This is a genomic window from Microbacterium sp. Cr-K32 (assembly GCF_000708345.1).
Classification (GTDB): domain Bacteria; phylum Actinomycetota; class Actinomycetes; order Actinomycetales; family Microbacteriaceae; genus Microbacterium; species Microbacterium maritypicum_A.
Genome location: NZ_JARD01000006.1, coordinates 1 through 56,709 on the forward strand (window position 1 = coordinate 1; position 56,709 = coordinate 56,709).

The window sequence follows — 56,709 nt, forward strand, 5'->3', positions numbered from 1 at the left end:
CCGCCGGCGCCTGGATGATCCGCCGCATCGATGATCGCTTCGACACGGTGGAACAGAAGCTGACCGGCCGCATCGACGCCGTCGACGAGAAGCTCAGCGCGCGCATCGACGCCGTGTCCGAGACGCTCAGCGCCCGCATCGACGCGGTCGCCACCGACGTCACCGACCTCAAGATCTCCGTCGCCCGCCTCGAAGGACCCCCGCGGCATCTGCTCGCGGCGCGCGGCTGATCAGCGTACGCGGACGGACGGACCCTGCCTAGCGCAGCACGAGGGCGGCGGCGCCGATGAGCGGCCCCTCGTCACCCAACCCCGAGCGCACGACGCGTGTACGGCGCGAGTACTCGTGCGCCGCGCTGCCGGTCAGAGCCTGCCGCACGAGGTCGATGTAGTCAGAGGACACCCGAGAGAAGCCGCCGCCGATGGCGACGACATCGAGGTCGACGAGTGTGGCGGCATCGGCGAGCGCCTCCCCCACCTCGCGTGCAGAACGTTCGATCGCCGCCCGCGCGATGGGGTCTCCGGCGGCGGCGTCCCGCGCGAGGTCCTCGCCGGTCGCACCTGCCCAGCCCTGCTTCTGCGCCCAGGCTGCGCTCGCCGGCCCCGAGGCGATCTCCTCGAGCGTCAGACCGCCCTCGCGGCGCACCTGACCGAGGTGGCCGGCATTGCCGGTCGCGCCGGGAATATATGCGCCGTTCGCAACGAATCCCCCACCGACCCCCGTCGAGACGACGATCGACAGCGAGGCACCAGCTCCCTGCGTGGCCCCGAGCCACGACTCGGCGAGCGCGAGCGCACCGCCGTCGTGACCGAGCACGGTGGGCACGTCGCTCCCCATGACCGTGGATGCCGCCGCACGGACCGACTCCTCGAGCCTGAAACCACGCGCCAGAGGCATGTTCACGGGCATGATCGCGCCGGCGGTGCGGTCGATCGGGCCAGCGCTGCCGACTCCCGCTCCGACGAGCTCACCGTCCGAGGGCAGAGCCGCGAGAGCATGTTCGACGATCGCGACCACCGAGGCGTCGAGCGACGCGAGTGTCGCTTCGCGACCGGTCGCCTGCCGGCTCCGGCTGCCCTCGACGAGCACGCCGTCCTCCGCGACGAGCGCAGCCTCCATCTTGGTGCCGCCGATGTCGACGGCCAGGGCGTAGCGGGTCACTGCGGGTCGAGTCCGAGGTCGTCGAGGTCGAAGGCCGCGCGCCACTCGAGGCCCTCGGCTTCGATCGCCGCCTGCGCACCGGTCTTGCGGTCGACGATCACGGCGACGGCGACGATCTCGGCGCCTTCCTTGCGCAGGGCTTCGACGGCCTTGAGCGCCGACTGCCCGGTGGTCGAAGTGTCTTCGAGCACGACGACGCGCTTGCCCTTGACATCGGCGCCTTCGATCTGGCGGCCGCGGCCGTGGTCCTTTGGCTCCTTGCGCACGACGAACGCGTCGAGCGGAGTGCCGGCAGCGACCGAGGCGTGCAGCACCGAGTTCGCGATCGGGTCGGCGCCGAGCGTGAGCCCGCCGACGGCCACGACATCGAGGTCGCCGATCAGGTCGAGCATGATGCGGCCGATCGCGGGAGCGGCACGGTGGTCCAGCGTGAGCTTGCGCATGTCGACGTAGTACGTCGCCTTCTTGCCGCTGGAGAGGGTGAAGTCGCCATGGAACACCGCCTCGTCCTTGATGAGGTCGAGGAGTGTCTGGCGGTCTGCGTCGAGTGCGGTCACGGCATCCAGTGTAGAAGCCTGGGACGCACTGCGCGGAGGCATGAGGCTTGACCGGATGCATGAACTCCCGGCCTTGCGGCTCATGCATCCGTCCGGCGGTCATGCAGGTGACCGCCATACAGGTCGCGGGCGACGGACCCAGCGCGGGCTCGTGTGTCGGATCTCGCAACTAGGCTGGACGCATGCGCTTGGCCACCTGGAACGTCAACTCCATCCGCACCCGTGTCACCCGCACCGTCGAATTCGCCGTCCGCGAAGACATCGACGTGCTGGCGATGCAGGAGATCAAGTGCAAGCCCGAGCAGTTCCCCTACGGGCCGTTCGAAGAGGCCGGATACCACGTCGAGGTGCACGGGCTGAATCAGTGGAACGGTGTCGCGATCGCGAGCCGCCTGCCGATCACCGATGTGCGCACGTCCTTCGACGGGATGCCGGGGTTCGCCAAGGGACATGAAGGACCGGATGCTCCGCTCGAGGCCCGCGCGCTCGGCGTGATGGTCGACGGGGTTCGGGTATGGAGCCTCTACGTGCCGAACGGCCGCTCGCTGGAAGACCCCCACTACCTCTACAAGCTGCACTGGCTGGAGCAGTTGAAGAAATCGACGGCCGCCGAGCTGTCGGCGAACCCCGATCTGCCGCTGGCACTGGTCGGCGACTTCAACATCATCCCGTTCGACGTCGACAACGGCGATCCCGACATCGTGATCGGCCGGTCCACCCACGTCTCTCCGCAGGAGCGCGACGCGTTCTTCGCGTTCCAGGATGCCGGGGTGACCGACGTCGTGCGCCCGCTGATCCCCGAAGGCTTCACTTATTGGGACTATCAGCGCCTGAAGTTCCCGCGCAACGAGGGCGTGCGCATCGACTTCGTGCTCGGCTCGCGCACGCTGGCCGAGGCCGTGCAGGGCGCGTCCATCCACCGCGACGAGCGCAAGGGCGAGCAGCCCAGCGATCACGTCCCTGTGGTCGTCGATCTCGACAGCCGACGGCTCGGAACCGGCGGCGCCGATGACGACGACGACATGCCGATGATCTTCTCCTGAATGCCGATCCCGTGAGTGTGCGTCTGATCGCCACCGATCTCGACGGCACGCTTCTCGATTCGACGTCGTCCGTCACCCCGCGCACCCGCTCGGCTCTCGACGCCGCCCGCGCCCGTGGGATCCACGTCGTCCCGGTCACAGCCCGCCAGCCGATCGGTCTGCGTGCGATCGCGGCCGACGCCGGGTTCGACGGGTGGGCGCTGTGCAGCAACGGCGCCTACGCGGTGCGCCTCGACGACGGGCGGATGCTGTTCGCCGAAGAGCTTCCCGCTGACACGATCCGCACGCTGGCCGAGGCTCTGCGCGCGAGCATCCCCGGCCTGCTGTTCGCAAGCGTGCGCGACGCCGGCGAGACGTTCGTGGCACAAGACGGCTACGCCGCGATCGCCGCTCTCGCCGACCACAAACGCGACCCTGCGACCATGGGCGGCGTGCCGCTGGATCAGGTATTGTCAGCGCCGAGTCTGAAATTCGTGATCCGGCACCCCGAGCTCGCGCCCGACGCGCTGTTCGACGCGGTGCGCGCACTCGGACTCACCGGCTTCGAGGCGACACTCTCCGGCGCCCCCTTCGTCGAGGTCATGGCGGAGGGTGTCACCAAGGCGACGGGCCTCGCCCGGCTCTGCGACCACCTCGGCATCGACCGCGCCGACGTGGTGGCCTTCGGCGATGCGCTCAACGACGTCGAGATGCTCCGCTGGGCAGGTCACGGGGTCGCGATGGCCGACGCCGAACCTCTGGTGAAGGACGCAGCCGACGAGACGACCACCTCGAACGACGACGACGGTGTGGCACGAGTGATCGAGCGGCTGCTCGACTGACGCGATGTTGCCCGACTGGTCATCGCCTCGGGTCCGTGCCTGAGCCTGGCCGCCGAGATCCATGGCGACGGATCACTTCTCGATCTCGAGGCTCAGTGTGTTTCTCTCGGGCGCACCCAGACCGTTCTCGTGAACTCCCAATCGAGATCTCGCTCTCGAGGCGAACGACCGCACACATACTCGACCGCGTAGGCATCTCCCCACGGGTTTCCGTCATACGGGCACCGATGCTCTTCTCGGTCGTTCGGCATGGCCCAGTATTCACGGGAGAAGACATAGAGGGACGGCGGCTCGTACGGGTCCAGAACCGGAACCCTGTCCAGCGACGGCAGCTCCGTTTCCAGCGTGACGCTGTCTCCCCAGGGAAGAGCGAGACGTGCTTCCATTCCCGACGGCAGCCTCCGGTCGCACGACGACAACACCTCAAGGCTCGCTTGGATATCGAACCCACCATCGGGGGTCTCGCCGAGGATCTCGTCCAGGTGGTCGACCACGAACAGACGTGTCGCCGGGTCGATCCTCGCCACGCTTTGTGCTACCCATTCAGACACACGTTGCTCGTTCACAAGGAATGCTCCGTCCCGCGAATCATCGCGCCTCCACGCTGTCCGAGTGCCGGTGGTGCCGCTCTCGGATCACCGGTGATCGAGACGGTTCCCGGCTGAGTCTCAGCTCTCGACGCGGCGACGCCGCACGAGCAGCCCACCCATCATGGCCAGGACGACGCCGATCACCACGATCGCGATCGGAGCCTGGAGACCGGTGGTGGCCAGTCCTGCGCCCGGTGCCGCCGCGGCTCCTCCGGCCTGACCACCCGTCCCCGCTGCCGCGGTGACGGTCAGCGCCGTGCGGGAGATCACCGTCGTGCCTGACAGCGCCACCAAGGTGTGCGCACCGGCCGGTACGTTCGCAGGAATACGCAACGTGCCCTGAAGTGCACCGTCCGCGTCGGCAGTCAGCGTCCCGAGCGCGATCGGGTCGGAGTGCAGCTCGAATGCGATCGTCGCTCCCGGCGTGAACCCCGTGCCCGAGATGGTGATGTCATTCCCGGCGCGGATCGATCCTGCGCCGAGCGCGAGGGCGGGCCCGGGCTGCGGCTCAGGATTCGCGACCGCGACGAGGGTGAAGTCGATCCCCGACACGGGAGCGCCCACGGTCACGACGACGGGAGTCGCCTGCGCCGCCGTGGCGACGCCGTCGTAGAACTGAGGCTGCGCGGTCGTTGTGCTGTCGTTGTAGAAGTTGGCCGAGGCCTTCAGGATGAACGACCCTTCAGGAAGGGCGAGCGAATACGCGCCGGTCTGAAGATCAGCGAAGGTCGTGCCGACGATCTCGTTTCCGGACCAGGCCTCGACGATGACCTCTCTCCCCTCACTGCTGTCGAGAGAGACCGTGCCGGTCACGAGGGCAGCCGCGTCGAGTTCCGCGTCGATTCCGACGACGTTCGCACCGGACGTCACCGTGACAGGGTTCGCGGTCCCCGCCGTGTAGGCGTCGGCCCAGTACTCGGCTCGCAGACCGGGCTCATACGGCGCGAAGTGCACGCGATAGGTGCCAGGCGCGACGGCCACCTGATAGGTGCCGTCGTTCGCGACCCCAAGGAAGTATGCGTGACTGCTGTCCTCCACATCGGTGACGGTGATCGCGGTGAGTGCACGAGAGCCGTCTGCGCTCTTGGTCACCGAACCGCTGATGTACCCGACCGAGTCAAGAGCCGCGTTCACCCCGGCGGTCGTCTGCAGTTCACCGACGGCGACGACCTTCGCAGCGTTGAAGCTGTACGCGTTCTCCCAGTACTCCGTGACGAGTCCGGGAGCGGGCGCGCCGAACTGCACGCGATACGAACCGGCAGGAAGTCCGCCGACAACGTACGCGCCGGCAGGGTTGCTGCGCGCGAAGGCGACGATCTCTCCGTTCGCATCGAGCGCGTTCACCGTGACGTTTGCGAGAGGCGCGCCGTCATCGGCGCGCGTGACGACGCCGGCGATCGCGCCCCCGGCCACGAGGGAGGCATCGATGCCGGAGACAGCTTCTCCCTCGGCGAGGACGACAGGGGTCGCCTGGGAGTAGTCGAAGGCGTTCTGCCAATACTCGCGCTTCAGATCGGTTCCCTCCGGCTGGAACCTCACGATGTACGAGCCGGCGGGGAGGGCGTTGAGAGTGTAAGTGCCGGACGCATCGGTGAAGCCCGATGCCCAGGCCGTGCCGGGGCCGGTCACCGAGACGGCGATGCCCGAAACCGGTGTCCCGTCGTCCTCGCGGGTGACCGTTCCGGTGATAGACGCCGAGGGCGCGGGGGCGAGCGCGGCGTCGATGCCCGTCGCCGCAGACCCGTTCGTCACCGTGACGCGCTGCGCGCCGAGTGAGTCGCTGGCGTTGTTCCAGTACTCCGTGGCGAAGCTGCGGTCCGGCGCAGAGAAGCGGACCAGGTAGGTGCCGTCGGCCAGGCCGGTGAGCGTATATCCGCCAGTCGCATCGGTGACGGCGTCGGACCGGCCGAGCGCGCCATCTCGCTGTGCGGAGACCTGGATGCCCGCCAGCGCCGCTCCTCCGACGTCGGCCGTCACCGTCCCGGACATCGAACCCGTTGGCGCGGGATCTTCCGCCGCCACGACGGCTGTCGCACCTCCCAGGGCGATCGCGATCGCCGCCATTCCGCCCAGCACAGCCCGCAGCATCCCGCGTCGTCGCGTCATTCTTCTCACCTTGCGAGGGAGTCCGTTCGCTCGGTGATCCCACCGTCGCGTACAGTCTCGATTCATCCGCCGATCGCCGGCAGCTTTCCTCTCGAACCTAGAGGATCAGCACATAGGAAGGGAATAGTCGATACACGGGAGTTACCCCCTCGTGATCACTCGAACGTCCCGACCTCCGGCACCCGATCGGTGCGCCCGTACCGGAGCAGGGTCACACCCGCCTCGTCGGTGATCGGCGGATCCAGCAACCGCAGCACGCTCGGCATCGCGTCGTCGTCGAACACCTTCTTGCCCGCGCCCAGCAGCAGCGGATAGACCCAGAGGTTGAGCTCGTCGAACAGCCCTTCCGCGAGCAGGGTGTGCACGAAGTCGATGCTGCCGATCACATGCACCTCGCGGTGGTCCGCCCGCATCGCGGCCACCTCGGCAGCCAGATCGGCACCGACGCGCGTGCTGCCCTCCCAGTCGAGCGCGAGTTCGGCATTCCGCGTCGCCACGTACTTCGGCACCCGGTTGAAGAGCGTGCCGATGGCGCCCGACTCCCCCTCGGTGTGCTGTGGCCAGTACGAGGCGAAGATGTCGTAGGTGCGGCGCCCGAGCAGCAGCGCGTCGAGCCCGCGCATGCCCTTCTCGATCTCGGGACCGACCCCGGAGGAGGGATACCCGGCCTGCCAGCCGCTGAAGCGGAAGCCGCCGGAGGTGTCCTCGTCGGTGCCGCCGGGGCCCTGGGCGACGCCGTCGAGAGAGGTGAAGAGATCGATCAGGATGCGGCCGGATGCCTGTTGTTCATCGGGATATTGGCTGTTCATGTCGTGCTCCCTACTGTCAGTCGTGCGATGCGGAAGGTGTCGGCGAACGAGTCCAGCAGCGATTCGTCGCCCCGGACGACCGCGACGATGTCCTGCGCGAGGGCCTCCGCCGGGGTGACCTCGCCGCCGATGAGGCGACGGATGCCGGGCCCGGCGACGATCACCGCGTCCGGAGCGCCGTCGGGAAGACGTCCGCCGACCGGCGGCGCCGGCGGCGTGATCTGCGCGACGCGGAGCTCGCCGTCGTGCACGGATGCACGGAGGGCGACGTCGCCGACATGCAGCTCGTACTCGGCATCCACGGCGGATTCCGCCTGGAACGCCGTGCGCAAGGCCATCGTGAGCGAGTCGGGCGTGACGACGTCACCCTCTGCGGGATCCCCCATCGCCTGGAAACCCCAGCGTCCGAGCGCGAGCATGATCGGCTCGAACGAGCGGCCGTAGGGGGTGAGCTCGTACACCAGGCCGCAGTTCAGCAGCGGCACCCGTCGCACGACCCCACCCTCCTGCAACTCCTTCAACCGGGTGGACAGGATGTTGGTGGGGATGCGCGGCAGGCCCTGCTTGAGGTCGGTGTACCGACGCGGCCCGACGAGCAGATCGCGGACGATGAGCAGCGCCCAGCGCTCGCCGATCAGCTCGACGGCCGTCGTCACGCCGCAGTACTGGCCGTAGCTGCGCGCCGCCATGTCAGACCGACGCGGCGGTGTCGCCCACGTGGTCCGGGCCGTTCTCGACGGCCTCGGGCGTCATGTACAGGAAGCCGAGCGAGTTGCCGTCCGGGTCGTCGAGGTCGCGCGAGTACATGAAGCCGTAGTCCTGCACGGGCTTGGGCTCGGTGCCGCCGGCGGCCAGACCCTTCTCGAGAATCGCGTCGACCTCGTCACGCGAGTCCTGACTGAAGGCCACGGAGACCTGCACGACCTCATTCGGGTCGGCGATCGGCTTGTCGGTGAACGTGGCGAAGAACTCGCGCTTGAGCACCATGAAGTAGATGTCCTCACTCCACACGATGCATGCGGCGTTCTCATCGGTGAACTGGGGGCTGATCTCGCAGCCGAGTGCGGTGTAGAACGCCTTGGCACGGTCGAGGTCGCTGGTGGGCAGGTTGACGAACACCTTGGTCATGATGACTCCTCCGGAGATGCGAGCCCATCGGTCGGTGAGCCCTTTCGGACTAGCTTGCAAAAAACAACCACGCTTGTCAATAGCAAGTAACGCGACGATCCCCCACGCGGGGGATGCGCCCCGAACGAGCCCCGCCCTACGGTGGAGGGATGCCCGCAGCCCCGTTCCTCCGCACGCCGACTGAGCGCGAGCGGCGCAGCGACATCCTGCTCGCCGCCGTCATGTTCGTCGGGGCCGTGTTGAGCGCTGCACTCTCCTCGATCGCCGAGATGTACGGCGATGAGCAGGCGCCGCTGTGGACGGCCCTCGTGTACGCGGCGGTCGTCACTGCTCCCCTGGCCGTCCGCCGCCGCTGGCCCGGCACGGTCGCCGTCATCGTGGTCGCCGCCTACTTCACCGCGGTGACGATCCGGATCCCTGAGATCTATGTCGGCAACATCGCGATGTTCATCGCCATCTACACGGCAGGCGCCTGGATGAACAACCGCCGGCGCGCGATCATCGTGCGCGTCGGGATCATCGTGAGCATGTTCGTGTGGCTGCTGATCACGATGTACCGCGATGCGATCAACGAAGCCGACAAGGCGGATGTGATCGCCGGGGCCATGTCGCCGTACGTCGCCTTCATGCTCATCCAGCTGCTGCTGAACGTGCTCTACTTCGGTGGGGCGTACTACTTCGGCGAGCGCTCCTGGGCTGCGGCCAGCCAACTGGCGGTTCTCGAGCAGCGCACGGCCGAGCTGGAGCGCGAGCGGGAGGTCACCGCTGCTCAGGCCGTCGCCCTCGACCGGGTGCGCATCGCGCGCGAGCTGCACGACGTCGTCGCCCACCACGTGTCGGTCATGGGCGTGCAGGCGGGAGCCGCCCGCCTGGTGCTGGAACGGGATCCCGCGGAGTCCGCGCGCATCCTCACCGGGATCGAGGGATCGGCACGCGACGCCATCCACGAGCTGCGCCAGCTGCTGGAGACTCTGCGGGCCCCCGGCGGGGAGACCACCGATGCCGCCTCCACCCTCGTCCTCGACGACATCGCCGAACTCGTCGACGCCTCGACCGAGGCGGGACTGCCGACCGCGTACACGGTCATCGGCGACCCCGCGCCCGTCCCTTCGCTCGTCGCCGTGAACCTGTACCGCATAGCGCAGGAGTCCCTCACGAACGCCCGCCGTCACGCCGGCCCCGACGCGACAGCCGACGTGCGCGTGCGCTACGACGACGACGGCGTCGAGATCGAGATCGTGAACACGGGGCGCCCGGTCGCCCAGCTTCGGCCCGGGCTCGGCCAGCTCGGGATGCGGGAACGCGCCGCGGCCTCCGGAGGCACGCTCGAGGTGATCCCCCGGCCGTTCGGCGGCCTGCGCGTGCGCGCCCGCGTGCCCTTTCCCGTCGCGAGCGAATCGAGCAGGAACCGATGAACGATCCGATCCGTGTCCTGCTCGTCGACGACCATGCCCTGCTGCGCGCCGGCTTCCGCACGATCCTCGACACCCAGCCCGACATCACCGTGGTCGGCGAGGCATCATCGGGTGCTGAGGCCGTCGCCAAGGCATCTGCCCTCCATCCCGACGTCATCATGATGGACGTGCAGATGCCCGACATGGACGGTATCGAGGCGACCGGACGTATCGTCGCCGACCCGGAGGTCGACGCGGCCATCGCGATCGTGACGACCTTCGATCGCGACGACTACCTGTACCGTGCTCTGGATGCCGGGGCCGGTGGATTCCTGCTCAAGAACGCCGGCGCGGAGGATCTGATCTCGGCCGTCCGGGCGCTCGCCGCCGGTGACGGCATGCTCGCCCCTGAGGTGACCCGCCGCGTGCTGGCACGTTTCGCCGCGACGCCTGCTCCGGCGGCGGCCGCGACCACGAACAGCGGCGTGTCGAACGTCACACTCGCCGAGCCCCTCACCGAGCGCGAGGCCGAAGTGCTGACGCTGCTCGCCGATGCCCGGAGCAACGCCGAGATCGCGCAGGCCCTGTTCATCGGCGAGGCCACCGTGAAGACACACGTCTCGCGCATCCTCCAGAAGCTGGGCGCCCGCGATCGCGTGCAGGCGGTCGTGCTCGCGCACCGCATGGGTCTCGCCTAGGGTCTCGCCTAGCGCGGCACCCCCTGATCCGCGGCGCCCCTCCGTCTCCGCGATACCCTCGGAGCCATGCCCGAAGCCGCACCCCTGTCCCGCCCGATCCTGGCGGGGGTGGTGACGGCACTCGTCGGATTCACCAGCTCGTTCGCGGTGGTGCTGACCGGGCTCGACGCGGTCGGGGCGAACGCGGCGCAGGCGGCGAGCGGGCTTCTCGCGGCCAGCCTCACGATGGGTCTGGCCTGCGTGGTGCTCGCATGGCGGTATCGGATGCCGATCACGGTCGCCTGGTCGACTCCGGGAGCCGCCCTGCTCGTCGCCACGGGCACCGTCGAGGGTGGATGGCCGGCAGCGGTCGGCGCTTTCCTGGTGACCGCCGCACTCATCCTGCTCACCGCGCTGTGGCCGGCCCTCGGCGCGCTGATCGCCCGCATCCCTCCGTCGATCGCGCAGGCGATGCTCGCCGGCGTGCTGCTGCCCCTGTGCCTGGCCCCGATCACCGGGATCGTCGCGAACCCCTGGGGCGTGGTGCCGGTCGTGCTCACGTGGCTGCTGTTCGCACGCCTCGCACCGCGCTGGGCGGTGCCACTGGCCTTCGTCGCCGCCGCCGTCGTGGTCGCGGTGTCGCTGACGATGGAGCATGCGACCTTCGACCCCGCGCTGCTGCTCCCGCGCCTCGAGTTCACTGCACCCACGTTCACGGTCGGCGCGCTCGTCGGCCTCGCACTGCCGCTCTTCATCGTGACGATGGCGTCGCAGAACGTGCCGGGCGTCGCGATCATGCGCAGCTTCGGATACGAAATGCCGTGGCGTCCCGCCATGCTGGTCACCGGGGTCGGCACGGCACTGGGAGCGACGGCGGGCGGGCACGCCATCAACCTCGCCGCCATCAGCGCGGCACTCGCCGCCTCGCCGGACGCCGACCCCGACCCGAAGAGGCGGTGGGTCGCCGGGGTCTCGACCGGGGCGTCATACCTCATCCTCGCGGTCTTCTCGGCCACCTTCGCCGCTCTGGTGGTGCTCGCGCCGACGGCCGTGATCCCGGCCGTCGCCGGTCTGGCGCTGTTCGCCGCGTTCGGCTCGTCGGTGCAGCAGGCGATCGACGAACCGGGCGAACGGATCCCCGCCGTGGTGACCTTCCTGGTGGCCGCATCCGGGATCGCCGTGCTCGGGGTCAGCGCCGCGTTCTGGGCGCTCCTCGCCGGACTCCTCGTCCGCACGGTGCTCCACACTCCACGCCCCTGATACTCCCCCCCACCCCTCACCGCGAGTGCACCGCTTCTCGTCGAGTGCACGACTTGTCCGCGTCTCCATCCCGTGCATTCGGCGAGATCCCGTGCACTCGGCGAGATCCCGTGCACCCTCCCCCGCACGGGTGATCCCGCAGAGTCCGCCGTGCGGGGGATGCCGCAGTCGGGCGCGCTCCGTAACGTGAAGGCATGACCACAGGAATGCTCGAACTCTCCGGCATCACCAAGAGCTACGGCTCTCGGCGCGTGCTCGATGACGTGTCCTTCTCGGTCGCCCCGGGGCGGCTGACGGGCTTCGTCGGCGGCAACGGCGCCGGCAAGACCACCACCATGCGGATCGTGCTGGGGCTGCTGTCGTCGGACGGCGGCCGTGTCGACCTGGACGGCGCTCCGCTGACGACCGCCGACCGCCGCCGCTTCGGCTACATGCCCGAGGAGCGCGGCCTGTACCCGAAGATGAAGGTGCTCGAGCAGATCGTCTACCTCGCCCGCCTGCACGGCTTCGGCAAGCAGGAGGCCACGGAGCGCGCGACCGCCCTGCTCACGGAGCTCGGGCTCGGCGAGCGGCTGAACGACACCATCGAGTCGCTCTCGCTCGGCAACCAGCAGCGCGCGCAGATCGCCGCGTCGCTCGTGCACGACCCCGAGGTGCTGATCCTCGACGAGCCGTTCTCGGGCCTCGACCCGCTCGCGGTCGACGTGGTCGCGGGAGTCCTGCAGGCCAGTGCCGCCAAGGGCGCATCCATCTTGTTCTCCTCCCACCAGCTCGACGTTGTCGAGCGCCTGTGCGACGACCTCGTGATCCTCGCGGGCGGCACGATCCGCGCGGCCGGTTCCCGAGACACGCTGCGCGCCGAGCACGCCCGTGACCGGTACGAGCTCGTCTCGGCCGGCGACGCCGGATGGCTGCGCACCGAGCCCGGTGTCACGGTCGTCGACTTCGAGGGCGGGTACGCGCTGTTCGACGCGGACGGCCCCGAAACGGCGCAGCGCGTGCTGCAGTCGGCCGTGCAGCGTGGCGACGTCGCCAGCTTCGCCCCCAAGCATCCGTCCCTCGCCCAGATCTTCAAGGAGGTCATCCAGTGAGCGCCCCCACCCCCGTCCGCGCCTCGAACGGCATCTGGCTCGTCGCCGAGCGCGAGATCGGATCGAAGCTGCGCAGCAAGGCGTTCCTGATCTCGACCGGCATCCTGCTGGTGCTCGCGCTCGCCGGTATCATCCTCGGTGGTTTCGCGAGCAAGAACACCGATGCGATGCCGGTCGCAGCGACCGCGGAGACCGCCTCCGCGGTCTCCGCCATCCCGAACGTCGAGGTCACCACGGTCGCCGACCAGGCTGCAGCCGAACAGCTCGTGCGCGACGACAAGGTCGACGCTGCGGTGCTCCCGGGTGATGGCCCCTCGGGCTACACGATCGTCGCGCTCCAGGAGGCGCCGGGCTCGCTCGTCTCGGCCCTGTCGATCACTCCCGAGGAAGTGATCCTGGAACCGGCGACCACCAACCCGCTGCTGCGGTACTTCATCGCGATCGCCTTCGGTCTGGTGTTCATGATGGCAGCGGCGACGTTCGGCGGCACGATCGCGCAGAGCGTCGTCGAGGAGAAGCAGACCCGCGTGGTCGAGGTGCTGCTGTCGGCCATCCCGGCGCGCACACTGCTCGCGGGCAAGGTGATCGGCAACACGGTGCTGGCGATGGGGCAGATCCTCGCCCTGGCGGCCGTGGCCACGATCGGGTTGATCGTCACAGGTCAGCGCGAGGTGCTCACGACCCTCGGGGCGCCGATCATCTGGTTCGCGGTGTTCTTCCTGTTCGGCTTCATCCTGCTGGCGGCGATGTTCGCGGCTGCGGCCTCGATGGTCTCCCGCCAGGAGGACATCGGTTCGACGACCACCCCGATCACGATGCTGATCATGGCCCCGTACATCCTGGTCATCGTCTTCAACGACAACCCGCTGGTGCTGACGATCATGTCGTACGTGCCGTTCTCGGCGCCTGTCGGCATGCCGATGCGCCTGTTCGTCGGCGAGGCCCAGTGGTGGGAGCCGCTGCTGAGCCTGGTGATCCTGCTCCTCAGCTGCGTCGCGGCCATCGTCATCGGCGCCAAGATCTACGAGAACTCGCTGCTGCGCATGGGCTCCCGGGTCAAGCTCGCCGAGGCGCTGCGCGGCTGAGGCTGCGTACCCAGCAACCCGCCCGCCCGCGCAAGGGTGCGAAAACGGAGACGATCATGCTCGTCGTCCGCGTGTCGGCACATGACACGCGGACGGCCGCATCGATCGTCTCCGTTTTCGCTTCCGGGAGCGAGCCCGGGTCAGATCACGCCGTCGGCGAGGGTGGTCGGGTTGCCGAAGCGGTGGTTCGTGATCGATACGGCCTGCTCGTGCAGGAACGGCAGCATCTCCACTCGGCCGGCACCGGTCACGGCGTGCGACCAGACCGCCACATCGGGGCTTCCGTCGAGCGCCTCATGCAGGGCCGCGGCGTCGCCGCCGACCAGCCGTACGCGGTGCCACGAGTTCGCCGCCTTGGCGTAGCGCTTGGTCCACGCCGCGTCCGACTCGTGCTTCACGGTCACACCGTGCGCACGCAACGCCTTCTCGATGCGTGCGGGCAGGGCCGGTGCCGACACCGTGAACGGGCTGCCGCTGCGCAGGGCGGCCGCGAGCACGCGGACACCGTCGACCAGCGGCGCGCTCTCGCTGATGCGCACGTCGACCGCGACCGGACGGTAGCGGAAGAGGTTGCGCTCGACCCCGAGCCCGGACTTGTCGCTCACCGCGCCGAACTCGTCGACCCAGGCGCGCTCGTCGGATGCGGCGGCGCGGTGCAGCCACTCGGCCTCGGCCGTGTCGACCTCGGAGGCCGTCGCGTCCAGCAGTGCGCCGACCGCGGGCACGACGGCCGCGCTCGGGGCGGCGGCCGGAAGCTCGGCCGGGGTCCACTCGCCGAGACCGAAGAGGTAGTTCGGGCCTCCGGCCTTGGCGCCCGCTCCGACGGCCGAGCGCTTCCAGCCACCGAACGGCTGACGCTGCACGATCGCACCGGTGATGCCGCGGTTCACGTACAGGTTGCCCGCCTCGACACGGTCGAGCCAGGTGGCGACCTCGTCGGAGTCGAGCGAGTGGATGCCGGCGGTCAGGCCGTAGTCGACAGCGTTCTGCAGGCGCAGCGCCTCGTCCAGGTCCTTCGCGTGCATGATGCCGAGCACCGGCCCGAAGAACTCGGTGAGGTGGAAGTACGAGCCCTCGCGCACGCCGGTCTTCACACCGGGCGTCCACTGCTTTCCCTCGTCGTCGAGCTTGCGCGGCTCGACCAGCCAGCGCTCGCCCTTCTCGAGCTTCGTGAGCGCGGTGAGCAGCTTGCCGCTCGCCGGCTCGATGATCGGGCCCATCTGGGTGGCGGGGTCATCGGGCAGGCCGACGCGCATCGAGGTCACGGCATCCACCAGCTGACGCTCGAACCGCTTCGAGTCGGCGACGGATCCGACGAGGATCGCCAGCGACGCTGCGGAGCACTTCTGCCCCGCGTGGCCGAACGCGCTGCGAGCCACGTCGGCGGCCGCCAGGTCGAGGTCTGCCGAGGGCGTCACGATGATCGCGTTCTTGCCGCTGGTCTCGGCGAGCAGCGGCAGGTCGGCGCGGAACGAGCGGAACAGCTGCGCGGTCTCGTACGCCCCCGTGAGGATCACGCGATCCACCGCAGGACCGGCCACGAGGCGCGTACCGAGGTCGCGCGAAGCGAGGTCGACGAGCGCGAGCAGGTCGCGCGGCACACCGGCGGCCCACAGCGCCTCGACCATCACCGCGCCGCAGCGCTGCGTGAGCTTCGCGGGTTTGATGATGACGGCCGAACCCGAGGCCAGACCCGCGAGCACCCCACCCGCGGGGATGGCGACGGGGAAGTTCCACGGCGGCGTCACCACGGTGACCTTCGACGGCACGAAGTCGGCGCCAGAGACGGTCTCGAGGTCCTTCGCGCGCTCGGCGTAGTAGTGCGCGAAGTCGATGGCCTCGCTGATCTCGGGGTCGGCCTCGGCGATGGTCTTGCCCGCCTCGTGGGCCATGATCTCGATGAGCTGACCACGGCGCGCGGCGAGCTCGTCTCCCGCGCGATGCAGCACGGCGGCGCGATCGGCGGCAGGGAGCGCTGCCCACTTCTCGGCGGCGGCGGTCGCTGCGGAGAAGATGCCGTCGAGCTCGGCATCCGTCTCGACCTTGGCGATCGCGATGGTGTCGAGGCCGAGCGTCGAGCCCACCGAGCGGCTCAGGATCTCGCGGCCCCATGCGCGGTTCGCGGCGATGGCCGGATCGGTGTCGGCCTGGTTCTCGAAGCCGGTGGTGGTTCCGGAGGGCGCCTCGGCGTCGGAATCCAGAACCGTACGGTCCTGCACGCGGTGGGGACCGGGGACGAATCCCGCCTCATCGGTCGCGAGCGCGGCCAGCGAGCGCTCGAAGCGCTCCCGCTCGCGGGTGAGCAGCGTCGGGTTCGAGGCCAGCTCGAACACGGCCGACATGAAGTTCTCGGGGCTGGCGTTCTCTTCGAGGCGGCGCACCAGGTACGCGATCGCGACGTCGAACTCGGCCGGGTTCACGACCGGCGTGTACAGCAGCAGGCGGCCGACGTCCTTGCGGACGGCCTCGGCCTGCCCGGTCGCCATGCCCAGCAGCATCTCGTACTCGACGAGCGGATCGGCGCCGGACGGGTCGGCGACCCCACGCGCCTGGGCGAGCAGCCAGGTGTAGGCGATGTCGAACAGGTTGTGGCCGGCGATGCCGATGCGCACGGCGTCCAGTCGCTCCGGGGTCATGGCCCAGTCGAGCACCCGCTTGTAGTTGGTGTCGGAGTCCTGCTTGGTGCCGTAGGTGGCGAGCGGCCAGCCGTGGATCGCCGCGTCGACCTCTTCCATCGCCAGGTTGGCGCCCTTGACGACGCGCACCTTGATCGGCGCTCCGCCCTTGGCACGGCGGGCGGCGGCCCACTCCTGCAGGTGCTGCATGGCACCGAGGGCGTCGGGCAGGTAAGCCTGCAGCACGATGCCGGCTTCGAGGTTCTCGAGCCCCGGCTGGTCGAGGATGCTCGTGAAGGCCGCGATCGTCAGGTCGAGGTCGCGGTACTCCTCCATGTCGAGGTTGATGAACTTGGCCTTGCCCTTCGCCTCGGCCTTCGCGGCGAGCTCGTAGAGCGGGGTCAGCTTCTCGACGACATCGGCCACGGCCTCGTCGAACGACCACATCGACAGCTGGCTCACGACGCTGGAGACCTTGATCGACACGTAGTCGACGTCGTCGCGGGCGAGGAAGTCGCGGGTGCCCTGCAAGCGGTGTCCCGCTTCGCGCTCGCCGAGCACGGCCTCGCCGAGCAGGTTGAGGTTGAGCCGGTTGCCGCTCTTGCGCAGCTTCGCGATCGCGGGGCCGAGCTTGGAGGGCGTGGCGTCGAGCACGAGGTGCCCGACCATGGCGCGCAGCACGCGACGCGAGATCGGCACGACCACGCCGGGGAGCTTCGGCGCCCAGAAGCCGCCCGTCTTGATCGCGGCGCGCAGGTAGCCGGGCAGCAGCGACGGGGTGATGTCGCTCAGCTCGGCGAGCTTGCGGCCGGCGACGCGCAGGTCTTCCGGACGCATCACGCCGTCGACGAAGCCGACCGTGAACGCGAGTCCGTTCGGGTCCTTGAGCACCTCGGACAGGCGCTGGGCGGCGGGCTCGACGGGGTGGGTCTCGCTCTCGACGAGCCAGCGCTTCACCAGGGCGGCGACGTCTTCGGTGCGGGGGGTGGTGGTGTCGGCGGCGACAGGCATCGGTGGGACCTTCCAAGAGAGCGCACACCGGGATTTCGTGTGCGGGCTGGTTCATTGTCCTGCCGCTCGGTAGGCTCCGTCTATCAACCGATTTGCGTGGATTCTGTTCACTCAAGCTGAACAATATCCGCAGAGCAAGGGACCATTGTGCTGGACGTCAACAGACTGCGGATGCTCGTGGAGCTCTCGCGCCGCGGAACGCTGTCGGCAGTGGCCGACGCCCTCTCGTACAGCAAGGCCTCGGTGTCGCAGCAGCTGAGCGCCCTGGAGCGGGATGTGGGTGTGCCGCTGCTGCGACGCGTGGGGCGTGGAGTGCAGTTCACGCCCCAGGGGAACGTGCTCGTCGCCGAGGCCATCGGCATCCTCGATCAGCTCGAGCACGCCGAGGTCGCCGTGGCCGAATCGCTCACCGAGGTGACCGGGACCGTGGGCATCGCGGTGTTCCAGTCGACGGCGCACTCCCTGCTCCCGCGGGCTCTCGAGGCTCTCAAGGACCGACATCCGGCCCTGCGCGTCGAGGTCACCGAGTGCGATCCGGAGACCGGGCTGGTCGGGGTGTCCAGCCGCGACTTCGACCTGATCCTCGCCGAGCAGTACCCGGGGCACACCCGACCGATCCACGCCGACCTCGACCGGGTGATGCTCGCGCACGATGCGATCGCGCTCGCCCGACGGCCCGGAGCACCACGGCATGCGGATGCGCTCGCCGAGCTCTGGTCGACGCGCGAGGAGCCCTGGGTGCTCGAACCCGCCGGCACCGCCTCCCGCGCCTGGGCCGAGCAGCTCTGCCGCACCGCGGGGTTCGAGCCCGACGTGCGCTTCGAGATCGCCGACCTCACCGCGCACGTGCGGCTGATCCATGCCGGGCTCGCGGTCGGATTGCTGCCGGAGCTCGTCTGGGCGGGCGACACCCCGACCGTCGATCTGGCACCCCTCCCCCACGAACCGCGGCGCGAGATCTTCTCCTCGGCACGGCGGGTGTCGGCCGATGCCCCCTCGATCCGCGCGGTGCGCAGTGCGCTGGCCGACGCGGCGTCGCACAATCTCCCGGTCTGAATGCACGACCTCCCTGTCCGACCGGACGCCGTTCGGCGCCGACACGGAGGAATCCCCGGGAATATGCATGCACATGCATCTGTTGGCACCCGTGTACCCGGACGAAGGAGTCCGATCCCCTCCTTCCGAAAGGTACTTCTGTGAGCACTCCCGTCATCGACCGCACCGCACCGACCGAGCACCCCGTCCTCGACGTCCTCGCCGGCCGCTGGAGCCCCCGCGCCTTCGACGCGCAGAGCTCGATCGACGAGGCCAAGCTCGCCACCGCTCTCGAGGCCGCCCGCTGGACGCCGTCCGCCAACAACACGCAGCCCTGGCGCTTCATCGTCGCCCGTCGCGGCACCGCGCTGCACGCGCAGGTCGTCGACGCCCTGATGGGCTTCAACCAGGCCTGGGCGGGCAACGCGGCCGTGCTCGTCGTCGCGATCGCCGAGACGGCCACGGCCGACGGCACCCCGATCACGCATGCCCTCTACGACCTCGGCCAGGCGGTCGCGCACTTCTCGGTGCAGGCCCACCACGACGGCCTGGTCGTGCACCAGATGAGCGGCTTCGATCCCGAGGTCGTCCGCGAGTTCGCCGACCTCGAGGAGCGCTTCGTGCCCTTCACGGTCTTCGCCGTCGGCGAGTTCGGCGACATCGAGGCTCTGCCCGAGGTGCTGCAGGAGCGCGAGGTCGCTCCGCGCGTACGTCGCCCGATCGCCGAGACGGTCATCCTCAGCGCCTGACCTCCGCGCTCTCGACACCTCTGCACCGACGGGGCCTCCGGATTGTCCGGGGGCCCCGTTAGCGTGTGCGGATGGACCTCCTCCGCATCACCGGCGCGCGGACGAACAATCTCCGCGACGTCTCCGTCGACGTTCCCAAGAAGCTGCTGACCGTCTTCACCGGCGTCTCGGGTTCGGGCAAGTCGTCCCTCGTGCTCGACACGATCGCCGCCGAGGCGCAGCGACTCGTCAACGACTCCTATTCGACCTTCATCCGTGCCCGGCTGCCGCAGATGCCCGCACCCGACGTGCAGGCCATGGACGGGCTGACCTTCACGGTCCTGATCGACCAGCGGCGGTTCACGGGCAACGCGCGCTCGACCGTGGCGACCGCGACCGACCTGGCATCGCTGGTGCGCCTGGTCTTCTCACGCGTCGGCGAGCCCTCCGCCGGCTACTCCCCCGCCTACTCGTTCAACGACCCGTCCGGCATGTGCCCGACCTGCGAAGGCCTCGGCACGGTGTACGACATCGACATCGACGCGCTGATCGACCCTGAGAAGAACATCGACGAGGGACCGGTCCGGTTCAGCCTGTTCCGCCCCGGGGTGTACCGGTGGAAGCGCTTCGCGTACTGCGGACTGTTCGACCGCCAGAAGCCGCTCAAGGACTACACGGCCGAGGAGATGGACCAGTTCCTCTACGCCGACAAGCTCAAGCTCGACGACCCCGATCCGCGGTTCCCGCAGAGCGCCCGGTTCGACGGGGTGATCACGCGCATGCGCGATGTGTTCCTGAAGCAGCGCCCGGTGAAGATGTCGGCCTCGGTGCGCGAGGAGCTCGACCGGCTCGTGACACATCACACATGCCCGGACTGCCACGGTGCGCGGGTGAACGCGGCAGCGCGGGAGAGCCTGATCGACGGACGCTCGATCGTGGACTGGATGCGCATGCCCGTGTCCGACCTGCATGCCCTGCTCGACGAGTTCGACGATCCCCGCGTCGCCCCGGCCGTCGACGGTGTCCGCCACGTGCTCGATGCCCTGCTCTCGGTCGGCCTCGGCTATCTCACACTCGACCGCGAATCGGCCACGCTGTCCGGCGGCGAGGCTCAGCGCGTCAAGATCGTGCGCCACCTCGGCAGCGCCCTCACCGACGTCACCTACGTGTTCGACGAGCCCAGCACCGGATTGCACCCCGCCGACATCCAGCGGCTGGTGGCCCTGCTGCAGCGGCTGCGCGACGCCGGCAACACCATCCTCGTGGTCGAGCATCATCCGCAGGTGATCGCGGTCGCCGATCACGTCGTCGACCTCGGGCCGGGGGCGGGCTCCGGCGGCGGCATCGTGCAGTTCGAGGGCACCCCCGCAGCGCTCCGCGCCGCCGACACCCTCACGGGGCGTGTGCTCGCCGAGCCGCTGACGATCCGTGCGACGACGCGGACTCCCTCGGGCCGCGTCACCGTGCGGAATGCGCGCGCGCACAACCTCCGCGGGTTCGACGTCGACATCCCGCTCGGCGTGCTCACCGCCGTCACGGGGGTCGCGGGGTCGGGCAAGAGCTCCTTTGCGACCGCCGAGCTGCCGCGCCAGCACCCGGAGTTCACGGTCGTCGGGCAGGACCCGCTGCGGGGCGGAGCGCGGTCGACGACGCTGAGCATGCTGCGTATCGCCGATACCGTGCGCGAGGTGTTCGCGCACGCTTCAGGGCTCGATGCCTCCTGGTTCAGCTTCAACTCCCGTGGGGCGTGCCCTACCTGCCGCGGCCGTGGACACATCACGACCGAGCTCGCATTCCTCGACGACGTCTCCCTCCCGTGCGATGCCTGCGGAGGGCTGCGTTTCAATGAGACCGCGCTCGGCGTGCAGGTCGACGGCTCCTCGATCGCCGACGTGCTGGCGTCGACGCCGGCCGACGTCAGCGCGCTCTTCTCCGACCACCCGGACGTGGTCGACGCGCTGGACTGGGTGCAGCGCACCGGCCTGAGCTACATCCCGGTCGGACGCTCGCTCGACACCCTCTCCGGCGGCGAGAAGCAACGGCTGCTGCTGGCCCGGCACCTCAGCGAACCGCAACGCGATCGCGCCGACCGCATCATCCTCGACGAGCCGACCTCAGGACTGCATCCGACCGACGTCGACACCGTCAACGCCCTCTTCGACGATCTGCTCGACGAGGGGGCGACGCTGGTCGTGGTCGAGCACAATCTGCGCGTGGTCGCCCGCGCCGACCACGTCGTCGACATCGGTCCGGGTGCCGGTTCCGATGGCGGTCAGCTGATCTTCACCGGCACTCCGGCAGAGATCTCGGGCGACGACGACTCCCTCACCGGTCGGGCGCTCGCGGCTGCGTCTCGCCTGCACCCCTGAAGCAGGGCGCATCAGACGGGCAGAGGGACCCGCGGATCATCCACGGGTCCCTCTGCTATGCGTCTCAGCTCAGCCCTTGAGCAGCTCAGTCCTCGAGCAGCTCAGTCCTCGAGCAGCTCAGTCCTCGAGCAGTTCGGCCTCGATCACGTCGTCTTCCTCCGGCTCGGGGTCGGGCGTCGTCGAGGTGAGCACGAGGCCCGCCCCGTCGGCGGCCACGTCGACCCGCACGGTGTCGCCGTCGTGCACGTTGCCCGAGAGCAGCGCGGTGGCGAGCTTGTTCTGCACCTCGCTCTGGATGAGGCGGCGCAGCGGTCGCGCACCGAACATGGGGTCGTACCCGCGCTCGGCGAGCCAGGCCCGCGCATCGGGGGTGACGGCGAGTGTGAGGCGACGGTCGCGCAGCCGGTCGTGCAGCTGGTCGACCGAGAGCTCCACGATCTGGGCGAGGTCGTCCTCGCTCAGGGCCGAGAACATCACGATGTCGTCGAGTCGGTTCAGGAATTCCGGACGGAATGCCTGCCGCACGAGGGCCATGACCTGATCGCGCTTCTCATCGGGTGCGAGCACCGGGTCGATGAGGATCGGCGATCCCAGGTTCGACGTGAGGATCAGGATCACGTTCGAGAAGTCGACCGTGCGCCCCTGACCGTCGGTCAGGCGACCGTCGTCGAGCACCTGCAGCAGCACGTCGAACACCTCGGGGTGCGCCTTCTCGACCTCGTCGAGCAGGATCACGCTGTACGGGCGACGTCGCACGGCCTCGGTCAGCTGACCGCCCTGCTCGTATCCGATGTATCCGGGAGGGGCACCGACGAGTCGCGAGACCGAGTGCTTCTCGCCGTACTCCGACATGTCGATGCGCACCATGGCGTGCTCGTCGTCGAAGAGGAACTCGGCCAGCGCCTTGGCCAGCTCGGTCTTTCCGACACCGGTGGGGCCGAGGAACAGGAACGATCCGGTCGGCCGACCGGGGTCGCTGATACCCGCACGCGAACGGCGCACGGCGTCCGATACGGCCTTCACGGCGTCCTTCTGACCGATCAGGCGCTTGCCGAGCTCCTGCTCCAGGTGCAGCAGCTTCTCGCTCTCGCCCTGCAGCAGACGCCCGACAGGGATACCCGTCCACGCGGCGATCACGGCGGCGATGTCCTCGTCGGTGACCTGTTCGTTGACCATGCGGGGTTCCGCCGGCGTCGCGGCCTCGGCCTGCTCGGCCTCGGCGATGTCGCGCTCCAGACGCTTGATGGTCTCGTACTCCAGCTTCGAGGCCTTCGTGTAGTCGGCGTTGCGCATGGCGAGGTCACGCTGGGTGATCGCGTCGTCGAGCTGCTTCTTCAGCTCACCGACCCGGTTCAGCCCCTGCCGCTCGCGCGCCCACCGGGCCTCGAGCTCGGCGAGCTGCTTCTCCATGCCGACGAGTTGCTCGCGCAGGGCACTCAGACGCTCCTTGGAGGCGGCGTCCTTCTCCCGCTTGAGCGCGAGCTCTTCGAGCTTCATGCGGTCGACCTGGCGCTTGAGCTGATCGATCTCGACCGGAGACGAGTCGATCTCCATCTTCAGCCGCGACATCGACTCGTCGATCAGGTCGATCGCCTTGTCCGGAAGCTGGCGCGCGGGAAGATAGCGGCTCGAGAGCGCGGCGGCGGCGACGAGGGCGCTGTCGGAGATCGTGACCCCGTGGTGGGCCTCGTAGCGACCCTTGAGTCCACGGAGGATCGCGATCGTGTCCTCGACCGAGGGCTCTCCGACGTAGACCTGCTGGAAGCGGCGCTCGAGTGCGGCGTCCTTCTCGATGAACTCGCGATACTCGTTGAGAGTGGTCGCGCCGATCAGGCGCAGTTCACCGCGGGCCAGCATGGGCTTGAGCATGTTGGAGGCCGCGACCGACCCCTCGCCACCGCCGGCACCCATCAGCACGTGCAGCTCGTCGATGAACGTGATGACCTGTCCGTCGGACTCGGTGATCTCCTTGAGCACCTGCTTCAGCCGCTCCTCGAACTGCCCGCGGTACATGGCGCCGGCCACGAGGGCGGAGATGTCGAGGGTGACCAGCTCCTTGTCCTTGAGGGACTCGGCGACATCGCCCGCGACGATGCGCTGGGCGAGTCCTTCGACGACGGCGGTCTTGCCGACGCCCGGCTCACCGATCAGCACGGGGTTGTTCTTCGTGCGGCGGGTGAGCACCTGACTGACGCGACGGATCTCGCTGTCTCGTCCGATCACGGGGTCGAGCTTGCCCTCGCGGGCGCGGTCGGTCAGGTTGATGCCGAACTGCTCGAGGGCGGACTGCTGCTCTTGGTTCTGGTTGCCGGTCTGCGGGGTGGTCATGCGCTCCTCCTTGGAGATGCTCCTTCTGGTCGTCTCCCGCCTGCCGGATCGGGAGGCGGGATCAAAGTTGAGTTGTGTTGACTCAAGTTTAGCACTCGCCGAGATTCTCCTCCAGTCCGTTCCCCCGCCCGCCGTCGCCGATCCTGCGCTCAGCGCTCGCGCTCGACGGCATCCCAGATCGCCGCCGCGACGGCGCGCTTGGACCCCGATGCCACCCCGGCGTCGACACCACCCGGTCCGAGAATGTGCACCGCGTTCTCGGCGGACTCGAACCCGCGCTCCCAGCCGACCTCGTTCACCACCAGCAGGTCGACGCCCTTGCGCTGCTGCTTGCCGCGCGCGCGGGCGAGCAGTTCGGCTTCGTCCTCCGGGGTCTCCGCCGCGAAACCGACGACGAGCTGCCCCGGTCGGCGTGACGAGGCGAGCGCCGCGACGATGTCCTCGTTCTCGACCAGCTCGATGGCCGGTATCCCGCCGCCCTCCTTGGTGAGCTTGCGGTCCGACACCTCGACCGGGCGGTAGTCCGCGACCGCCGCGGCCATGACGACCACGTCGGCGTCGGCGGATTCCCGCTTCATCGCCGCGGAGAGCTCCGCCGCCGCGCCGACCGGCACGATGCGGATCGACGGATGCCGCACCTCGGCGAGCACATCGCCCGAGATGTTGGCCGAGACCAGGGTGACCTCGGCGCCGCGCGCGGCGGCTTCGGCCGCGAGAGCCGCGCCCTGCCTGCCGCTGGAGCGGTTGCCCAGGAAGCGCACGGGGTCGATCGGCTCCCGCGTGCCGCCGGCCGACACCACGACCCGCACCCCGGCGAGGCCACCGGGGGCCAGCAGCGCCTGCGCCGCGGCGAAGATGTCCTCCGGCTCCGACATGCGGCCGGGTCCACTGTCACCGCCGGCGAGCTCTCCGTCGGCCGGGCCGACGATGTGGACGCCGCGCTCACGCAGCGTGGCGATGTTCGCCTGTGTCGCGCGATTCCGCCACATCTCCGCGTGCATCGCCGGAGCGATCAGCACCGGGGCCTCGGTGCTGAGCAGCGTGGTGCCCAGCAGGTCGTCGGCGAGGCCCGCGGTGATCTTCGCGAGGGAGTTCGCGGTCGCGGGTGCCACGATCACCAGCTCGGCGGCTTGACCGAGAGCCACGTGCCGCACCTTCGCCACATCCTCGTGCACGCTCGTGGTGACCGGGTGCCGACTGATCGCCTCCCATGTGGGCAATCCCACGAAGCGCAACGCATCCTCGGTGGGCACCACGGTCACGTCGTGCCCACCCTTCGTGAGCAGGCGCACGAGGTGCACCGTCTTGTACGCGGCGATGCCGCCCGTGACTCCGACGACGATGTTCACGTCTCGATTCTGCCCCAGCATCCGCCGCCATGGGCCGACACCTCATCCCCGACCTAGACTGGGGTCCGTGTGCACGGTCGTGATCGATGTCGAGAATGCCGGATCCGCACGTCTTCTCGCGGTCCGCGATGAAGACCCGCTACGCGCATGGGACTCGCTCGGAGCCTGGTGGCCGGAGGACTACCCCGGCGTGGTCGGGATCCGCGATCGCCGCGCCGGTGGCGCCTGGCTCGCCGCGAACCCCGCCGAACGTCGGCTCGCCGTGCTGCTGAACCGCGCCGACGTGGGCGGCCTTCCCGATGCGCGCGCCGTCTCTCGTGGCGCTCTCGCGCTGGAGTCGGTGAGCGGTCGCTCCCCCGTCGCCCCGCTGGCCATGCACGGCTTCAACCTGCTCGAGGTGCGCCCCGAGGGTGCACGGGTGCTGTCGTGGGACGGTGTCGAGCTGCGCGAGACGACCATCGATCCCGGCACGCACATGATCGCGCATGACGACCTCGACGACGCGACGACCCCGCGCATCGAGGCCTGGCTGCCGGAGTTCCGCGCCCTGGGACCGACGGCGGACAGCGACGACTGGACGACGGAGTGGACCGCGCTGCTCGCCTCCTCGACCGCGCTGCCCGCGGAGGATGACCGGGCGATCATCCGCGACAACCGTCCGCATGGCTACCCCACGCAGTCGCTGCTGTACTGCATCGCCACGGTGACCCCCGGCGGCGTCGAGGTGAACGACGTCACGCTCCCCTCGCCGGCCCACTGGACTGAGTAGCGGACCGAGTAGCGGACCGCCGAGGAGCCGATACCCGCTCAGGCGGCGGGAACAGCCGACTCCTCGGCACAGGAGAACCGCGCGCGATAGGCCGTGGGAGTGAGGCCGAGCACCCGGGCGAAGTTCTGCCGCAGCACGGCCGCCGAGCCGAACCCGCATTCGTCGGCGATGTGCTCGAGCGGCAGGTCGGTGCGCTCCAGCATCCGCTGCGCATGGATGATGCGCTGACGCGCCAACCAGGCCGCGGGTGTCGCGCCGTACTCGGCCTTGAACCGACGGGCGAAGGTGCGCGGTGACATCAGGGCCTTGGCCGCCAGCTGATCGACGCCGAGGTCGTCACGCAGGTGCTCGACCGCCCAGTCGGCGACGGCCGCGAGCGAGTCGGTGGGAACCACGGGGATCGGGCGATCGATGAACTGCGCCTGCCCGCCGTCGCGCTGCGGCGGCACGACCATGCGGCGGGCGATGCGGTTGGTGAGCTCCGCTCCCACCTCCTGCCGCAGCAGGTGCAGGCACGCGTCGATCCCGGCGGCCGTGCCCGCGCTCGTGATGATCTTGCCGTCCTGCACGAACAGCACGTCTGGGTCGATGTCGATCTGCGGGTACATGTCGGCCATGACGTGCGCGTACATCCAGTGCGTGGTGGCGCGCCGACCGTCGAGCACTCCTGCGGCGGCGAGGATGAACGACCCGCTGCACACGCTCATCACCCAGGCGTCGCGTGCCACCGCGTGACGGGCGAGGTCGAGCAGGAGCGGATCGATGTCGCCCCACCTCTCCCGAGGGAGCGGGCAGAACACGACGAGGTCGGCGTCGTAGGCGAAGGTCAGATCGTGCTCGACGTTGACCGAGAAGCCGATCTTCGAGGTCACGACACCGGCACGGGGGGCGACGATGCGGAAGTCGAAGTTCGGCACGCCGTCGTCGGCGCGGTCGAGGCCGAATGCCTCGCAGGCCACGCCGAACTCGAAGGGCGCGAACCCGTCCTGGATGACGCAGGCGACCGTCTTCATACTCACTCCTGTTGGCAGTTTTCCGACGTTCATAGTCTATTCTGCCACTCGTGGCTGTTCGACATCGAACGTAGCGTTTCTGCCATGGTACTCCTCATCGCACTCCTCCTCCTCGCTGCGTGGGCCACCGTCGCCACCATCATCGAACTGCGCCGGGACGGCTACCGACGCACCCCCACCGATTGGACGCGCGTCGCCGGCCGCGACGTCGGCCACCAGGCCGAGTCCGGGCACGTCTATCGCTGATCGCCTGCCGCCGATCCTCGCAGCGGCGGCTACGCTCGTCGTCATGAGCGAGCCTCAGCAGCCTCCCGTCCCGACCGCGCATCTGCCCGCCGCACCGCAGTATCCGGCCGCAGCGCAGTATCCGGCCGCAGCGCAGTATCCGGCCACGCCGCAGCGCTCGACCCCGCCGCCTCCGTCTCCTGCACCCGCGCCCGACGGCTCACCTCCCTCCTCGATGGCTTCCTCGACGCCCTATCCACCGTCGTCTCCGACGGCGTATCCGGCGTCCGCTCCCGGATGGCAGGCGTACGCACCGGCGCATCCCGCGTTCCCCGGCCAGGCGATACCCCCGGCGCAGGCCCGCACCGGCAACCCGCTCGCGGTCGCGGCGTTCGTGATCGCGGTGGCCACTCTCGCGGTCAACCTGTTCAGCTCCGTCGCCCGGCCGTTCGTCTACGGCGGTGATGGCGGATTCGCGTTCATGCTCGCGTTCGACAACGGCATCGGAATCCTCAGCTTCTTCGCCTACGTCGTCGCCCTCGTGCTGGGGTTGATCGCGGTGCGCCGGCCCACGAATCGGCTGCTCACGGGCATCGCCGTCGGCATCGCGGGGGCCGGTGCCATCGGGATCGCCGTCACCGGACTGACGATCGCCCTGTACCAGTACCTCTGAGACGGCACCTACCTCTGAGACGGCGCCGGTTCAGCTGTCGGCGCGAACCCTCCGGTAGACCTCGACCATCGCCGCCGTGCGCGACGACTGCCGGAAGGCTTCGGCCACTTCGGGGAGCGGGGTGGGTGCGGTGCCCGCGGCGATATCGGATGCGGCCTGCCGCAGCGTCTCGGCGAGTGCTGCCGTGCGCTGGGCTTCGAGGTCTCGTCCGCTCGCCGACTCCTCGGCATCCGGAACGGCCCAGAGTCCGCCGCCGAGCTCCGCCGCGATGTCGGGGTCGCAGATCACCGACGGGGTTCCGAGCGTCGCCGCCTCGAACGGGGTCATGCCCTGGGTCTCGAAGCCGATCGACGTCTGCACGAGGGCATCGGCCGCGGCGATCCGCGCCAGCGTCTGCGGGTAGGTCAATCGGCCGGCGAATCGGATGCCCCCACGCCCGCGCACGATCTTCTCTGCCGCGGAACGCTGCGCTCCGCCGCCGATGATCTCGAGATCCGCATCGATGCCGGAGGCGATGAACGCTTCCAGGAACGGGAGCAGTCGCTTCTCGGGGCTCATCCGGCCGAGCCACACGAAGCGCGGGCGTCCCGGCGTGCGGTCTGCGGGTCCGGCGGCGAGCGTCTGCGCGCGGAGGTCGTCGTCGATGCCGTTCCAGATCACGTCCACGTGCGGGAAGACATCGTGCTGTTCGAGGCGGCGGGCGAAGTGCGTCGAGGGCGCGGTGACGGCGGATGCTCCGGCGGCGAGTCCTCGCAGGAACGCCCAGCCGTCGGTGCCGGGCACGGGGACTCCGATGCCGCGCATCGCGATCCGGCGCCAGATGTTCAGCGCCGCCAGCACCGGCCCGTGCAGCGGGGTGACGGCGGCGATGCCGACGTCGACGCGGTTGTGCATGGTGTGCACGACCGGGATGCCGTGGCGCTGCGCGTAACGGTGCCCGATGAACGCGCCCCAGAAGTCGGCCTGCACGTGCACCAGATCCACCGCGGGACGATGGGTCATGGCTTTGTCGAGGAAGCGGTCGCTCCCACGCCCCGGCCAGCTCATCGCGTACTCGCGATCCGTCGTGATCGGCATCGACGGCAGGTCGATGTACGCGCCGCCGTGCGAGCCGGATGAACGGCGCGACCCGTGCATCTTCGGGGCGACCACCGTGACGATGTGACCGGCACGCTCGAGGAACTCCCGCTGGAGCCGCATCGACACCTGCGCACCGCCGAGCGAGTCGAGGTGCTGGTCGCCGAAGAAGACGATGTGCATGCGTGCTACTCCGCCGCCGGCGCGTCACCGCGGCGTGATCGGATGGGGGTACCGTGCATGGGCGCTACTCCGGCAGCGGCTCGTCGCGATACAGCGCCTCGAAGGTGTCGAGGGTGCGGTTGATGTCGTGGATGGCGACGCCGTCGAGCGATGCCTGCTGCATCCGCTGGTATTCCGCGGGCTCCGCCGTGAGCACGTCGGTGAGGCGCGCGGCGAGCGCATCGACGTTCCCCGGCTCGAACAGGTATCCGTTCTCGCCGTGGTGCACGAGGTGCGGAAGGGCGACGGCGTCCGCGGCGACGATCGGCAGAGCCGAGGCCATGGCCTCCATCGTCGCGATGGACTGCAGCTCGGCGATCGAGGCGATCACGAACAGGCTCGCGCGCGACAGCAGGGCGCGGAGCTCTTCATCGCTCGTCCGTCCGTGGAAGGTCACACGGTCGGCGAGTCCGAGCTGCGCGGTCAGGTGCTCCAGCTGCTTGCGCTGATCGCCGCCGCCCACGATGTCGAACGTCGTCTCCAGCGCCGGGTCGAGTTTCGTCATCGCCTTGAGGATGACCTCGACCTGCTTCTCGGCGGTGAGCCTGCCGACGAAGATGATCCGGTTCTCGTCGCGCGGGGCGATCACCGGCGTGTACTGCGTGCGGTCGATGCCGCAGCTGACCGGGATCACATCCTTCACCTCGACGGTCTTCTCGAGGAAGTCGGCGGCGCGACGGGTGGGAGTGGTGATCGCGCGGGTCATGTCGAAGGTGCGCTTCGCATCGGCCCAGGCGAACTTGAGGACCAGGTCGTCGATGAACTTCGGCATGGTCGTGTGGTCGAGAATGTTCTCGGCCATGACGTGGTTCGTGGCGATGACCGGGATCCCGCGCTCGTGCGCGATGTACGCGAGACCGCGGCCGATCACGATGTGCGACTGGATGTGCACGACGTCGGGCTGCACATGGTCGAGGACCTTGCGGGCGTAGTGCTTCGAGCGCCACGGCCACACGAAGCGCAGCCAGTCGTGCGGCGCCCAGCGCAACGACGGCAGACGGTGCAGCGTCATCGGCTCGCCCTCGATCACCTCGGTGTGCGGCTGCGCACGGCGATAGGCCTGGTTGGGGGCGACGACATGCACGTCGTGGCCGCGCTGCACGAGGCCGGCGGCGAGACGCTCGGCGAACCGGGCGGCGCCGTTGATGTCGGGCGCGAACGTGTCGCAGCCGATCACGATCTTCAATGGTCGGGGCGCGGGTTCGGCGGCGGGGCCGCTCGACGGATCGATCGGATCGTCGGAGGAGGTCACAGACATGCTGCCTTACGATGTGGCGGCCAAGGGAAAGCCCTGGTCGGGCGCTGGCCACTCTACCCGAGGGCCCTGTTCGCGCGGCCGAGGCGTACCGGGCATCCCTCAGGTGCAGCCGATACCGTGGAGCCATGCGACTGACTGCCGACGCCGATCCCCAGCTGTGGATTCCCGTGACGGACTCGCTCGGCTGGAAGGGCCGCCGCCACCGCAAGGCCGCGATCCGGATGCTGCTCGGTCAGGTCAATGCGGCCGTGGGGGCGACGGAGCGGCCGGGCTCGAAGTTCGGCGCGTGGGCGATGAGCCAGGCGGCGCCGTTGCTCATGAAGCGGGCAGACGGACGCGTGCTGGTGTGGACGTGGAAGGCCGAGCCGGAGCTTGTCGTGGCGATGGCGACCGCACAGGTCCTGACGCCGGATGTGCGCATCGCGCGGGCCTCGATGCCGATGGACTACGACGACACGGAGTCGTTCCCCACCCGGCTCGGCGTGGGCGAGAAGCTGCTGGTACCGATGCCGCCGTCGCCGGCGTCGCCGCCGTTCGCGACGTACACCTGGGACACCGGGACCCACCTGGTGACCCTGACCGCGGTGTGCAGCGACAAGGAACGGTTCGGCACGCTGATCGGCGCGCTCGACGATCTGGCGCGCAGCCTCCGCATCGCCGACGACCTCACCGGCGGCGAATCGCCCGACGTGCTGCGCCTCGATCCGGCCTGAGCGCGGAAGCGGCTCGGTTCAAGACGATTCCGCCGGTGGTTGCCACAGCTCGATCGCGAGACCTTCGGGATCGTGGATGCGGGCGAACGTCCCGTACTCCTCGGTGTTCCACTCGTCTCGGCGCTCCACCGGGATGCCCTCGGATTCCAGCCTCACGGCGAGCTGTTCGATGTCGGTGACGCGCAGGTTCAGCATGAACTGCTGGTCGGCGGTGAAGTAGTCGCTGTCGGCGGGGAACGGCGCGAAGACGGTCATCCCCGCGTCCTGCTGCCAGGTGCCGGTGTGACCGGCGCTGATGCCGAGATGCTGCTGATACCACGTGGCCCGTGCCTCCGGATCCCTGCTGCGGAAGAAGAGGCCGCCGATCCCCGTCACGTCTGAAGTCATGCTCCCGTTCTAGCGCATCACTGCCACGTCGATGCTATGGAAACATTGCCGACGTGGGAAATGCATCGAGGAGACGGGAGCAGAGACAGCGGAGAGCCGTGTCTGGTGCGATTCGCCCCACGCAAAGCCGCGAGGCCATCATCGAAGGGCCTCGCTCGTCGCTCATCGTCGGGAGTGACCTCAGAGCTGAAGTCGTTCAGCCATGCGGACTGTGCCGAACGGTCAAGCCGTTGGTCCTGGGGCACGTCACGCCGAAGTGGGCAGCCCGCTGGGCGAAGAACGAAGGCGGGCTGCTCGGCGTCTACAACTCTCGCGGCGTCGTCACGAAACGACAGGACTTCATCAAGAGCTACCTGTTCTGCCGGGAGTGTGACCAGCGGTTGGGAGATGCCGAGCGCTACCTCTCCACCCTGACCAGCGGCACAACCCCAGCGCTCACATCCATCTCTGTCACGGCGTCGCCGTCCGACGGCGACGTCCTTTTGGCTGGTGTCGACACGACGCTTGTGAAGAGGGCGCTTGCGGGGATCGTCTTGAAGGCACATCTCTCACCAGCGACGCTCTACTCCCGAAACTCGCTCTCACGCGGCGAGACCAATGAGCTGGTGAAGATGATCGTGTCCGACGTCTACCCTGCGAGCCGACTCGCCGTGGAGGGCTATCGGCTCGCCAACACGGTCATACCGGATGTCAACCCACGGGCACAGGCCAACATCGTCCAGTTCCGGGGATTCGGGGGTTGCCTCTCACATATCGTTCTGGCCGGGTGGCATTTCACGGCGTTCCTGGGACCTGCGGCGCGGTGGATCGAGGACACCGCACAGGTCCTGGGTGAATCCGCCGCCTGGCACCTCGGCATGGACACGTATTGGCGTACCGGCATGAATGAGTGGATCGATGAGAACGACGACACACTCTCGTCGGGAGACATGGTCCCCGATCGACCGATCGAGGACCATGAAGATTGCCCGTGCGGTTCGGGCCTTCCATTCGCCGACTGCTGCTCAGGAATCTGGCTCCCGTCGGATACTTCATGGAAGCGCCCCCGGTTAGAGACCATCTCGTCTCGCAGCGGATCGCCGGGGACGCCCGCGGCCGGACATGGTTCCGATCCAGCGAGCTCGACGGGGCTTTGATCGCGAGGGAGCGCCGCGAGCGAGGACCGCGCCGCCTGGCCGACGTCCACGTCCGCGCCTCTCTCATTCCAGCCCGCGCTCCGCGAGCCACTTCTTCGCGACGCGGGAGGGCGCCCGCGCCAGCCACGCATCGGTGATGATTTCCTCGATCCGGGCGCGGTCGACGGCGTCGAGACGCACGAGCAGTCCGGGGTAGCCCTCGAAGTGCGGGATCGTGAACAGGGCATCGGGTTCGGCGGCGAGCAGCGCCTCCTTCTCCTCGAGGTCGGCGACGCGCACCGCGAGCACCGTTCCCGCCGGCCAGTCACGTCCGAGCTCCGCCAGCTGCCGCAGGTCGGTCGCGCTCGGGCCGCGGAGCCACGCGAACTGCCCGCTCTTCAGCCGCCACGCCGCCTCGCCGGTGTGGCCGCTCACCGATTCCTCGGCTTCCGGGAGGGCGAGGGCGATCGCCCGCACGTCGTCGATGTTCGCCATCACGCCATCGTCCTCCCGGGCACCGGTCGCCACAACCGGCAGGCACGCGAGATCAGGCACTTCCGCGGACATTCCGCCTGATCCCGCGCTTCCGCCTGATCACACTTCGCTCAGCGCACGATGCGCAGCGTCCGCACCTCGAACGGGCGCAGCCGCAGCTCGCCACCGATCCGCGCCTCGTCGATGTCGTCCTCGATCAGACTCACCTCGCGCAGCTCTCGGTGTGCGAACCCGACCGACAGCTCACCGACCGCGCGACGGCCGAGCGCCTCGTACACACGCACGATCACATCACCCGAGCCGTCGTCCGCCAGCTTGACGGCCGACACGACGATCCCCTCGCCCTGCACGGAGACGAGCGGTTCGACCTCCCGCTCACCGCGCACGATCGACGGGAGGGTGTTGATCCGGATGCCCTCGGCCGTGGCGATCGCGGCATCCGCACCGATCACGAAGCCGACCTCGATCTCGTGGACGCCGTGGTCGGTGTCGGGGTCGGGGAACCGCGGCGCCCGCAGCAACGAGAGCCGCACCGTCGTGGTCACGGCATCGTCCGAGACCTCGCGCGACGTGTCGTAGCCGTAGATCGAGTCGTTCACGAGGGCGGCGCCGAAGTCCTGCTCGCGTACGAGCACGAATCGGTGCATCGACGTCTCGAACTTCGCGGCCTCCCAGCTGGTGTTGGTGTGCGTCACGCGCGACTGGAACCCGAACTGGGTCTCGGCCTCGGTGTGCGCGGCGTGGATGTCGAGCGGGAAGGCGAGCTTGAGCAGCTTCTCGGTCTCGTGCCAGTCGACCTCGTTGCGCAGCAGCACGGTGCGCGAATCCGGAGCGAGGAGCATCGTCTGGGTGATCGTCGACTCCGAGAACGCACGGACGACCACGATCTGCGCGACGCCGTTCACGACCGAGGCCTCGATCGACGAGACCCCGGTGAGGTCGTCGACGCTGTTGCGGTAGTACCGGTCGATGTCCCACGCGTCCCACATGTTCGGGAAGTCCTGGTGCAGCTGGAACAGGTTCGCGGCCTTGCCCGGCGCGACGGCGTCACGCCCGGAGGCCTTGTCGACCGCCAAGACGATGAGTCCCTCGGCCGAGACGAGCACCGACACGAGCTCGTTCTCCAGGCGCCAGCCGCCGTTCTCTTCCGTGAGCGACACCGGTGCTGCCGTGGGCTCGGCGACGAACGCCGCCCCGAGCGCGCGGCCGCCCTTCGTGGCATACCCGACGGACGTCGGCTCGAAGCGCAGTGCGCGATCACCGTCGCCGGCGAGCGAGCGGCGGGCGGCATCGGCGATGTCGCGCGCGTCCGACAGCACATCCGACAGCACCGCGACGGCCTCGCGGTGCACCCACGCGATCGAGGTGCCGGGCAGGATGTCGTGGAACTCGTGCAGCAGCACGGCCTGCCACAACCGGTCGAACTCGGCCTGCGGGTAGTCGGCGCCGGTGCGCACGGCATCGGTCGCGGCCCACAGCTCGGCCTCGATCAGCGCGTGCTCGGCCCAACGGTGCAGCGCCTTCGTGGCGTGCTGGCTGGTGAGCGTGCCACGGTGCAGCTCGAGGTACAGTTCGCCGACCCACACGGCCGGATTCGGCAGCTCCGCCTTCGCCGCGTCGAAGAAGACGTCCGGGTGCTCCCACACCACCTGCGCACTGCCCTCGAGGTCGCGCAGGCGCTCGGCCTTGCCTGTCATCTCCCGGGTGGTGCCACCGCCGCCGTCGCCCCAGCCGACCGGAGCGATCGACCGCGAGCTGAGGCGGTTCTCCTTGAACTGGCGCGACGCCTTCGCGACCTCCATGCCGCTCAGCTGCGAGTTGTACGTGTCCATCGATGGGAAGTGCGTGAACACCTGCGAGCCGTCGATGCCCTCCCAGAGGAACGAGTGGTGCGGGAAGACGTTCTGCTGGTTCCACGAGATCTTCTGCGTGAAGAACCACTCGAAACCGGCACGGCGCATCAGCTGCGGCAGGGCGGGCGAGTAGCCGAAGCTGTCCGGCAGCCAGACCCCCTTCGAGCGGATGCCGAACTCGCGCTCGAAGAACCGCTGCCCGTGCGAGAACTGCCGCACGAGCGATTCGCCGGTCGGCATCACGGTGTCGGACTCGACCCACATGCCGCCCAGCGGCAGGAATCGCCCGGAGGCGACAGCGGCCTTGACCCGCTCCCACACCTCGGGGCGGTGCTCCTTGATCCAGGCGTACTGCTGCGCGCTGGACATGCCGTACTGGAACTCGGGCTGCTCGTCGATGAGCGTCGTCATCGACGAGGTCGTGCGTGCGACCTTTCGGATCGTCTCGCGCACCGGCCACAGCCAGGCCGAGTCGATGTGCGCGTGCCCGACGGCCGAGATGCGGTGCGCACTCGCCTCGGCCCGAGCGGCCAGCACCTCGGCGAGGCGGGCGCGGGCGTCGGGAGCGGTCTGCACGATGTGCTGCAGATCGAGCACGTCGAGGGCATCGTCCATGGCCTGCAGGATGCGCATGCGGCGGGGCGACGTCGCCGGCAGCTCGGCCTGCAGCTCGAACAGCACCTCGAGGTCGAGGGACAGGTCGAAGACCTCCTGCTCGAACACGGCCAGGTCCATCCGCCGCGCGCGGTAGAGCGGTTCCTTCGAGGAGGTGAGGATGTCGCCCTCCTGCGTGGGCAGGAAGGGGTGGTAGTCGAGGAGCACCGGGTTGGACGCGGCCTCGAGGTACAGCTCGACGGGCTCATCTCCCGCAGCCGTCTCGGCGATCGGAACCCACTGGTTGCGCGGATTGATGCTCTTCACGGGAATCGGGTCGCCGTCCGCGCCACCCGGGCGATAGGCCAGGGCCTCGCACTGGAAACCGGTCATGTTCACGTCGAAGCCGAGGTCGATGAGAGCTTCGACACGCCGCCCCGCCCATTCGGACGGCACCCGACCGGTGAGCTTGAACCAGGTAGTGCCCCACGCGGGACCCCAGGGAGCGCCGACAGCGCCGGGCGCGTAGTCGAGGGCGAGTCCCTCCGCGGGCGCGATCGGCTCGCCGGGCAGCTCGTGGATCTCGACGTCCAACGGCACGGAGGCCGAGTGGATCGCCGGGCGGATGCGCTCTTCGAGTACGCGCTTGACGCGGCCGACGGTGAGCGAGGTGTCGTCATGCATGGGTGGATCTCCGGGCTCGAAGGTGGGTGGTGGCGGTCGTGTGGCTGGTGGCGGTCGTGTGGCTGGTGGATGCGGTCGTGGTGACGGCAGTCGGGACACCGATCGCCGCATCGATCGCGCAGAAGTCGTCGTGCGAGAGCGAGCTCCCTCCGTTCCAGGCGCGCTCGGCCATGGCGCGAAGCGGTCGACGGATGCCGTCTGCGACCTCGACCGGCGTCTGCGCTGCGGCATCGTCCGACCAGACCGAGAACGACGCTCCGAGGAGCCGCTGCGGATAGGGCGGCCGGATCTCCTGCCGCGCCCCGCCAGGAAGAGACGGAAACAGCCCGGGATGCCAGTCGGCTTCCCAGATGCGCTCGCTCGTCGGGTAGAGGTAGCCCGCCTTCTCTCCGAGGACGTAGTAGAACAGCGCATCGTGGAAGTTCACCAGCGGATTGCCGGCTTCGATGCCCACCCCGAGGGACGGCATCTGCGCATGCCAGTTCGTCCACCAAGTCAGCACGATGTCGTGATCGAGGACGACTTCTCCACTACGCAGCATCCCGTCGTTCCAGACCCGGGGGGCGAGCCCCTTCGCACGGAGATGCACGGCGATCTCGTTCACGAAACCCGTCAGCAGGTCGAAACCCGTGCCGGACGGCCCATGCCGCTCTCGTGCCGCTTCTGCGAGCGCGGCGTACTCGTCGATGCGGGCGAAGTCGACGAACTCGTCTCCGCCGAGGTGCCAGTTCGTGCTGTGCGGGAACACGGCGGCGACGTCGTCGATCAGCGCCGACGCGAAGTCGATGGACTCGGCACGGGTGATGTCGAGCGCGTGGTCGGTGCACGGTCCGCCAGCTGCCGGCAGCCGATGCTCCGGGTGCACGGAGAGGGCGTGGCGGAGGTGCCCTGGCATGTCGAGAGAGGGCACGAGGTCGATGTGCAGGTCAGCGGCCGCGTCCGCCACGGCCGCTGCCTCCGCGCGGGTGACGTGCGCGGGGGAGACGATCTCGGGGAAGGCTGTCGACCCGATGCGGAAACCCTCGTTGTCGGAGACGTGCCACTGGAACGTCGTGATCCCGACGTCGGCGAGCGCGTGCAGCAGTGCGATGATCCACGAGGCAGGAAAGTAGCGGCGGGCGGCGTCGAGGTGGAAGCCCCGTTCCGCCACCATAGGGACCGATGACACCCGCCCCTTCGGCACCCGCCCCTGCGCGCGCAGGTTGTGCAGCAGCTGTCGCGTCGCCCGGAACGCTCCGGCGGCTCCGGCCGCCCGCACGTCGATGTCGGCGTCGACGTCGATCTCGAACGACTCGCTGTCGCCGGCCGTGTCGCCGTCGCCGTCGGCGTCCCCGCGCCGCAGCCGAATCACCGCGGCCTCGCCGCTCGGGATGCCGAGGGCTGCGAGCTCGCCCGACAGCCGTTCCGCCTCCCGCGCGTACTCGGGCTCCTCGGCGATGACCCGTACGGATGACGGGCGCCAGACCCCGACCCTGAGCGCGACGGTCGTCGGCTGCGGGATCGCCAGCCATCGCGCGATCTCCTCACCTCTTGCCGACTGCAGACGAGTGCCCACCTCGGCGAGCGACGTGTCGTCATGCATGGGTGGATCTCCGGGCTCGACGGTGAGGGCTGATTCGGGTCTGCTGGTGATGCGCTGCGACTGATGCTATCTGGTGTACTAAAGCGATCTAGTCGAAGAGTCTAAGGCACGTCGGCGCTTCTTTCCCGAGGCTAAACCGATCAAGTAGGGTGAGGGACTATGAGCCCGGCGAAACGCGTGACGATCGCCGATATCGCGCGCATGGCGGGGGTCTCCCCCGGTGCGGTGTCCTTCGCGCTGAACGGCCGCCCCGGCGTGAGCGACGAGACCAGGCATCGCATCCTCACGATCGTCGAGGAGAACGGCTGGCAGCCGAGCTCCGCGGCGCGGGCACTCGTCGGGGCCCGCGCGAACACGGTCGGATTCGCCCTCGCCCGCCCCGCCCGCTCCCTCGGCTCCGAGGCCTTCTTCACCGACCTGATCGCGGGCATCGAGTCGCGGCTGTCGGAGAGCAAGGTGAGCCTGCAGCTGCGACTGGTCGCCGACATCGCGGAGGAGATGGAGGTGCACCGCCAGTGGCGCTCCTCCAACCAGGTCGACGGCTTCATCTTCATCGACCCCCGCGACGACGACCCGCGCATCGGACGCATCGAGGCCCTCGACGCGCGCGCCGTCATGATCGGGTCCGAGCCCTCCCCCGAAGGCTCGGTGCCGAGCGTCTGGATCGGCGACGACACGGTCGCCGAGACCCTCTTCTCCTACCTCGCCGCCCTCGGCCACGCCCGCATCGCCTACGTGGCCGGTCCGGCCGAACTCGAGCACACGCGACTGCGCGCCGAGGTGCTCGAGCGCATGACCGTCGACGGCCTCGAGGGCGAGGTCATCACGACCGACTTCTCTCCCGCCCGCGCCTCTGCCGTGACGCGGGCGCTGCTGTCGGGACGGCAGCGACCGACGGCGATCGTCTACGACAACGACGTGATGGCCGTCGCCGGCCTGCGCGTCGCGCAGGAGATGGGACGCGCGGTTCCGCGCGACGTCTCGCTCGCCTCCTTCGACGACTCGGTGATCGCCGGTCTGATCAACCCCTCGATCACGGCGATGACGCGCGACACCTTCGAGCTCGGCGAACGCGCCGCCACTCTCCTGCTGCAGCAGATCGAGGCGGGAGCCAACCTGCCCAGCGTCGAGGGTCCGACACCCGTGCTCACCGCGCGCGAGAGCACGGCCCCGCCCTCCCGCCTCGGGTGAGCCGCCCTCAGCTCGCAACGACGGTGTTGACCGATCCGTAGGGGTCGACGACATCGGCCGATGCATCGGGACGGATGAGTCGGCGGATCCCCCGCGCATCGAGCGCAGTGGGATCGAGCGCGTCACGGGACGTGATCAGTGCGGGATCGAGGCCGGCGGCACACGCGTCGACCCAGGCCTGGAACACCGCTCCGCCGGGGCTCAGCGCCGCCCGGCTCACGGGAACCTCGCGCTCGTCGACGTCCACGACGATCGCGGTGTCTCTCGCGGGCGCCGCGACCCGTTGCCGCAGCTCGGGGATGATCTCGGCGAGCCGGCGGCCGATGGGCTTCGCCGCACCGTCCTGACCGATCAGACCGAGGGTGTACTCCAACTCGGGGAAGTCGCCGAGGTCACGGCTCACGTCATGCGAGCACCACCACGTGATGCCCCACAGATTCTCGGTGCGCACGGCGGAGCGCACCGTCGCCTCCAGGAAATCCGGCATCTCGTCATCGGCGAGGCAGTTCGAGGGCGCCCCGACCTCCTGCAGCCATACGACGCGGTCGGGGTCGGTCGCGAAGGCGCGGGAGAGCTCGATCAGGTACTCGGCATGGCGATCGGAAGCGACGGAACGGCCACCGTAGCGCTGCGCGGTGCCGTTGAAGATCCAGGAGTGGATCGTGGTCATCGCCCCCAGCCGCGAGGCATGCGCCGGGGTGAAGCCATGGCCGTCCATGTACCAGACGGCGTCGTACTCGCTGTGGACGTGCGGGAGCCCGGGGGCCGCGGTCTCCGCCGCCTGCAGCAGGGCCGAGATCCACCCGCCGGCCTCGTCCTGCGTGACCGGCCAGGGAGAGGGATGCGTGTGCGCGGAGAACTGGTTCGTCTCGTTGCCGAGCGTCAGCCCGAGGAAGTTCGGAGCGTCGCGCAGACCCCGGGCGAGCCGGTCGACGAGCGCGACCTGGCCTTCGAGCGCCCGCGGATCGGTGAACATGTTCTTGTCGTGCCACGTGTACAGCCACGACGGCACGAAGTCGAAGCTCGACAGGTGCCCCTGGACAACGTCGATACTGGCGTCCATGCCGAACTCGCCGGCGATGTCGACGACGGCGCGCACATCGTCGATCGCCTTCTCGCGGATGAGAGTGCGGTTCGGCTGCAGCACGGTCCACAGCGGGAAGACGCGGACATGGTCGAGGCCGAGCTCGGCGAGGGCCGAGAAGTCGCGGCGCACGTCGTCGGGGGTGAAGTCGAGCCAGGAGTGCATCCAGTTCTTCGACGGCGTGTAGTTCGCCCCGAACCTCAGAGGAGCATCGAGGGCGCCGCGCTGCGTCATGTGTCAGGCCTTTCGGACATGCCCTTCGGCGAGGGCGGATTTCGCACCACTATAACGCTTGAGCAACAGGTGATCCACCCTGCGATGCCGGTCACCGGTATTCCGTCGTCGGACCGTCTTGACAGGGAGGGGATCGGATGGTTTCATCTGCTAAAGCGTTGTAGTCCCCGGTGTGCGCAGGCCGCTGATCCGGACGTCACGCGGATTCGCCCGCCTCGAGGAAGAAGCACGATGAAAGTTCCCACACGCATTGTCGCTCTGGCAGCATTCAGCATCGGCGTTCTGGCGCTGACGAGTTGCACGGGAGGCGGGGGCTCTTCCGGCGCCTCGGGCCCCATCGACACCTCGGGCGAGCTCAGCGGCACGATCCAGTTCCAGACATGGTCGCTCAAGAACGAGAAGTTCACTCCCTATTTCGAAGACCTGATCGATGCCTTCGAGAAGGAGCACCCCGACGTCACCGTCGAGTGGCTCGACCAGCCGGGCGACGGCTACCAGGACAAGATCCTGAGCCAGGCGAACGCCGACACTCTTCCGGACGTGCTGAACCTCCCGCCCGACATCGCCTACCCGCTGGTGGCGGCGGGCAAGCTGGTCGACCTGGAGACCGCCGATCCCGACCTGAAGTCGGGCTACAACACCGGCGCCTGGGAGGCCTACAGCCAGTACCCCGGCATGGAAGGCACCTACGGGCTGCCGTGGTACCTCTCCAGCGACGCGTCCTGGTGGAACCTCGCCCAGCTCGCTCCCTTCGGCGTCACCCAGGAGAACCTCCCGACCACCGTCGACGAACTCCTCACGCTCGCGAAGGACGTGGCGACGGAGTCCGGCGGAAAGGTGCAGCTCCTCTCCTCCATCCCGGCGCTGGACACCTTCACTGCCGCCGGCATGGAGGTCATCAACGACAAGGGCGAGTTCGACTTCAACACCGACGAGGCCGCCGCGATCATCGACAAGTACGCCGACGCGTACGCGGCGGGCGCGATGCCCGCCGAGGCGTTGACCGGCGACTACGGCGGGAATGCGGAGGCGTACATTCAGGAGAAGGTCGCCTTCACGACCGGCGGCACCGGTTTCACGACCGATCTGCAGAAGGACGCACCGGCACTGCTCGCGAGCACGGTGGCCACGCCGCGGCTCGGCATCGCGCCCCTGTACGTGCAGGGCCTCAACGTCTCGGCCGACTCCGACAACAAGGAAGCCGCACTCGCATTCGCGGAGTTCGCGACGAACCAGGAGAACCAGGTGGCCTTCTCGTCGCTCGCCGTCGGCACCGCCCCCGGCACCGCCGAAGGCGGCGACGAGGTCGTCGACAACATCGCCTCCACCGTCACCGACGAGAAGCAGCTCTCGGCGATCGATACCGTCTTCGGCGCGATGAAGGACGCCAAGGCGCTGCCGTTCCAGTGGACCTCCGACATGGCCACCTACATGACCCAGCAGATCGCCCTCGCCGTCAACGGCGAGGCGGACTCCAAGGCCCAGCTCGACAAGATCGTCGAGTACGCCAACGCCAACCGCGTGGACAAGTAAGCCATGCGTGCGAACACCGGCATCCGGGCCGGCAGGAAGACGATGAGAACCCATCGGTGGTTCACACCCTGGCTGCTCCTCGGGCCCGCCGTCGCCTGGGTGCTGGTGTTCGCGCTCTGGCCCTTCCTGAACACGGTCTTCCTCAGCTTCACCGATGCCCGGCCGCTGCGGAACCCCGAGTTCGTGGGCGGGGCGAACTACGAGCGCATGTTCGGCGACGAGATGTTCTGGAACGCCCTGACGACGTGCCTCATCTACGTGGTCGTGTGCGTGCCGCTGCTCACGATCCTCCCGCTGCTGCTGGCGCTGCTCGTGCAGAAGAAGCTCCCCGGCATCTCGTTCTTCCGCACCACGTTCTACTTCCCCGTGATCGCCTCGGTGGTCGTGGTCGCCCTGATCTGGACCTGGCTGTTCGACAGCCGTGGCATCATCAACCAGACGCTCGAATTCCTCGGGCTGATCGACAAGCCGATGGCGTTCCTCGTCGACCGGTGGCTGCTGCTCGGCTGCGCGATCCTGCTCACGGTCTGGAAGGGCCTGGGCTACTACATGGTCGTGTACCTCGCGGCGCTCGGGAACGTCGGCAAGGAGCTGCACGAGGCCGCGATGCTCGACGGCGCCGGCTCGTTCCGCCGGTTCCTCTCCGTCACCATCCCCTCCGTGCGCGGCGCGATGCTGCTCATCTCGGTGCTCATCGCCGTGTCGGCGATGAGGGTCTTCGCCGAGCTCGACGTGCTGTCCAAGAGCACGGGCGGTCCCGGCGGATACGACATGTCGCTCGTGATGCTCATCCGTCAGGTGGGATCCGGTCTCAACGGGAACATCGGGTACGCCTCCGCCATCAGCGTGGCGCTGTTCCTGCTCACCCTCATCCCGCTCGTCGCGATCGCCGTCATGAATCGCGAGAAGAAGGCGAAGGTCTCCGCATGAGCACGCTCACGTCGCCCCGTTCAGCAGAAGACGTCCGCGCCTCCGAGCACCCGGCTGCACCGACCCGCGAGCGCATGTTCCGCCGCCGCGGCTCCGGCGACTTCAGCAAGCCGACCCTCGGCGGGCTGATCGGCCGATACGCGCTCCTCCTCTTCGTCCTCGTGATCGTCATCGGACCGTTCCTCTGGCAGTTGTCGACCTCGTTCAAGGGCGCCCAGGAGAACATCTACTCCTTCCCGCCCGAGCTCATCCCGCGCGAGCCGACCCTGCAGAACTACACCAGGGTCGCCGACATCGTCCCGGTGTACCTGTATGCCTGGCACTCGCTGCTCGTCTCGGTCGGCACGGTCATCAGCAACGTGGTCCTGGCCACCTTCGCGGGCTACGCGCTGGGCTGCATGCGGTTCCGCGGCAAGTGGATCGTCATGGGGATCCTGCTCTCGACGCTGCTCTTCCCCGGCGAGGTCACGGTGACGAGCAACTTCCTCACGATCCGCGCCCTGGGCCTGGCCGACACCCTCTGGGGCGTCTTCCTCCCCGGCGCGATCAGCGCGATGAACGTGCTGTTGATCGCCACCGCCTGCCGCATGATCCCGAAGGACGTGCTGGACGCGGCGACCGTCGACGGTGCGACGACCTGGCAGCGCATCCGGCACATCGTGTGGCCGAACATCCGCGGCATGGTCTCGGTGGTCGCGATCTTCGCCTTCATCGGCGCCTGGGACGACTACCTCTGGCCGCTGATCGTGCTGTCCGACCCGTCGAAGTACACGCTGACGGTCGGGATGGCCTATCTGAACAGCAGCTTCTCGGTCGACCCGCGCCTGATCGCGGCCGGCACCATGATCGCTCTCGTGCCGATCGTCATCATGTTCTCGTTCACGCAGCGGTTCTTCTTCAAGGGCGTGCAGGAGGGCGCGATCAAGGGGTGAGCGCCGTGCATCTCACGCCGGCGGACGGGCCGGCAGATCCCCCGTCGTCCCGTCCCCGCTCGGGTGTGCTGTCGAGCCCGGTGCACGCCTTCGTGTTCGACCCCTCCGCCGGCGAGCAGCGGATCGACGTCCCGGGGTTCGACGATCTCGAGATCACCCCGGACACCGTGCTGCACTGGGCGTTCTACGCCGACGGTCCCGATGCGACCCTGGCCCCGCACGCCGCCCTCGCCGTGACCGTCGACGTGCGCCTCGCCGACGGCACCCGACTGAGCGATGTCGCCGCCGTGCGCGACCGCTACGACTTCCCTGTCACGGCGCACGCACAGTTCGACGCCCGGTGGAGCCTGCCCGAGCAGTGGAACGCCGACACCGTCTCGCTCGCCCCTTCGGCGGGCCACCGCGGTGTGGTCGAGCTCGTGCTCGGCACCGCTTCGCTTCCCCACGCCGCAGACCTCCCCGCCCGATGCACGGGCTACGTGCAGGTCGAGGTCGAGCAGAAGACGCCGACGCCGGCCGACGTCGCCCCGGTGGAACGCGTCGACACCCGACGCGGCTCGCACTCCGGCCCGCGGTTCTCTCGCGGCAACACCATCCCGGCGGTCGCCCTCCCCCACGGATTCACGTTCGTCACCCCGGCGACCGATGCAGAGGACTCCCGCTGGCCCTACCGCCCCTTCGTGCACGACGACCCGCAGGGGCGTCGTCTCGAAGCCCTGCAGTTCTCCCATCAGCCGAGCCCCTGGATCGGCGATCGTTCCGTGCTGCAGCTGATGCCGTTCCTCGGCACGCCCACCTCGCACCGCGCCGGCCGCCGCCGCTGGATCACTCACGGTTCCGAGCGCGCGCGACCGCACGAGTACGCGGCGGAGCTCGGCGACGGCCTGCGCGTCGAGATGACCGCGATCGCGCACGGGGCCGTCTTCCGCGTGCACAGCGCAGACCCCGATGCCCCGGTCGGCTTCGTCATCGACCAGCTCACCGACGACGGGCACCTCGCCTGGACGGACGCCGGAGGATTCGAGGGGTGGATCCCGGAAGGGTCCGAGGAGTGGGGCAATGCGCCCCGGTGCTACTTCGCGGGCGCCATCCTGCCTGCCAGGGGCGACGTGCAGGGGGCCGTGGGGGCTCCCGAGCACGGCCCGCTCGATGACGACGGACGCGGCGAGGTCGCGGGCTACGTCGCCGGACGCGGATCGCTCGAGGTGCGGATCGGCCTCTCCTTCCTGTCGGTGGCGCAGGCCCGGCATGCTCTGCAGACCGAGGCACCGCCCTCGGTCGCCTACGAGGAACTGCGCGACGCCGGCGCCGCCTCGTGGAATCGGCTGCTGTCGCGCGTGACGATCCCGCCGCTGCCCGACGCCGACCTTCCCTATCGCACGCTCGCCGACGAAGAGCATCGCTCCCGGATCGCCGGGGCGTTGCACCGCATGCACCTGTACCCCAACAGCGCGGCCGAGAACGTGGGCACCCCGGAGACGCCCGCCTGGCGGTTCGCCGATGTGTTCGCCGCACGACACCCCTCCGGCGAGGAGGCACCGGCCGTCGACGGGAAGCTCGTCGTGAACAACGGGTACTGGGACACCTATCGCACGGAATGGCCGGCGCTCGCCCTGCTCGATCCGGGGCTCGCCGGGACGCTGCTCGACGGCCAGCTCGAGCAGTATCGCCGCGGAGGGTGGATGGCGAGATGGAGCGCGCCGGGGTACGTCGACAGCATGGTCGGCACCTCAAGCGACCAGATCTTCGCCGACGCGGCCCGCTGGGGCGTGGAGTTCGACCGGGTCGGCGCGTTCGAGAGCGGATGGCGGAATGCCTGCGAGCCGGGGCCGGACGCACGCCGCGGTCGCAAGGGCATCGCGAGGGGCCGATTCACGGGGTACATCTCCTCGGACGTACCGGAGGGCATGAGCTGGAGCATCGAGAACGCGGTGAGCGATGCCGCACTCGGCCGCTTCGCCGCGCAGCGGGCTTCCGACGTCGATTCCGGATCGGAATCAGCACGCTATCGATCCTTCGCCCGGTACTTCGCGAATCGATCCCGGTCGTATCGCACACTGTTCGACGAGGGCACGGGGTTCTTCCGGGGAAGGGACGACAGCGGTGCGCGCACCCCCGGATTCGATCCGCGATCCTGGGGCGGAGACAACGTCGAGACGAATGCCTGGGGCATGTCGGTCGGGGCCGTGCACGACGGAGCAGGCATCGCCGAGCTCTACGGGGGTCCAGCGGGCTTCGGCCGCCACCTCGACGCCCTCTTCGCGGAGCCGGAGACCGCGGACGAACGGTTCGGCGGCGCGTACGGCACCGTCATCCACGAGCAACGCGAGGCGAGGGCGCTGCGTTCCGGGATGTGCGCGATCTCGAACCAGCCCGCTCACCACATCCCCTTCATGTACGCGTTCAGCGATCGCCCGTGGCGGTCGGCGCCCCTCGTGAACGAGCTCGCCGGACGGCTGTTCACCGGCGGGCACATCGGCCAGGGTTTCCCCGGCGACGAGGACAACGGCGAGATGAGCGCGTGGTGGCTGTGGGCGGCGCTCGGGCTGTACCCGCTCGAGCTCGCCTCCGGACATCTGCGGATCGGATCACCGCTCTTCGACGACATCCGCGTGGATCGCGGCGACGGCTCGACCCTGCGCATCCGGTCCCGACGCTCCTCCCCCTCGGCCCACGTGCTGCAGGAGGCGCGACTCGACGGGGCTCCCATGGCGTCGGCCACGCTGCCGATCGACGCTCTCGCCGGCGACGCCGTGCTCGACCTGGTCTTCGGTGACGACCCCGTGTGCGCGCTCGAGACCGGCGAGCCGACTCCGCGCGACACCCCCGAACCCTGGCGCGCGGACCTGACTTCGACCGGGGGCGAGGTCATCTCCTCCGTGGCGCTCGCGCACCCCGAGCGCGTCTTCGACGACGGGGATCCGGCGGGGGATCCCGGCGTCACCCTCCGCGCCGGGGAATGGGTCGGGTGGCGGTTCCCCGAGCCGCGCGGCGTCAGCGACCTCAGTGTGACGACGACGGCCGCCTCGAACTCGTCTGCACTGTGCTGGGAGATCCTGGGAGCGGACGAGAACTGGACTCCCGTGACGACGACGCATCAGGAGGCTCTGCTTCGCGATCGCACGACGCCGTTCACGCTCACCGACCGGGTCGTGACCCCGGCGCTCCGCGTGCGTGCGGAGGCCGAGGTCACGATCCGTCAGCTCGAGGTGTTCGATCTGGATTGAGCACTCGAGACGGCACGTAGCCGGCTCGCGGCACGTGGCCGGATCACGGCGCAGCCGTGTACTGCGTCGCCTCTCCCTTGAGCTGCTGCGTGATCCCTGACAGCAGCGCGGACTGGTCCGTCGCGGTGAGATTGTACGCGACGTACACGCCGTACCCGTCGGCCACCGTGCGCTCGGCGAAGTCCGCAGCCGTCGACGAGCTCACGTTCGCGAGGTCGATCGCCGCAGCCCCGAGGCGGGTCTTGTCCCCGAAGCCCGGGATGGTCGGCGCGTCGTACGTGGGGTAGTACGGGTTCCAGGCGTAGTCGATCACGCCCGCGACGTCGAACAGGCTGAAGTCGGTCACGGTGTACGTCTCGCCGATCGCGTACAGGCTGATGATCTTGTCAGGGCCCAGGCGATCGCGGAGAGCCGTCGCCAGCCATCCGAACGACTGCGCGTTGGGCTGCGGCGTGCCGTCGACTCCGTACTGCGCGTACTCGTCATCGAAGTCGATGCCGTCGAGCCCGTAGGTCGTCACCGCGTCGGCGAGTTGGGCGGCGAAGGCATCGGCTTCTTCGTACGAGGTGAAGTTCGCGAATCCCGCCCCCTGATGGTTGCCGAGCACGGAGAGCAGCACCTTGGTGCCGCGCGCCTGCACAGGGCGGATCTGGTTCTCGGCATCGTCGAGCGTCGCGGTGACGCGGTCGTTGAAGTGCAGGTAGGCCTTCTCGCCGTCGTAGTTGATGTTGGCGGCGAAGATGATCGCCATGTCGACGGCGGGCTTGCCCGAATCCGCCAGCGTGTAGTCGGCCACGTTCGCTAAATCGTTCGAGTTCACCTCGACGTACGCCACCACCTTCGGATCGGTCGCGGGGCTCTCGGCGACAGCCGGCGAGGCGGCGACGGCTCCGACCGTGGCGAGCGCCACCCCGGCGAGCGCCGCGAGCCCCTTTCGGAACCGGTGAATCTTGACGTGTGACTGAGTCATGGCAGATCGTCTCCTTCTTCATCGATATCGAGACCCGGCCGCATCGGTGCGACCTGCGGCCGACTATATCGCTTAAGTGGACGGAGGTGAAGAAGTCGATCGGCAGGTGGTTTCTCTCCTCCTGCACCGGGACGGCAGACTGGGTACGTCACCCACGGACACCGGAATACCGTGACAACCTGGCCGCTCCTCTCGGCGCGCATCGACGGCGTCGACGGTCGACTCGGCCGCATCGAATCGAAGGTCGACGACCTCGACACGGAGCTGACGAATCTCGCGACGCGTCTCTGGCGATCGCAGTAGCTCTCACGAGCCGATCAGACCGCCACGTCTCCCACCAGGTTGACCTTGATGCCCATGCCGGCGAACATCGCGGCCTTCGCGATCAGGGCCTTGTCGGCCGTCTCGGCATCCGGGGCGTAGACCAGCTGCGCGTGGTTGGCCTTGTGGCGGGCCATGAACTGGTCACGCGAGATGCCGTGCAGCACCACGTGCGCGATCGGCCATTCCGGGTTGGTGGCGTCCTTGCGCCGCTGCGTCTCCTCGGCAGGAAGCTCGACGACCGAGGCGCGGAAGATGTCGGCCTGCAGGATCCCCTCGGCGATGAACACCCGCGACAGCACGATCTCACCCGGCTTCGAGACGCCGTTGATGGTCGCACCGCCGGCCGGGAAGAACACGTGGCCCTGGCGCCAGCCCTCGGCGTTCTGCCACCCGCCCAGGTGCGAGGCGGGCACCGAGCCGGAGATCTCGTAGACCCAGACGAACTGCCCGTCGTAGTCCTCACCCCAGCGCACGTCGTGCAGGGTGTTGTCGGGCACGAGCCCCATCGCGCGCCACACCCGGTCGGTCACGAGCGCGTCGACCGCGACCCCCTCGTCGGCCTCGTTGAAGTGCGGGAACGCGCGCCCCTCGTGCAGCACTCGTGAGCCGTCGCGCGAGGTGACGGGCGGCCGCTCGGTCGAGTTCAAGATGCCCTCGGCCAGGTCGGACGCCGGCACCAGGTCCTTGAGCCCCTGCTGGTACTGGATGCCGACCGCATCGAGTCCGAAGTCGTCGGCGATGCGGAGCGCGGCGATGTACATCTTCAGCTGCCACTGCACCTGTTCGCGCGTGAGCTCGGTGACGGCGTCGTCGCCGTAGCGGAACGTCATGCCCGCATCGATCAGCCAGTCGTAGGCGGCATCCGCCTCGTCCTCGGTGACGTTCAGCATCTCGGCATACAGCGCCGACTGCGACAGCCGCTCCTTGTAGATGCCGGTCCCGTTGAGCAGCTCGTCGTCGAAGATCGCGTTGTACATGCCCATGCATCCTTCGTCGAAGACGCCGATGATCGCCTTCTCGGCGCGCAGCTCGGCCGCGAGCGCCTCACCCAGCTGCTTCTCGGGGCTCTCCGGCAGTGCGGGCAGTGCGCGCACGTGCGAGGCGTCGTGGGCGATGGCACCGGTCTCGGTCCATTCCCTGATGCCGTCGGTGAACCACTGATCGGTGAAGTCGACCGACCACGTCGTCGCATAGGGCTTGTCCATCTTGGTCAGACCCGCGTTCAGCCCGAGCAGCCCGACGAGTCCTGGCCAGTCCCCCGCGAAGTTCGCGACGGTGAGGATCGGCCCCTCATGCGACCGCAGACCGGCGAGCACGTGGTGGGAGTACTGCCAGTTGGCGATGGCGACGACGAGGGGAGCATCGACGGGAATGCTCTTGAACACCTCGAGTCCCATCCGCTGGCTCGAGATGAAGCCATGGCCGGTCTCGGGGTCGACGCCGAACGGGCGGATGGCTTCCCAGCCGAGCGCGTTCAGCACACCGGTCACGCCGCTCTCCAGCTCGACCTGCGTCGGCCAGCCGGCGACGTTCGCCGACTCGCGCAGGTCTCCGGACGTGATGATGTATGCCGTCTTCGGCGCGGTGGCCGGACGGGTCGCCGGCGTCGGCAGGGTGTAGGTGGTCATGATGCCTCCGGGGCGGTGGGGGTCGGGTTGTCGATGGTCGCGGGCGTGCCGCGCTGGGCAGCGGCGAGTTCGTGGACGACGGGCTTCGACCCCTCGTACAGCCGCACGTAGCGGTCGAAGAGGGCGTCGTAGAGCGGGCGCACCGCCTCGTCGGGGTGGATGCGCTCGGAGATCGGGTTCCAGTCGGCGATGACCGGAGTCCCGTCTGGCGCGGCCGTCGCGGTCGCGGCGAGGAATGCCGCCCCGTAGCTCGCCCCGATCGTGGTCGCGGGCACCTCCTGCACGAGTCCGGTGACATCGGACACGATCTGCAACCACAAGCGCCCCTGGGTGCCGCCGCCGACCGCGACGATGCGGAGGATGTCCGCACCCGCCGCGCGCATGGTCTCGACGTTGTGGCGCACCCCGAGAGCCGTGGCCTCGAGCGCGGCCCGGTAGAGGTCACCGCGGGTGTGGTCGAGCGTGAGTCCCGCGATCACCCCCCGGGCGTCCGGGTCCTGGATCGGCGTGCGTTCGCCCGCGAAGTAGGGCAGGACGAGGAGGCCCCGCGCTCCGGCCCCCGAGGTCTCGGCTTCGGCGAGCAGCTCGGGATAGTCGGCGCCGGTCAGCCCCGCGAGCCAGGCCGTCAGCGCGCCCGAGGTCGAGAGGCCGCCGGCGAGGTTGCGGGTGCCGGCGAAAGCACCGGCCGTGGTCCACATCGATGGCGTCCGCAGCGTCTCGGCACCGTTCGTGAAGACCATGAACATCGTGGTGCCGTACATCAGCATCAGGTCGCCGACCTCGTGCGCGCCGACGCTGACGGCCTCGGTCCAGGCGTCGATCGTGCCCGTGATCACGGGAGTGCCTGCGGGGATTCCGGTGAGCGCCGATGCCTCGGCCGTGACTTCGCCGGCGACATCTCCCGCCCACTGCAGAGTCGGCTGCTCGACATGCGCCGCGTATCGGTCCCACCAGGGGCCGTGCCAGCATTCGCCTTCGATGTCATAGAGGGGGGACACCTGACTGGCGGACTGGTGATCGAGCACGTAGGCGGCGGTGAGCTTGCGCACGAGCCACGTCGCGGGCATGTACAGCCGTCGCGCCCGTTCCCACGCCTCGGGCTCCTCGTCGGCGACCCAGGCGATCTTCGGTCCGCCCGCCTGCGAGGTCAGCGTCGACCCGCCGATGCGGGTGATGTCGTCGACGCCCAGCTCCCGGGTGAGGCGCTCGATCTGCACGGTCGAACGGGTGTCGACGCCGTACAGGATCGCCGGGCGCACCGGGACGTCATGCTCGTCGGCGAGGAGGATGCAGGGGCCCATTCCGCTGACGCCCACACCGACGATCTCGGCGTCCGGGACTGCGGCGAGCAACTCCCCCGAGATCGCGACGAACTCGTCCCACCAGATCGCGGCGTCCATCTCGACCCAGCCCGTGCGCGGACGATCGACATCGTGCGCCCTCGTCGCCGATGCCAGGATTCCACCGCCGGCATCCACGAGCACGCCCTTGCTGCTGGACGTGCCGATGTCCACCCCGAGGGTGCAGCGCATGGAGTCCTCCTCGTGCCCGGACGACGGAGTCCGGGCTTCATCGCCACTGTACGCGAAATCGATTTCATGACGCAAGGCGCGAGTCGTCCTGCACCACTCACGCCGAAGGGTGGTGCGCCCACCGACCGCAGCTTTCTGGCTGACCAGCACCGGAATACCGTGACATTCTGGGCACCCCGAATCAGACTGGAGGCATGCGCTTGGACGACCCGCAGGTATGGACGCTGATCGGCGTGTTCACGACCATGATGCTCGGCGGCATGACCCTCATGACGATGCAGTTCAGCCGGGTGATCCGCGCCGAGGTCGGTGGCCTGCGCGGCGAGCTGCGGGGCGAGATCGGCGGACTGCGCGGCGATCTGAGCGGGCGGCTGGAGAGTCTCGAGGGCCGGCTCACCGGCCGCATCGACGCCCTGGAGCACAAGGTCGACAGCCTCGACAAAGAGGTGGCGAACCTCGCGACGCGGTTCTGGCGCTCGCAGTAGCCGGCCCGACCGCCCGCTCAGCTCCGCACGGCGCTCGCGGGCTGAAGCTCGTTGCGCAGCACGACCGTGCGCGCCGGCTGGGTGTCACCCTTGATCCGTTCGAGCAGCATCCGCGCCGCGGTCACACCCATGTGCCGCGCCGGAAGGCGCACCACGGTCACGACACTCGGCGAGAGCGTCGTGAACGGCAGCGAGCCGATCACGGCGACACCCACGTCCGGCGGGGTGAGTCCGTGCTCCGTGAGCACCTGGATCGCTCCGACACCGATCAGATTGTTGCCGGCCACCACCGCATCCGGAGGTTCCGGGAGGGCGAGCAGTTCCTCCATCGCGGCACGCCCGCCGTCGACGCGGAACGTCGCGAAGCGCTCGAGGCCGTCGAGGGCGAGATCGGGATATGCCGCGGCGAGCGCGGAACGCCATCCCGCAGCGCGCTCGGCGGCGGTGTCGATGTGCGCGGGCCCTCCGATATAGGCGATGCGACGGTGCCCGGCATCGATCAGACTCCGCGTCGCCGATGTGCCTGCCGCCCGATTGGCCATCACCACGCCGTCGATGTCGTAGGTCGTGCTGCGGTCGACGGCCACGACCGGCCGGCCGGTGGCGAGGAGGCTGTCGAGGTCGGAGTGCTCATCAGCGGTCGCGATGATCACGCCGGACATGTTCTCGGCGATCGCGATGCGGAGGTACGTGGCCTCCTTCTCCACCTGCGCATCGGAATTGCAGAGCACGACGGAGTACCCGGCCTCCGAGGCGACATCCTCGACCCCTCTCGCCATCTCGGTGAAGTACGGGTTCTCGATGTCGGGGATCACGAGGGCGATGACCTCGGAACTCTGTCGACGCAGCGAGCGGGCGGCCCGATTGGGCGTGAAGTCGAGCGTCGCGGCGGCCGCACGGACGGCGGCGACCTTCTCGTCCGACACGCTCGTGCCGTTGAAGACGCGCGAGACCGTCGCGGGCGAGACGCCGGCGAGCGCGGCGACGTCGTAGATCGTTGCCATGCGCTCCTCTGCTTCCCGCCGACTGCTGCTGCCCCGGCTCGCCCGCCGACAACGCCCGGATGATGCGGCAGCCGGGTGGTGCAACAGGTGCAACAGTATCGCGCGGCGCCGGCGGCGCACCCGTCGGCTGCTCCGCCGTCCCGAGTACGCTGAGGGGATGCCAGAGTGGTCGCAGACGGTCCCCGCAACGGTGCGGCGCGAGCAGATCGTGTCGATCATCGAGCGTCAGGGCTTCGCCCGCGTGCAGGAGCTGAGCCGCACCCTCAGCGTGTCCGAGGTCACGGTGCGCAGCGACCTCGACCTCCTCGCCGAGGAGAACGTCATCCAGCGCGTTCACGGCGGAGCGATCTCGGGCATCAAGTCCACCGCCCACTCCCCGGACTACGAGCGGGCCCTCACGCGCGCCGTCACCGAGAAGCGACGCATCGGCAATGCTGCGGCCGCGCTGGTCGAGAGCGAGATGGCGATCCTGCTCGATGCCGGGACGACGACGCTCGCGATCGCCCGCGCCCTGCGAGCCCGGGAGGATCTGCGCGGCGTCGTGGTGTTCACCAACTCCCTCACGATCGCGCTCGAGCTCGGCGTCGCGGAGCCGCACCAGATCACTGTCGTCGTCACCGGCGGCACCGTGAACTACAAGCAGCGCTCGCTCATCGACCCGATGGGCGACATGTTCATCGGGTCCGTGCACAGCGACATCTGCTTCATCGGCTGCAACGGGGTGTCGGAGCGGGGGTTCACGAACTCCAGCCTCCCCGAGGTGACCATGAAGAGGCGCTACCTCGACTCGGCGGCGCGGGCCATCGTGGTCGCCGACAGCTCGAAGATCGGCAAGAGTCAGGTGATCCAGGTGGCTCCGATCGCGCGCGTCGACGTGCTGATCACCGGCGTCGAAGCGCCTCCGGCCGAGCTGGAGACGCTTCGAGAGGCCGGACTCGCGATCGAGCTCGCCTGACCTGCGAGATCGAGCTCGTCACGCCTCACCCGCGGGGCCGGCGCCTCAGGCGCGACCCGAGGAGCCGAACTCACGCATGCGCTGCGTGACCATCGCCCGGAATGCGCCCATCGCGGGGCGCAGCTGCTCGCTGGGCTCGACCACCGCGGGGTTCTCCTGCAGGAATGTGCGCAGCGCGGCACTCCAGGCCAGGTGGGAGTCGGTACCCTGATTGATCTTGCGGATGCCTGCGGCGATCCCCTCCGCCTTCTGCTCAGGAGAGATCCCGTACGAGGGCCGCACGTCACCGCCGTGTGCGTTGATCCTGGCGACCGCCTCGGCGGGCACCGACGAGGAACCGTGCAGCACCAGGAAGGTGTCCGGCAGACGTCCTCTGATCTCCGAGATGAGGCCGAGCCGCAGCCGTTGGCCTCCGGCCTCGTCGGTGAACTTGACCGAGCCGTGACTCGTGCCCACTGCCACCGCGAGCGCGTCCACCCCGGTCTGTCCCACGAACTCGACGGCCTGATCGGGGTCGGCGAACACGATCTCCTCGAGCACCCCGGTGACACCCGCCTCCGCCCCGCCGATCGTGCCGAGCTCGCCCTCGACGCTCACACCGAAGGGCACGGCCGCCTCGACCACCCGACGCGTGAGCGCCACGTTGTCGGCGAAGGAGGCGGGTTCATCGGTGCCGCTCGCTCTGCTGGCGTCGATCATCACGCTGGTGAAGCCGTGGTCCATGGCACGCGCGCAGTCGTCATGGGTGCGCCCGTGATCGAGATGCAGCACTGCGGGGACATGCTCGTATTCGGCGACCAGACGCCTCAGGCGGTGCCACCAGCGCGATTCGTCGTCGTAGGCGGACATCCCCGCGATCGCCTGCACGATCACGGGCGAACGCTCCGTCTCGGCGGCATCGAGCACCGCGATCGCCTGATCGATGCTCGACACGTTGAAGGCGCCGACGGCGTAGCCGCCCGCGTCGGCGTCGGCGAGCGCGGTACGCAGAGTCTGCAGTGCCATCCGCGATCCTCAGAGCGACTCGGTGATGCCGAGCGTGTCGTAGTCGAGCACGATCGGGGTGTCGGTGAGCGCGCGGGCGTAGGCCTGCACCTTGGCCGCCGACTCCACCGCGACACTGGTCTTGAACGCGTCACGCAGGTTCGGCCCGACGGTGAGCAGGCCGTGGTTCGCCCACACCACCGCGTTGAGGTCGCCCATCGCGTCGCACATGTGCTCGCCGAATTCGGTGTTGTTGCTGAGCTCGAACGGCATGATCGGCACGTCGCCCTTGGTGTAGATCACCATGTTCACCAGCGTCCCGAGGATCGGCGACCCCACGACGCCCCAGACGTTGGAGAACACCGGCTCGGAGTGCACGATCGCGTTCACGTCGGGTCGACGCCGGTAGACGGCCATGTGCACGGTGACCTCGCTCGACGGCCCGAGCCGTCCGTCGATCACCTCGCTGTCGCCGTTCACGAGCACGATGTCATCGGCGCTCATCTTGTCGTACTCGAGGTCGGTCGGCGTGATCAGGAACCGGTCCTCGACGCCGGGAACGCGGATGCTGATGTTGCCCTGCGTGTTGAAGTTGAGTCCGTACTCCATCGAACGCAGGCAGTAGTCGAGGATCTCCTCGCGCGCGGCGTCGATGTCGAAGTCGAGCTGGAGCGTCGTCTCGGTCATTTCGTGTTCTCCTTCTGGTGGGGCGGGTTCTGGGTCGGCCACGATGGCCGGGCCAGGTGCGGCGCGATGCCGCGGGTCACGTCGTAGAGGGCGGCGTAGGCGGCTCGCTGCGCGGCGTACCACTCGCCCGATGCGGGGTCGGGCTCGGCCGCAGCCGCGGGGTCGGGGGCGACGAGGAGATCCGAGGAATCGGCGCCGAGGCCGCGGAGCGCGAGCATCGCCGCCCCACGCGCGGATGCGTCACGGGCGACCGGCGTGAGTCGCGTCCCGGCCGCGGCGGCACGGGCGGAGAGCGCCTCGGCGTTCTCCGAACCTGCGCCGGTGACCTGGAGGTCATCGACGCGGACCCCGTGGCGGTCCAGGGCCGCGATGATCTTGTGGAACTCGAAGCCTGCGGCCTCCACGACGGCTCGCGCCAGTTGCGGCACGGTCGTGTCGAGCGTGAGGCCGTGGATCGTTCCGCGCGCGGAGGGGTCGTTGTCGAGGGTGCCGGAGCCGGCGAGGTACGGCAGCACGAGGAGAGAGGGCGGATCCTCGGCGAGCGCGCCGAACACATCGCCGACGTCACGGCCCAGGAGGGTCGCCAGCCATTCCAGCGCCCATCCGCCTGCGGCGGTTCCGGCGAGGGTGATCCATGTCTCGTCATCGAGTCGGTAGCTGGCGAAGCCGGTCGACTCGAGTCCACGCGGGCGTTCGCGGGTGGCGACGGAGAGGCAGTCGCTCGACCCGAGCGCGATCACGGACCGCACTCCCGCCTCTCCACCGGCGCCGAGGAAGGCAGCCGCCTGGTCGTGCGTGCCGGCAACCAGGCGCGTGCCGGGTGCGACGCCGAGCACGGCAGCCGCCTGGTCGTGGACGCCGGCGATCACGGTTCCCGATGCCACGGGGACCGGGAGCCGGTCTTCCCGCACCCACGGGGCGGAGGCGGCCACGGCCTCGAGGATCTCGCTGCTCCATTCGCCTCGATCGACGTCGAGGATGCCGGTACGCGCGGCCTGACCGAGGTCGATGGCAGCGACACCGCTCCACCGCTCGGCGACCAGATCCCCGATGCAGCGGTAACCCGCGGCCGCAGACCAGGCATCATCGCCGGCCATGATCTTGAAGACCGAGAACATCCCGTGCAACGGCTGTCCGGTGATCGCGGTGAAGCGGCCGTCCCCGAGCCGCGCCCCCAGCACGGCGGCGTGTT

49 protein-coding genes (1 of these 49 only partly in view) are annotated in these 56,709 nt (G+C 69.1%); 24 read left to right on the forward strand and 25 right to left on the reverse strand.

All coding sequences use genetic code 11. The annotated features are described in order from the left end of the window. Window positions 1-230: hypothetical protein (locus tag GZ64_RS19930; protein ID WP_029264735.1), on the forward strand; the 230-nt coding region annotated here is incomplete at its 5' end. Between the two features lie 28 nt (window positions 231-258). Here GZ64_RS19930 and GZ64_RS0100400 read toward each other — a convergent pair. Next, window positions 259-1,161, reverse strand: coding sequence for an ROK family protein (locus GZ64_RS0100400; protein WP_029264737.1), 903 nt, complete (start codon window positions 1,159-1,161; stop codon window positions 259-261). Next, window positions 1,158-1,718, reverse strand: coding sequence for an orotate phosphoribosyltransferase (gene pyrE / locus GZ64_RS0100405; protein ID WP_021198216.1), 561 nt, complete (start codon window positions 1,716-1,718; stop codon window positions 1,158-1,160). The genes GZ64_RS0100400 and pyrE overlap by 4 nt, the downstream gene beginning before the upstream one ends. Window positions 1,719-1,900: 182 nt before the next feature. Between pyrE and GZ64_RS0100410 the strand changes: the two genes are divergently transcribed. Further along, window positions 1,901-2,761 carry an exodeoxyribonuclease III gene (locus GZ64_RS0100410; RefSeq protein WP_029259639.1) on the forward strand — a complete coding sequence of 287 codons (861 nt, stop codon included), beginning with the start codon at window positions 1,901-1,903 and terminating at the stop codon, window positions 2,759-2,761. Between the two features lie 11 nt (window positions 2,762-2,772). After that, window positions 2,773-3,582: a Cof-type HAD-IIB family hydrolase gene (locus GZ64_RS0100415; protein WP_029264738.1), complete on the forward strand. Its 810-nt coding sequence runs from the start codon at window positions 2,773-2,775 to the stop codon at window positions 3,580-3,582. 92 nt (window positions 3,583-3,674) lie between these two features. Here GZ64_RS0100415 and GZ64_RS0100420 read toward each other — a convergent pair whose 3' ends face one another. The 5 genes from GZ64_RS0100420 to GZ64_RS0100440 all read right to left on the reverse strand — a co-directional run bounded on the left by GZ64_RS0100420 (window position 3,675) and on the right by GZ64_RS0100440 (window position 8,215). Next, window positions 3,675-4,148: a hypothetical protein gene (locus GZ64_RS0100420; RefSeq protein WP_136025504.1), complete on the reverse strand. Its 474-nt coding sequence runs from the start codon at window positions 4,146-4,148 to the stop codon at window positions 3,675-3,677. A gap of 102 nt (window positions 4,149-4,250) precedes the next feature. Next, entirely contained in the window at window positions 4,251-6,278 is a 2,028-nt protein-coding gene (locus GZ64_RS0100425) for an MSCRAMM family protein (protein ID WP_168441095.1), read from the reverse strand. A 155-nt stretch (window positions 6,279-6,433) separates the two neighbouring features. Then, on the reverse strand, window positions 6,434-7,087 hold the full coding sequence (locus GZ64_RS0100430) for a dihydrofolate reductase family protein (protein ID WP_029264742.1): 654 nt from the start codon (window positions 7,085-7,087) through the stop codon (window positions 6,434-6,436). Next, window positions 7,084-7,776 carry a winged helix-turn-helix transcriptional regulator gene (locus tag GZ64_RS0100435; protein ID WP_029264743.1) on the reverse strand — a complete coding sequence of 231 codons (693 nt, stop codon included), beginning with the start codon at window positions 7,774-7,776 and terminating at the stop codon, window positions 7,084-7,086. The genes GZ64_RS0100430 and GZ64_RS0100435 overlap by 4 nt, the downstream gene beginning before the upstream one ends. Window position 7,777: 1 nt before the next feature. Next, window positions 7,778-8,215: a VOC family protein gene (locus GZ64_RS0100440; protein ID WP_021198209.1), complete on the reverse strand. Its 438-nt coding sequence runs from the start codon at window positions 8,213-8,215 to the stop codon at window positions 7,778-7,780. A gap of 149 nt (window positions 8,216-8,364) precedes the next feature. Here GZ64_RS0100440 and GZ64_RS0100445 point away from each other — a divergent pair, with 149 nt between their 5' ends. The 5 genes from GZ64_RS0100445 (at window position 8,365) to GZ64_RS0100465 (ending at window position 13,722) form a co-directional block, all read left to right on the forward strand. Continuing rightward, window positions 8,365-9,630, forward strand: a complete 1,266-nt coding sequence (locus GZ64_RS0100445; RefSeq protein WP_021198208.1) for a sensor histidine kinase — start codon at window positions 8,365-8,367, stop codon at window positions 9,628-9,630. After that, window positions 9,627-10,307: a response regulator gene (locus tag GZ64_RS0100450; protein ID WP_029259312.1), complete on the forward strand. Its 681-nt coding sequence runs from the start codon at window positions 9,627-9,629 to the stop codon at window positions 10,305-10,307. The genes GZ64_RS0100445 and GZ64_RS0100450 overlap by 4 nt, the downstream gene beginning before the upstream one ends. Before the next feature lie 66 nt (window positions 10,308-10,373). Next, complete coding sequence (locus tag GZ64_RS0100455; RefSeq protein WP_029264744.1) at window positions 10,374-11,546, forward strand: benzoate/H(+) symporter BenE family transporter; 1,173 nt, start codon at window positions 10,374-10,376, stop codon at window positions 11,544-11,546. Window positions 11,547-11,752: 206 nt separating this feature from the next. Beyond that, window positions 11,753-12,637 carry an ABC transporter ATP-binding protein gene (locus GZ64_RS0100460; RefSeq protein ID WP_029259314.1) on the forward strand — a complete coding sequence of 295 codons (885 nt, stop codon included), beginning with the start codon at window positions 11,753-11,755 and terminating at the stop codon, window positions 12,635-12,637. Further along, a complete protein-coding gene (locus tag GZ64_RS0100465) occupies window positions 12,634-13,722 on the forward strand; it encodes an ABC transporter permease (RefSeq protein WP_029264745.1) in 1,089 nt (362 codons plus the stop codon). Before GZ64_RS0100460 ends, GZ64_RS0100465 begins: the two co-directional genes overlap by 4 nt. A gap of 140 nt (window positions 13,723-13,862) precedes the next feature. On the opposite strand, the gene GZ64_RS0100470 is transcribed toward GZ64_RS0100465, so the two are convergent. Further along, window positions 13,863-17,348, reverse strand: coding sequence for a proline dehydrogenase family protein (locus tag GZ64_RS0100470; protein WP_029264746.1), 3,486 nt, complete (start codon window positions 17,346-17,348; stop codon window positions 13,863-13,865). Between the two features lie 147 nt (window positions 17,349-17,495). Between GZ64_RS0100470 and GZ64_RS0100475 the strand changes: the two genes are divergently transcribed. From GZ64_RS0100475 to GZ64_RS0100485, 3 genes are all read left to right on the forward strand, one after another. Further along, window positions 17,496-18,404, forward strand: coding sequence for a LysR family transcriptional regulator (locus tag GZ64_RS0100475; RefSeq protein WP_021201735.1), 909 nt, complete (start codon window positions 17,496-17,498; stop codon window positions 18,402-18,404). Window positions 18,405-18,544: 140 nt separating this feature from the next. Then, complete coding sequence (locus GZ64_RS0100480) at window positions 18,545-19,132, forward strand: nitroreductase family protein (protein WP_021201734.1); 588 nt, start codon at window positions 18,545-18,547, stop codon at window positions 19,130-19,132. A gap of 71 nt (window positions 19,133-19,203) precedes the next feature. Beyond that, complete coding sequence (locus GZ64_RS0100485; protein ID WP_197020492.1) at window positions 19,204-21,480, forward strand: ATP-binding cassette domain-containing protein; 2,277 nt, start codon at window positions 19,204-19,206, stop codon at window positions 21,478-21,480. Window positions 21,481-21,597: 117 nt separating this feature from the next. On the opposite strand, the gene GZ64_RS0100490 is transcribed toward GZ64_RS0100485, so the two are convergent. Next, window positions 21,598-23,808: an ATP-dependent Clp protease ATP-binding subunit gene (locus GZ64_RS0100490; protein WP_021201732.1), complete on the reverse strand. Its 2,211-nt coding sequence runs from the start codon at window positions 23,806-23,808 to the stop codon at window positions 21,598-21,600. Between the two features lie 149 nt (window positions 23,809-23,957). Further along, window positions 23,958-25,157, reverse strand: a complete 1,200-nt coding sequence (coaBC, locus tag GZ64_RS0100495) for a bifunctional phosphopantothenoylcysteine decarboxylase/phosphopantothenate--cysteine ligase CoaBC (RefSeq protein WP_029264749.1) — start codon at window positions 25,155-25,157, stop codon at window positions 23,958-23,960. A gap of 67 nt (window positions 25,158-25,224) precedes the next feature. Here coaBC and GZ64_RS0100500 point away from each other — a divergent pair, with 67 nt between their 5' ends. Continuing rightward, complete coding sequence (locus tag GZ64_RS0100500) at window positions 25,225-25,926, forward strand: NRDE family protein (protein ID WP_029264751.1); 702 nt, start codon at window positions 25,225-25,227, stop codon at window positions 25,924-25,926. Window positions 25,927-25,964: 38 nt separating this feature from the next. Here GZ64_RS0100500 and GZ64_RS0100505 read toward each other — a convergent pair whose 3' ends face one another. Further along, window positions 25,965-26,939, reverse strand: a complete 975-nt coding sequence (locus GZ64_RS0100505) for a GlxA family transcriptional regulator (protein ID WP_029264752.1) — start codon at window positions 26,937-26,939, stop codon at window positions 25,965-25,967. Between the two features lie 84 nt (window positions 26,940-27,023). Between GZ64_RS0100505 and GZ64_RS19935 the strand changes: the two genes are divergently transcribed. Both GZ64_RS19935 and GZ64_RS0100515 read left to right on the forward strand, forming a co-directional pair. Continuing rightward, entirely contained in the window at window positions 27,024-27,185 is a 162-nt protein-coding gene (locus GZ64_RS19935; protein WP_168441017.1) for a hypothetical protein, read from the forward strand. Between the two features lie 43 nt (window positions 27,186-27,228). Then, window positions 27,229-27,837 (forward strand): hypothetical protein, encoded by a 609-nt coding sequence (locus GZ64_RS0100515; protein WP_029264753.1) that lies wholly within the window; start codon window positions 27,229-27,231, stop codon window positions 27,835-27,837. A gap of 30 nt (window positions 27,838-27,867) precedes the next feature. Here GZ64_RS0100515 and GZ64_RS0100520 read toward each other — a convergent pair whose 3' ends face one another. Next, window positions 27,868-29,097, reverse strand: a complete 1,230-nt coding sequence (locus GZ64_RS0100520; protein ID WP_029264754.1) for a glycosyltransferase — start codon at window positions 29,095-29,097, stop codon at window positions 27,868-27,870. 64 nt (window positions 29,098-29,161) lie between these two features. Continuing rightward, a complete protein-coding gene (locus tag GZ64_RS0100525; RefSeq protein WP_029264755.1) occupies window positions 29,162-30,394 on the reverse strand; it encodes a glycosyltransferase in 1,233 nt (410 codons plus the stop codon). A gap of 125 nt (window positions 30,395-30,519) precedes the next feature. Here GZ64_RS0100525 and GZ64_RS0100530 point away from each other — a divergent pair, with 125 nt between their 5' ends. Beyond that, entirely contained in the window at window positions 30,520-31,107 is a 588-nt protein-coding gene (locus GZ64_RS0100530; protein WP_029264756.1) for a hypothetical protein, read from the forward strand. An 18-nt stretch (window positions 31,108-31,125) separates the two neighbouring features. Here the strand turns inward: GZ64_RS0100530 and GZ64_RS0100535 are convergent, their stop codons facing one another. Beyond that, window positions 31,126-31,494 carry a VOC family protein gene (locus GZ64_RS0100535; RefSeq protein WP_029264757.1) on the reverse strand — a complete coding sequence of 123 codons (369 nt, stop codon included), beginning with the start codon at window positions 31,492-31,494 and terminating at the stop codon, window positions 31,126-31,128. A gap of 98 nt (window positions 31,495-31,592) precedes the next feature. Between GZ64_RS0100535 and GZ64_RS0100540 the strand changes: the two genes are divergently transcribed. Next, window positions 31,593-32,630 (forward strand): SEC-C metal-binding domain-containing protein, encoded by a 1,038-nt coding sequence (locus tag GZ64_RS0100540; protein ID WP_029264758.1) that lies wholly within the window; start codon window positions 31,593-31,595, stop codon window positions 32,628-32,630. 63 nt (window positions 32,631-32,693) lie between these two features. Here GZ64_RS0100540 and GZ64_RS0100545 read toward each other — a convergent pair whose 3' ends face one another. The 3 genes from GZ64_RS0100545 to GZ64_RS0100555 all read right to left on the reverse strand — a co-directional run bounded on the left by GZ64_RS0100545 (window position 32,694) and on the right by GZ64_RS0100555 (window position 37,817). After that, window positions 32,694-33,104 carry an MmcQ/YjbR family DNA-binding protein gene (locus GZ64_RS0100545; protein ID WP_029264759.1) on the reverse strand — a complete coding sequence of 137 codons (411 nt, stop codon included), beginning with the start codon at window positions 33,102-33,104 and terminating at the stop codon, window positions 32,694-32,696. 110 nt (window positions 33,105-33,214) lie between these two features. Further along, window positions 33,215-36,235 carry an alpha-mannosidase gene (locus GZ64_RS0100550; RefSeq protein WP_029264760.1) on the reverse strand — a complete coding sequence of 1,007 codons (3,021 nt, stop codon included), beginning with the start codon at window positions 36,233-36,235 and terminating at the stop codon, window positions 33,215-33,217. Then, window positions 36,228-37,817, reverse strand: coding sequence for a family 20 glycosylhydrolase (locus GZ64_RS0100555; protein WP_051667787.1), 1,590 nt, complete (start codon window positions 37,815-37,817; stop codon window positions 36,228-36,230). Before GZ64_RS0100555 ends, GZ64_RS0100550 begins: the two co-directional genes overlap by 8 nt. A 159-nt stretch (window positions 37,818-37,976) precedes the next feature. Between GZ64_RS0100555 and GZ64_RS0100560 the strand changes: the two genes are divergently transcribed. Further along, entirely contained in the window at window positions 37,977-39,008 is a 1,032-nt protein-coding gene (locus GZ64_RS0100560; RefSeq protein ID WP_021201719.1) for a LacI family DNA-binding transcriptional regulator, read from the forward strand. A gap of 7 nt (window positions 39,009-39,015) precedes the next feature. Here GZ64_RS0100560 and GZ64_RS0100565 read toward each other — a convergent pair whose 3' ends face one another. Beyond that, complete coding sequence (locus GZ64_RS0100565; protein WP_029259332.1) at window positions 39,016-40,326, reverse strand: glycoside hydrolase 5 family protein; 1,311 nt, start codon at window positions 40,324-40,326, stop codon at window positions 39,016-39,018. A gap of 231 nt (window positions 40,327-40,557) precedes the next feature. Here GZ64_RS0100565 and GZ64_RS0100570 point away from each other — a divergent pair, with 231 nt between their 5' ends. Genes GZ64_RS0100570 through GZ64_RS0100585 form a run of 4 tightly spaced genes read left to right on the forward strand, consistent with a single transcriptional unit; the run spans window position 40,558 to window position 46,948 of the window. Next, window positions 40,558-41,859, forward strand: coding sequence for an ABC transporter substrate-binding protein (locus tag GZ64_RS0100570; protein WP_021201717.1), 1,302 nt, complete (start codon window positions 40,558-40,560; stop codon window positions 41,857-41,859). Window positions 41,860-41,862: 3 nt separating this feature from the next. Continuing rightward, window positions 41,863-42,789, forward strand: coding sequence for a carbohydrate ABC transporter permease (locus tag GZ64_RS0100575; protein WP_021201716.1), 927 nt, complete (start codon window positions 41,863-41,865; stop codon window positions 42,787-42,789). Next, window positions 42,786-43,721, forward strand: coding sequence for a carbohydrate ABC transporter permease (locus tag GZ64_RS0100580; protein WP_029264763.1), 936 nt, complete (start codon window positions 42,786-42,788; stop codon window positions 43,719-43,721). Before GZ64_RS0100575 ends, GZ64_RS0100580 begins: the two co-directional genes overlap by 4 nt. Beyond that, window positions 43,718-46,948 carry a GH92 family glycosyl hydrolase gene (locus GZ64_RS0100585; protein ID WP_029264764.1) on the forward strand — a complete coding sequence of 1,077 codons (3,231 nt, stop codon included), beginning with the start codon at window positions 43,718-43,720 and terminating at the stop codon, window positions 46,946-46,948. The genes GZ64_RS0100580 and GZ64_RS0100585 overlap by 4 nt, the downstream gene beginning before the upstream one ends. A 43-nt stretch (window positions 46,949-46,991) precedes the next feature. On the opposite strand, the gene GZ64_RS0100590 is transcribed toward GZ64_RS0100585, so the two are convergent. After that, on the reverse strand, window positions 46,992-47,918 hold the full coding sequence (locus GZ64_RS0100590) for an endo-beta-N-acetylglucosaminidase H (protein WP_029264765.1): 927 nt from the start codon (window positions 47,916-47,918) through the stop codon (window positions 46,992-46,994). A gap of 171 nt (window positions 47,919-48,089) precedes the next feature. On the opposite strand from GZ64_RS0100590, the gene GZ64_RS20250 reads away from it, so the two are divergent. Beyond that, the gene (locus tag GZ64_RS20250) at window positions 48,090-48,221 is read left to right on the forward strand and encodes a hypothetical protein (RefSeq protein WP_269320239.1); all 132 of its coding nucleotides are present in this window, start codon (window positions 48,090-48,092) and stop codon (window positions 48,219-48,221) included. A 14-nt stretch (window positions 48,222-48,235) separates the two neighbouring features. Here the strand turns inward: GZ64_RS20250 and GZ64_RS0100600 are convergent, their stop codons facing one another. Beyond that, the gene (locus GZ64_RS0100600) at window positions 48,236-49,870 is read right to left on the reverse strand and encodes a fucose isomerase (RefSeq protein WP_029264766.1); all 1,635 of its coding nucleotides are present in this window, start codon (window positions 49,868-49,870) and stop codon (window positions 48,236-48,238) included. Further along, a complete protein-coding gene (locus tag GZ64_RS0100605; protein ID WP_029264767.1) occupies window positions 49,867-51,402 on the reverse strand; it encodes an FGGY-family carbohydrate kinase in 1,536 nt (511 codons plus the stop codon). Before GZ64_RS0100605 ends, GZ64_RS0100600 begins: the two co-directional genes overlap by 4 nt. Window positions 51,403-51,596: 194 nt before the next feature. Between GZ64_RS0100605 and GZ64_RS0100610 the strand changes: the two genes are divergently transcribed. Next, window positions 51,597-51,887, forward strand: a complete 291-nt coding sequence (locus GZ64_RS0100610) for a hypothetical protein (protein ID WP_021201709.1) — start codon at window positions 51,597-51,599, stop codon at window positions 51,885-51,887. A 17-nt stretch (window positions 51,888-51,904) separates the two neighbouring features. Here GZ64_RS0100610 and GZ64_RS0100615 read toward each other — a convergent pair whose 3' ends face one another. After that, window positions 51,905-52,891: a LacI family DNA-binding transcriptional regulator gene (locus GZ64_RS0100615; RefSeq protein ID WP_021201708.1), complete on the reverse strand. Its 987-nt coding sequence runs from the start codon at window positions 52,889-52,891 to the stop codon at window positions 51,905-51,907. 157 nt (window positions 52,892-53,048) lie between these two features. Between GZ64_RS0100615 and GZ64_RS0100620 the strand changes: the two genes are divergently transcribed. After that, window positions 53,049-53,846: a DeoR/GlpR family DNA-binding transcription regulator gene (locus tag GZ64_RS0100620; protein ID WP_029264769.1), complete on the forward strand. Its 798-nt coding sequence runs from the start codon at window positions 53,049-53,051 to the stop codon at window positions 53,844-53,846. A gap of 45 nt (window positions 53,847-53,891) precedes the next feature. Here the strand turns inward: GZ64_RS0100620 and GZ64_RS0100625 are convergent, their stop codons facing one another. The 3 genes in view from GZ64_RS0100625 to GZ64_RS0100635 are tightly spaced (at most 9 nt apart) and all read right to left on the reverse strand, a layout consistent with a single transcriptional unit that may run on beyond the window. Next, entirely contained in the window at window positions 53,892-54,851 is a 960-nt protein-coding gene (locus GZ64_RS0100625; protein ID WP_029264771.1) for a ketose-bisphosphate aldolase, read from the reverse strand. Window positions 54,852-54,860: 9 nt separating this feature from the next. Further along, entirely contained in the window at window positions 54,861-55,517 is a 657-nt protein-coding gene (locus GZ64_RS0100630) for a class II aldolase/adducin family protein (RefSeq protein ID WP_021201705.1), read from the reverse strand. Continuing rightward, window positions 55,514-56,709 carry the 3' portion of an FGGY-family carbohydrate kinase gene (locus GZ64_RS0100635; protein WP_029264772.1) on the reverse strand. The gene runs 316 nt beyond the window's last position, so 1,196 of the gene's 1,512 nt are visible here — the last part of the coding sequence; its start codon lies beyond the right edge, outside the window; it ends in the stop codon at window positions 55,514-55,516. Before GZ64_RS0100635 ends, GZ64_RS0100630 begins: the two co-directional genes overlap by 4 nt.

What these genes read in the sequence shown, in the direction of transcription:
- GZ64_RS0100410 (WP_029259639.1), top strand. Translation starts at nt 1,901, where the DNA reads ATGCGCTTGGCCACCTGGAACGTCAACTCCATCCGCACCCGTGTCACC.
- GZ64_RS0100425 (WP_168441095.1), bottom strand. Translation starts at nt 6,278, where the DNA reads ATGACGCGACGACGCGGGATGCTGCGGGCTGTGCTGGGCGGAATGGCG.
- GZ64_RS0100430 (WP_029264742.1), bottom strand. Translation starts at nt 7,087, where the DNA reads ATGAACAGCCAATATCCCGATGAACAACAGGCATCCGGCCGCATCCTG.
- GZ64_RS0100435 (WP_029264743.1), bottom strand. Translation starts at nt 7,776, where the DNA reads ATGGCGGCGCGCAGCTACGGCCAGTACTGCGGCGTGACGACGGCCGTC.
- GZ64_RS0100440 (WP_021198209.1), bottom strand. Translation starts at nt 8,215, where the DNA reads ATGACCAAGGTGTTCGTCAACCTGCCCACCAGCGACCTCGACCGTGCC.
- GZ64_RS0100445 (WP_021198208.1), top strand. Translation starts at nt 8,365, where the DNA reads ATGCCCGCAGCCCCGTTCCTCCGCACGCCGACTGAGCGCGAGCGGCGC.
- GZ64_RS0100450 (WP_029259312.1), top strand. Translation starts at nt 9,627, where the DNA reads ATGAACGATCCGATCCGTGTCCTGCTCGTCGACGACCATGCCCTGCTG.
- GZ64_RS0100455 (WP_029264744.1), top strand. Translation starts at nt 10,374, where the DNA reads ATGCCCGAAGCCGCACCCCTGTCCCGCCCGATCCTGGCGGGGGTGGTG.
- GZ64_RS0100460 (WP_029259314.1), top strand. Translation starts at nt 11,753, where the DNA reads ATGCTCGAACTCTCCGGCATCACCAAGAGCTACGGCTCTCGGCGCGTG.
- GZ64_RS0100470 (WP_029264746.1), bottom strand. Translation starts at nt 17,348, where the DNA reads ATGCCTGTCGCCGCCGACACCACCACCCCCCGCACCGAAGACGTCGCC.
- GZ64_RS0100485 (WP_197020492.1), top strand. Translation starts at nt 19,204, where the DNA reads ATGGACCTCCTCCGCATCACCGGCGCGCGGACGAACAATCTCCGCGAC.
- GZ64_RS0100490 (WP_021201732.1), bottom strand. Translation starts at nt 23,808, where the DNA reads ATGACCACCCCGCAGACCGGCAACCAGAACCAAGAGCAGCAGTCCGCC.
- GZ64_RS0100505 (WP_029264752.1), bottom strand. Translation starts at nt 26,939, where the DNA reads ATGAAGACGGTCGCCTGCGTCATCCAGGACGGGTTCGCGCCCTTCGAG.
- GZ64_RS19935 (WP_168441017.1), top strand. Translation starts at nt 27,024, where the DNA reads ATGGTACTCCTCATCGCACTCCTCCTCCTCGCTGCGTGGGCCACCGTC.
- GZ64_RS0100515 (WP_029264753.1), top strand. Translation starts at nt 27,229, where the DNA reads ATGAGCGAGCCTCAGCAGCCTCCCGTCCCGACCGCGCATCTGCCCGCC.
- GZ64_RS0100520 (WP_029264754.1), bottom strand. Translation starts at nt 29,097, where the DNA reads ATGCACATCGTCTTCTTCGGCGACCAGCACCTCGACTCGCTCGGCGGT.
- GZ64_RS0100525 (WP_029264755.1), bottom strand. Translation starts at nt 30,394, where the DNA reads ATGTCTGTGACCTCCTCCGACGATCCGATCGATCCGTCGAGCGGCCCC.
- GZ64_RS0100530 (WP_029264756.1), top strand. Translation starts at nt 30,520, where the DNA reads ATGCGACTGACTGCCGACGCCGATCCCCAGCTGTGGATTCCCGTGACG.
- GZ64_RS0100535 (WP_029264757.1), bottom strand. Translation starts at nt 31,494, where the DNA reads ATGACTTCAGACGTGACGGGGATCGGCGGCCTCTTCTTCCGCAGCAGG.
- GZ64_RS0100545 (WP_029264759.1), bottom strand. Translation starts at nt 33,104, where the DNA reads ATGGCGAACATCGACGACGTGCGGGCGATCGCCCTCGCCCTCCCGGAA.
- GZ64_RS0100550 (WP_029264760.1), bottom strand. Translation starts at nt 36,235, where the DNA reads ATGCATGACGACACCTCGCTCACCGTCGGCCGCGTCAAGCGCGTACTC.
- GZ64_RS0100555 (WP_051667787.1), bottom strand. Translation starts at nt 37,817, where the DNA reads ATGCATGACGACACGTCGCTCGCCGAGGTGGGCACTCGTCTGCAGTCG.
- GZ64_RS0100560 (WP_021201719.1), top strand. Translation starts at nt 37,977, where the DNA reads ATGAGCCCGGCGAAACGCGTGACGATCGCCGATATCGCGCGCATGGCG.
- GZ64_RS0100565 (WP_029259332.1), bottom strand. Translation starts at nt 40,326, where the DNA reads ATGACGCAGCGCGGCGCCCTCGATGCTCCTCTGAGGTTCGGGGCGAAC.
- GZ64_RS0100570 (WP_021201717.1), top strand. Translation starts at nt 40,558, where the DNA reads ATGAAAGTTCCCACACGCATTGTCGCTCTGGCAGCATTCAGCATCGGC.
- GZ64_RS0100575 (WP_021201716.1), top strand. Translation starts at nt 41,863, where the DNA reads ATGCGTGCGAACACCGGCATCCGGGCCGGCAGGAAGACGATGAGAACC.
- GZ64_RS0100580 (WP_029264763.1), top strand. Translation starts at nt 42,786, where the DNA reads ATGAGCACGCTCACGTCGCCCCGTTCAGCAGAAGACGTCCGCGCCTCC.
- GZ64_RS0100590 (WP_029264765.1), bottom strand. Translation starts at nt 47,918, where the DNA reads ATGACTCAGTCACACGTCAAGATTCACCGGTTCCGAAAGGGGCTCGCG.
- GZ64_RS0100600 (WP_029264766.1), bottom strand. Translation starts at nt 49,870, where the DNA reads ATGACCACCTACACCCTGCCGACGCCGGCGACCCGTCCGGCCACCGCG.
- GZ64_RS0100605 (WP_029264767.1), bottom strand. Translation starts at nt 51,402, where the DNA reads ATGCGCTGCACCCTCGGGGTGGACATCGGCACGTCCAGCAGCAAGGGC.
- GZ64_RS0100610 (WP_021201709.1), top strand. Translation starts at nt 51,597, where the DNA reads ATGCGCTTGGACGACCCGCAGGTATGGACGCTGATCGGCGTGTTCACG.
- GZ64_RS0100615 (WP_021201708.1), bottom strand. Translation starts at nt 52,891, where the DNA reads ATGGCAACGATCTACGACGTCGCCGCGCTCGCCGGCGTCTCGCCCGCG.
- GZ64_RS0100620 (WP_029264769.1), top strand. Translation starts at nt 53,049, where the DNA reads ATGCCAGAGTGGTCGCAGACGGTCCCCGCAACGGTGCGGCGCGAGCAG.
- GZ64_RS0100625 (WP_029264771.1), bottom strand. Translation starts at nt 54,851, where the DNA reads ATGGCACTGCAGACTCTGCGTACCGCGCTCGCCGACGCCGACGCGGGC.
- GZ64_RS0100630 (WP_021201705.1), bottom strand. Translation starts at nt 55,517, where the DNA reads ATGACCGAGACGACGCTCCAGCTCGACTTCGACATCGACGCCGCGCGC.